Consider the following 57,671-nt stretch of genomic DNA (forward strand, 5'->3'; position numbering starts at 1 on the left):
TCGTTCCTTTCCAATGAAGCCGACATTATCGCGGCATTGTCGGCATTGAAAAAAGGGAGCACGCAGCTGCTGAAACTGGTTGAAAACCATGGACTCGAAACGGTGCAAAAATACATGGGCATGCTTAAACAAACCGCCGTTTCGCAACTTCGGAAGGCATTGGAGCCATTGCAGGGGCAGCTTTTTGAAGCTTCCGAGCTCTTGGATGACAATCATCGGATATCCATCAAAATCAACCTATCCGATAATAAGCAAATATTCGATTTCAGCGGCACATCGGGCGTTCATCCGAACAATCTCAATGCCAATATCTCCATTTTGTACAGTGCCATTTTGTACGTTCTGAGACTTTTAGTTGATCAGGAAATTCCTTTGAATGATGGCTTGATGCAGAATGTGGAGATCAAACTACCCGAAAACAGCTTCCTGCATCCTCATTTTTCCGACGATCCGCTGCATTGTCCGGCAGTTGTCGGCGGAAATACCGAGGTAAGCCAGCGACTCGTGGACACCTTATTAAAGGCATTCGGCATGGCGGCTTGCAGCCAGGGAACGATGAATAACTTCCTCTTCGGCAACGAGCAGTTCGGCTATTACGAGACGATCGGCGGCGGCGTTGGCGCGGGAAATGGATTCAACGGACGCTCAGCAGTGCATCAGCATATGACCAACACCCGCATCACCGATCCGGAACAGCTAGAAAGGAAATATCCGGTGCGTTTGCTGGAATTCGGCATTCGCCGCAATTCTGGTGGCGCGGGGCGCTGGCGTGGTGGTGACGGTATCGTTCGAAAGCTGGAATTTCTGGCGCCATTGCAGGTTACATTGCTTGGTCAGCACCGGCGGTATGCGCCTTATGGAATGTCTGGTGGCGACGATGGGCTTTGCGGGCGTCATATACTTTTTTCAAATGGTTCAATGAATGAGTTGCCCGGGATTTGTAGTCTGAAAGTGAATGTGGGGGATGTTTTGACTATCGAGACTCCGGGAGGTGGAGCGTATGGTGTTTAAAATTTAACTATGTCAAAAAACAAAAACGTCCTCCTGGGCGCCGCATTCCTCATGGCTACGTCGGCGGTAGGCCCCGGCTTCCTGACGCAAACGACCGTCTTCACCGAAAAGCTGGCGACCAGTTTCGGATTTATCATTCTGATATCGGTACTGATCGACCTCGCCGTCCAGTTCAACATCTGGCAGATCATCACCGTATCCGGCAAACGTGCCCAGGACCTGGCCAACGACCTGCTTCCAGGTCTCGGCTATCTTCTCGCATTTCTCATCGTGGCTGGCGGGCTGGCCTTTAACATCGGAAATGTGGCCGGCGCAGGCCTAGGTATCCAAGCCATGACCGGCGTATCTGTTGAAACGGGCGCAATCCTAAGCGCTGCAATGGCCATCGCGATCTTCCTTTTCAAAGAAGCCGGCAAAGTCATGGACACTTTCGCAAAAATCCTCGGCTTCCTGATGATCGCCCTCATTCTCTACGTCGCATTCACCTCGCACCCGCCAATGGGCAGCGCGATCCAGCACACCTTTTTCCCCGAAAAATTCGATCCTATTGCAACGCTCACGCTCGTAGGCGGGACTGTGGGCGGTTACATCTCCTTCGCAGGCGCGCACCGCCTGCTCGACGCGGGCGTGCGGGGTGAGCGTGCATTGAAGGAAGTGAATCGCGGCGCGTCTACCGGTATTCTGATCACGGCATTGATCCGCTACCTGCTGTTTCTGGCCACGCTCGGAATTATTCTCACCGGTGTAGCCATTAATCCCGAAAACCCTGCCGCGTCGGTATTTGAAAATGCCGCGGGCACATTTGGCAAGCAGCTTTTCGGACTGATGATCTGGTCGGCTGCCATTACTTCGGTGGTGGGAGCAGCTTACACTTCCATTTCGTTTCTGAGGTCGTTTCATCCTTTTGTTGAAACAAATCAATCTTATATCACCATCGTTTTCATATTCATCTCCACCATCATTTTCCTGCTGGTTGGCCGTCCGGTGAAAGTGCTCGTTTTCGTAGGCACGTTGAATGGTTTCGTGTTGCCCATAGCCCTCGCCATCCTGCTGGTAGCAAGCCGGAAACAGCGGTTGATGGGCAGTTATAAACATTCGCCGTTGCTTCAAATCGCCGGCTGGGCGGTGGTACTGATCCTGCTCGCGATGGGTTTCAATGTATTTTAAATTAATAACCATGAAAAGATTCGTACTCACTACCCTTTCAATACTTATCGCCGTTGTTAGCCAAGCTCAGAAACCGAAAGAACTGGTTATTAAAATAGACGTCCAAAACAAAGCCCAAAAGATCGACAACTTCGGTGCCGCCGGAGCCTGGTTTACGGAAGGTATTGCCCAAAACTGGCCTGCCCAAAACCGCGAGCAAATGGCCGAATGGCTTTTCAGTAAAGAACTCCACGCCAGCGGCAATCCAAAGGGTATCGGCCTTTCCGCCTGGCGTTTCAACATCGGCGGCGGCACAGCCGAGCAGGGCGACAGCAGCGGCATTACCGACTTCCGCAAACGCGTCGAATGCTTCCTCCGCCCTGATGGTACCTACGACTGGTCGAAGCAAGCCGGATACGTATGGTTTACCAAAAAAGCAAAAGAATACGGAGTCGAAAACCTGATCGCTTTCTCCAATACGCCGCCGGTTCAGTTTACAAGGAATGGTTTGGGCTATAAAACAACGAAAGATTATATCTCAAACCTCAAACCAGAACATTATGGCCACTATGCGGGCTTCCTTGCGACGGTTTTGAAGCATTTCGACGACGAAGGCCTGCACTTCAAATACATCAGTCCCGTGAACGAACCGCAATGGGACTGGTCGCACGCTCCCGGCCAGGGCGCCAAGCAGGAAGGCAGCCCATGGCGCAACGACGAAATCGCCCGCGTAACCCGCACCCTCGACAGCGCATTGACCGCCACCGGCTCGGCCTCCAAAATCCTCCTTACGGAAGCCGCCCAACTCGATTACCTTTATGCGAAGGGCGGTAACGCTGCACAACAAACGCAGGCGTTCTTCAATCCTGGCAGCAAGCTCGCCTTCAAAAACCTGAAACACCTTCCATCTCTCATCGGTGGGCACAGCTACTTCACCGACAAAGGCGACAGCTCCCGCATCGCCATCCGCCGCCACGTGGCCGACACTACCGCCAAATATGGTGTCACGTTCTGGCAAACCGAGTACTCTATGCTCGCCGACGGCTACCGCGAAGGCAAAACCGGCCGCATCCCCGCCATCGACTGCGCCCTGTTCCTTTCCAAAGTGATCCACGACGACCTGGTATACGGAAATGCCGCCGCCTGGCAGCTCTGGAACAGCTGGGAGCCCGGCAGCCCCGATTTCGATACCCGGTATTACCTTATTGCTTTGAAACCTGCAAATAAGGAGTACACAGACGGCACCATTACCGCCACTAAAAATCTGTGGGCAATGGGTCATTACAGCCGTTTTATCCGTCCTGGGATGCACCGGCTGCATATCAAGCGCCAGGACGAGCTGAGCAATGAGCAAATTGCCCAGGATTTGATGGTTTCGGCTTATGCCAACGAGAAGCAGATGGTGCTGGTCGCTATTAATTACGGGAATGAGGAGCGGGTTTTACAGCCGGAAATTAATGGGTTTCGAGTGAAAGGCGGAGCGGATGTTTACTTGACTAGTGGTGAGGAGGGGGTTGATATGAAGCCATCGAAGGATGAGAGCTTGAATGATGGGGTGAAGATTCCGGGGCGGGCGATTGTTACCGTGGTGGTAAATAAATAGTTTAAATTTCTAAAAAAAGACATTACTTCCTGTTTTCTATAAACAGGAAGCCGCTCTGTGGCATTGGCCAAAATACTTGAACATCTACTGACCCATACCCACAGAGTGTTTACCTGTTTGTAGCCGAAAAGCCAAACAAAAAGAGAGGAACAGCGTATGCGCGCCATTCCCCTCTTAAAAAAAAACATCAATCTACTTGCTCAAAGCCGCATTTACATCCAACCGGCCACCAGTAACCGTCTTACCAGCCAATGAAGGCGTCGGTACGGCGCTGGACAGAATGGCGTTGCGGATCTGCGCGACGGACGCGCCCGGATGTGTGGATGCATACAAGGCCACGGCGCCCGAAACGTGCGGAGTGGCCATAGAGGTGCCGTTGTAAGACGAATAAGAGTTGTAAGCCGTTGTCGAGTTGATCGCCACGCCCGGCGCGCCGATGTCTACGGTAGTCGCACCATACTGCGAGAAGCTTGCCAGGGCACCATTCTTATCTATCGCCGCAACCGAAATCACATTGGGAAGATTGTAATTGGCGGGATAGCTCGCGGTAACGTCGTTGTTGGTCCCGGCGTTGCCGGCAGCGGCAATAAACATGATTCCTGCATTGTTGGCGCGGGCGATGGCATCGTAAAGTGCTTGCGAATATCCTCCGCCGCCCCAGGAGTTGTTACTGGCCACGATATTGATCCCGCGGTTTTTCAGGGTAGTGAGATAGTCGACAGCCTTTACTGCATTCGCCGTTGTTCCACCGCGACGGCCGAGAAACTTCGCGGAAATGAGCCGGATGCTCCAGTTTACACCAACAACCCCTTGCCCATTCGCTTTTCCGCCAATGGTGCCCGACACGTGGGTCCCGTGGTCGTCGAGCGAGCCTTTGGTCCCGCCGTCGTAGATGGATGCATCGTTATTGGCAAAATCCCATCCATTGGTATCATCTGTAAGGCCATTCCCATCGTTATCGACACCGTCTGTGGGATCGGCAGGATTAACCCAAACCTGACCTGCGAGATCGGGGTGCGTGAGCTGAATGCCCTCGTCGATCACACCGACGCAAACCGAAGCGAGGCCGGTTTTACCGGCCGCCCAGGCCGCCGCCGCATTACTCCCGTAAGTGCTCGCCGGGCTCGTTGCAGGGCCGTACATTCCCCAGAGTGACCCGTTTGTGAAATAGGTGTCCGTCGAAATGGCGGTATGATAATACACATAATTGGGCTCCGCAAATTCGACGCCCTCAGCTCCTTTGAGCTCCGCGATGGCCTCCAACACATTTTTATTAACCTTCAAAAGCGCCAACCCCTCTTTCTTACCCGCTCGCTCCATCGCTTTTGTCAGGATTTTCTCTACGGGTTGCCCCTTCACTTTGTCGAAAGCCTTTTGCTTTGCAGCAGCCGACACGCCTTCTTTAAACTGGATCAGCAATTCTCCATCCACAAATTCACTTTCACCACTTGTCCGCAACGAGCTACCGGAAGGCTCCGAAGTTGCTGTTGACTGGTTTTCGACGGAATTTTCCTGACATCCTGCGATTGTAAAAGAGATGATCACAGCAGCAATCATCGTCTTAGATGTCAAGAAGTTGTACATACTTTTCATAGATCAGATTTTTAAGGTGCGATTATGATCTAATGTGCAGAAAAATTACTTTACGGTAAAGAGTTCTGTGCAAACGGGTCAAAATAAATTATAAAAAATTTGCGCAACCCAAAAGTTGCATTTATATTTGCAACCATCAAGTTGCATATTTCGATCGTGTATGAAAGGAGATATTTTTCAAGCTATTGCGGATCCGACGAGGAGGGCCATTCTCGTTCTGATCGCGACGCAATCTATGACGCCCAACGCTCTGGCAGAACATTTTGATACTTCCAGGCAGGCGGTTTCGAAGCACATCAAGGTACTCGCCGATTGCGAGCTGCTCACGCAGAATAAGGTCGGGAGGGAGATCCATTATTATTTCAATCCAGCTAAAATGAAAGAGTTCGACCACTGGTTGACACAGTTCAAAAAACACTGGGAAGACCGTTTTAATCAATTAGATCAACTTTTAATCAACCTAAATTCCGATTCAGATGAAAACTAGCTTGGTAATGAATTTTTCGGTAGACAAGGAAAACAATCGTATCAATGTAGAACGCGAATTTGCCGCTCCGGTTGCAAAAGTATGGGCAGCCTGGACACAAAGCGAGTTGCTCGACCAATGGTGGGCGCCGCGTCCATGGAAGGCCCGGACCAAATCAATGGATTTCCGCGAGGGCGGCAGCTGGCTTTACGCAATGGTAGGTCCCGAGGGCGAAGAACATTGGGCGAAACTCGATTACAAGACGATCAATCCGCAGAAAAGCTTTTCGGGTATCGATGCGTTCTGCGACGAGAACGGAAAACTTAACGAGGAGTTCGCCCGGTCTACCTGGACGAATACTTTCACCGAAACCGATGGTAGCACCACCGTTTCCGTGGTGATTCAATACGATAAATATGAAGACATCGAGCAAATCATGCAGATGGGCTTCAAAGAAGGCTTCACGATGGCGCTGGGTAATCTGGACGAGCTATTGGAAAAGTAGTCAGTTCACTTCATCAACAAACAAATGTGCCCTAAACGGCTATCCGCTTAGGGCACTATCTATTCTATGTGGTCTTTATTCAGCGGCCGCAACGTCCTTCCGTGCCACCATGTAATAAACCGGTATCCCCAGCAGTACAATGATTAGCCCCGGCCAGGTATATTCTGGTTTGTAAATAATGAGCAGCACGCAGAATGCGATACCCATGATAATGTAAATGATAGGCAAAAACGGATAGCCGAATGCCTTGTACGGCCTTGGCGCGTCGGGACGCTTTTTACGGAGAATGAATATCCCGATAATCGTGAGCATATAGAACACCACTACTACGAAGGAGATCATATCCAGCAAATTACCATACTTACCGCTCAACGCCCACAATGAGGCGATCACGCATTGCAGCCAAAGGCCGATTTCCGGCACGGCATTCTTGTTCAATTGCCCTACTTTTTTGAAAAACAGGCCGTCCTTGGCCATCGAATAATATACCCGTGCGCCAGACATGATCAGTCCGTTGTCGCAACCGAACGTGGAAATCATGATCATCACAGCGATAACGATCGTGCCGGCATTGCCGAAGATAACGTGCGAAGCGGCTACGGCTACGCGGTCTTTGTCGGCTGCCGCGATTTCCTGCAAGGAGAGCACGCCCGTGTACATCACATTCGTGAGCACGTAAATGACTGTTACGATAATGGTCCCTAACGCGAGGCTGAGCCCAATGTTACGCTGCGGGTTCTTGATTTCCCCCGCAATGAATGTCACATTATTCCAGGAATCGCTGCTGAAAATGGAACCTACCATCGAGGCAGCAATGGCCCCGAATGCAGCGATAGTGGTGTAAGACTCTATGCTGCCATCCGGACTTAGCTTGTGCAGATCCCACATCCCCTCGCCCCAGTTGGCGGCCCATATTTCGGGTTTCATGAAAATCAATCCGAAAACGATGAGGCCTAGAAGGCTTAGAAGCTTGGTTAATGTGAATGTGGTTTGAATTATTTTGCCGCTGTTCACACCACGTGTATTCGTAAACGTCAGCACAACGATGACGACGATGGCCAGTAGCTGAGCGGGACTTATTTTAAGAAAACCAAGGTCCAATGCGACGAGGTCTTCACTGAATTGCGGGATCAGATAGGCCGTAAACTTGGCAAATGCCACCGCTACTGCAGCGATAGTGGCGGTTTGGATGACCGTAAAAAAGCTCCAACCGTACAGGAAACCGATCAGGGGATTATATGCTTCTTTGAGATAGATATACTGACCACCAGCCTTGGGAAACATGGCGCTGAGCTCGCCGTAGCTTAATGCGGCCGTGAGCGTCATGAAACCGGTGATGAGCCACACGAACATCAGCCAGCCCACACTTCCGGTATTGCGCATGATGTCGGCGCTGACAATAAAAATGCCCGATCCGATCATACTGCCGGCTACGAGCATGGTGGCGTCAACAAGACCTAGTGAGGGCTTGAAAGAGGTGTTTTCTTGTGGCATAAAGGGTAATAGGTTATTAGGTCAGGTTTTAAACTGTGTAAACTACGAAGTATTTGGACTACTCACAATATCCCCGCCCCGCCACTCGCTAAAATGGCCCTTTTAACTGCCGCTTCGCCGCCGCTTAGGCAGCCCCACTTAGGCAGCCCCACTTAGGCAGCCCCACTTAGGCAGCCCCACTTAGGCAGCCCCGCCCGGACCGCACCTATTGATACCGCTCGGGATCGTAAAGCGCCACATCCACGGAAGGTTTCACACGCTCCGCCAGTTCGGCCACGATTTTACCGGTGCCGGGACCAAGACTGATACCCATCATGCCATGCCCTCCGGCCACAATCAGGTTGCTCAGCTTTTTGGAATAACCCAAATAGGGCAAGCCATCGGGCGAGCAAGGCCGGAAACCGTGCCAAATGCGATCCTTTTGCGGAACGGCAACATTCAGTTCAGGGTAATATTGCGGGATGGAATTGACGATGCCCTCCACCCTGTTCATATTGATTTGGTTGTTCAGCGGCGCGAGTTCCATTGTGCCGCCGAAGCGGACCTGCCCGTTCATTGGCGTCACGGCCACGCGGGCTTCGAGGAGCAATGCGGGATGGACAATCGGATGCTCAGCGTTTGGCTCCATGAATGAGTAACCTTTGCCGGGCATCACCGGGATGGACAATCCGGCCTGTTTCGCAAGCTGCGGGAGCCACGACCCGCCGGTCATCACGACCAGATCGCCTTCGTAGGTTTTTGCAGCTGTTTTTACTCTTTTGATCTCTCCGTTTTGAACGTCAAAACCTGTTACTTCTGCTTTTTTGACTATTTCAGCGCCGAGCGCAGTAATGCTTTTGATCAAACCATTGACCAATGCAGTCGGGTACAAATGGGCGTCACAGCGGTAATGCACCGCTCCCGCAACGTCGAGTTTAATACCCGGTTCCAATGCCTGCACTTGCTCGCGGTCGAGCATTTCGATATCGAGACCTAATTGCTGCCCTTGTTTGCCGACATGGATTTCCTCTTCACCGGTTTTGTCGGATTTATAGAGCATTAATATCCCCTTTTCTTCCAGTCCAAAATCCAGTTTTTCGTCGCGAACGAGGTCTTCGTAAAGCTTTTTACTCAACAAATGATAATCCCTCAAATGCGGTGCCGCCCGTTCGACGTTGGCTTCGGTCGCCGCTTTCATGAATTTGAGCCCCCATGAAATAAGGGAAAAATCAAGGGATGGTTTTACATAAAAGGGGCTGCGGCTGTTGAACATCCATTTGATACCCTTCGAAATCATCCCCGGAGCAGCGAGCGGGATAAAATGGCTCGGTACGATCATGCCCGCATTGCCGATCGAGCAGTTATCGAACAGGTCTCCCTTATCGAGCAGGGTCACGCTCCATCCGCTTTTAAGCAAATAATAGGCCGAAGCCAAACCCGAAATTCCGCCACCGATGATGACGGCGCTGCCTCTTTTTGTAGTCATTTGAATTGAAATCTTTAAAAACCCTATATCACCTGGAAACCAAATGCATAAGGGTCTTCTTCGTCGTCGATGAAGATGGTATTGTGGCCGGTGATGACAGCCCAGCCTTCGATGCCGGGGATCATAGCGGGCTTATCCCCTATTGTTGTCTCTTCTTCCACCGTCCCGATGAATTTGGAACCGATAATGCTTTCGTGTACGAAGCGATCGCCTTTTTTAAGCTTTCCCTTCGCATGCCACTGCGCCATACGCGCAGACGTGCCCGTACCGCAGGGCGAACGGTCGATGGCCTTGTCGCCGTAGAACACCGCATTGCGCGCTGTGGAGGTTGGGTCTAATGGCTCGCCGGTCCAGAGGAAATGGCTCAGGCCATTGATATGCTCGTTTTCGGGGTGAACGAATTTATACTGCTCATTCATCCGCTTCCGGCACACGCGGCTCCAACTGATCAGCTGGTCGGCGGTGTAGTTTTCAATGCCTTTGAAATTCTCCTGCGGATCGACGATCGCGTAGAAGTTGCCTCCATAGGCAACATCCACGGTTAATGTGCCCAGGTCGGGGCATTCAACCGTCAGCTTTTCAGCCGCCAGGAATGATTTTATGTTGATGAGCTTAACAGACTTCACCTTCCGGCCTTCCTGTATATATTCCACCAACACCAATCCGGCGGGCGTTTCGAGGCGCAGTTTGCCCGGAACTTTCGGCGTTACCAACCCTTCTTCAATGGCAATGGTAACCGTACCAATCGTCCCATGGCCGCACATGGGCAGGCAGCCGCTGGTTTCTATATATAATACCCCAATATCATTCGCAGGGTCGATGGGCGGATAGAGAATGCTGCCACTCATCATGTCATGCCCGCGGGGTTCGAACATCAAGCCCTTACGGATCCAGTCGAATTCCCTCAAAAAATGGAGCCTGCGCTCCATCATGCTGTTGCCCTCGAGGAGCGGCCCGCCACCTGCGACTACGCGTACGGGATTCCCGCAGGTGTGGGCGTCGATACAGAAAAAAGTTTTACGCATAAAGGCTCCCGGGCTGTTCTTACAGCGCCGATTTGGTTATTTCATTATCCACCGTCCGCCAGATTCCCAGCGGGTTGGCATTTTTTAATTCGTCCGGTAAAAATTCGTCGGGCCAGTTCTGGAAGCTTAATGGGCGGGTAAACCGCTTGATCGCATCCGGACCTACGGAGGTAAACTGGCTGTTGCTCGACGACGGGAATGGCCCGCCGTGGTGCATGGATTTGCACACCTCAACGCCCGTAGGGAAGTTGTTGAAGATAATACGCCCGCATTTATTCTGAATAGAAGCTACCAGCTCGCGATGCGAGGCAAGGTCTTCACTGGTTGCCAGCAATGTAGCAGTCAGCTGACCGTGCAGTTTTTCCGTTACCGCCAACACTTCCTCTGCATTGCGACATTTCACGATCAGTGCGAATGGCCCGAAAACTTCGGTTTGCAACTCGTCGTTGATCAGAAAATCAACGCCCGAAACGGTAGCTACCGTAGCTGCGCCATGACCGTCCGCGGCTTCGTTGGCAGCCACAGCCACCAACTCCACACCCGACTGGCCAATCATCTTCTCACGGTTACCGCGGTATGCGACCGCAATACCCGCATTCAGCATCGGCGCCGGAAGGATATTCACGATCTCCTGGTTCAATGCTTCGATGAAGCCATCCAATGCAGGGTTATCTTCCGTGATCAGTAAACCGGGGTTGGTACAGAACTGTCCTACACCCAATGTCAGCGACCCGGCATATTGTTTCGCCAACTCGCCACTGGCCGTGTTCAGCTTGCCTGGCAGCAGGAATACGGGATTAACGCTTCCCATTTCTGCAAATACCGGAATGGGTTCCTTGCGCTTGTTAGCGACGTCGACCAATGCCAGTCCGGCACGGTTAGAACCGGTAAAACCAACGGCCTTAATCACCGGATGGGCAACCAATGCCTGTGCTTCCTCGATGGTATCCGTGAAAATATGGGCAAATGTCCCTTCCGGAAAACCACTTTTGGCAACCCCGCGACTAATGGCATCCGCCATGATCTGCGAGGTTTTCGGATGACCGGGATGTGCTTTCACCACCACAGGACAGCCCGCTGCAATAGCGCTCGCTGTGTCTCCGCCCGCAGTAGAGAATGCAAACGGGAAGTTACTCGCACCAAAAACGGCCACCGGACCGAGTCCTACATTCGTTTTGCGGATATCAGGCTTGGGCACGGCGCGTTGCGGATTGGCGGTATCGATGCTCGCATCCAGCGAATAACCTTTTTCCACCGCTTCGGCATAGCTCCTCCATTGAAACACAGTCCGAGCTTTTTCGCCATTAAGGCGCGCCTCGGGCAGGTTGGATTCGGCCATGGCAGTTTGCACGAGCTCGGGACCAAGCGCTTCGATCTCGTCGGCGATGGTGTTCATCAATGCAACCCGGCGGCGTAAAGCGTAGGCGTTCATCGCTACGAATGCCTCCTGGGCTTTTTCAAGAATAAGGTCTAAATCGGACAATTTCATAATTTGATGTTTTGACAAAAGGGTAACAATCCTAGCCTCGAAATCTAACGATATCCAAAAGCTTTTTTGTCAATATTACAGTTATTGGCTGGGTTGAGACCATCCGTAGAACAGGAAACCCCTCCGGTTGCCCAATATTTGCATTACCGGATCTTGCGACAAACATCCCATTTCCACAAGTATTGCGGTGCGCTGCACCTCCTGAATATCACAAGGCGCAGCGCACCGCAATATTTATAGAAGGGTGGAATTACGCTACCGAAGTGTCAACCGTCAGATTCAGATAATCCGGCAATTCAGGTTGCGTGGCGATGGCCTGATCGATGATAGCGAGTACCCTCTCACGCTCCGCACCAGCAAGTGGCAGACGTGGCGCGCGTACGTATTCGGAGCCGATACCCATTTTAGCAGCTGCCAGTTTGATATTTTGTACCAGTTTAGGATGAATATCGAGTTCCAGCAATGGCAGGTACCAGCGGTAGATCGCCAACGCCTCCTTATATTGGCCCGCTTTCACCAGGTTGAAGATCGCAACGGTTTCTTTAGGGAATGCATCCACGAGGCCGCCGATCACGCCATCCGTGCCAAGCATTACTTCTTCCATAATCAATGTGTCCACGCCGCAGAACACACGGAAACGGTCGCCGAACTTGTTGAACAGGCGCGTTACGTTACTTACGTCGCGGGTAGATTCCTTAATGGCGTGGATATTCGGAACTTTGGCCAGTTCTTCGAACATATCCAGCGTTACCTCGATCTTGTAGTCGAAAGGATTATTATAGATCATGATCGAAAGCGATACACTTTCGGCGATCGTCTTAAACCAGGTCACTGTCTCGTCGTTGTCCGCTTTGTAACGCATCGGCGGAAGGATCATCAGACCATCAGCACCAACACTTTCGGCTTCTTTCGCAATGCTCACCGCCTCGGCAGTAGATTGCTCCGCAATACCGAGAACTACGGGCAGACCAGCAGGAAGGGCTTGTTTAGCATATTTCACCAGCTCCATTTTTTCGGCCCTGGTGAGTGTACTGGCCTCCCCGAGCGAACCGCCAACGATCACCCCGGTTATACCTGCTTCAACCTGCGCTTCGAGGTTCTTGCCGAACAGCTCAAAATCAACCGTATCATCTGATTTGAATGGCGTCACCAACGCGGGGAAAATGCCGTACCATGCTTCTTTGTTCATATCCTGCTTATGTTAAAAATTTTAGTTCAAAATTAATCCATGCTTCCATGCGGATATTCACATGTTTTAATCAATTCCTTACATATTTTAACATACTCCTGAAAATCCCCTCAAAGCTTGTTTTCGACGAACACTACCTGTGCCAATACTGTTTCTCATTTATATGGGGCAGGAAGCCCATAATGTGTCGCATCAAGATTGGTAAAGTTCCAATGAAAAACGGTTTGCACTGCACTTTTTACATTGTCAGGGCAATTTCCAGGCAGGTAAAGAAAATGTATCAACGAAACCGGATTTTCTTTCACTAGGGCCAAAACAGGACGAAAACGGATTTTAATGCCTAATTTTGATGCTCAAACATGGCTGCCCTGTTGCATGCCGCTTGTTCCTGCTAACCCATAATCTTAACATTTATCTTTAATCTATGTCATCTTTTGAAAACGAAAGCCCCATCCGCGTACTGGTAGTCGGTTGCGGGAATATGGGTGCTTCCCATGCCTTTGCTTACCAGCTTCTGGACGGTTTCGAGATCTGCGGGATCGTTTCGACAGGAAAAAGCAAAGAGGTACTCAATGAGAAACTCGGCGGCGGTTATGCCCTTTTCAATGACTACGAAACAGCATTGAATGAGACGAAGCCCGATGCGGTCTGCATTTCAACCTACCCGGATACCCACGAAGATTTCGCGGTGAAGGCACTGGAAGCCGGTGCGCACGTGTTTATCGAGAAACCGCTTGCCGACACCGTTGAAGGCGCGAAACGAGTAGTGGAAGCCGCCAAAAAGGCCAATAAGAAAGTTGTAGTAGGTTACATCCTGCGCGTACACCCGTCGTGGGAACGTTTCGTAACCGAAGCGCAAGGCCTGGGCAAACCGCTGGTTATGCGTATGAACCTCAACCAGCAAAGCCACGGCTACATGTGGGGCGTTCACCGGAACCTGATGAAGAGCCTCAGCCCGATCGTCGATTGCGGCGTGCATTATATTGATGTGATGTGCCAGATGACCCGCTCGAAACCGCTCCGCGTAAATGCGATCGGTGCGCGCCTTACCGAGGATATTCCGGCCGGAAATTACAACTATGGTCAACTTCAGATCTGGTTTGAAGACGGTTCGGTAGGCTGGTACGAAGCCGGCTGGGGCCCGATGATCAGCGAAACGGCGTTCTTTGTGAAAGACGTGATCGGGCCGAAGGGTTCAGCGTCGATTGTTGCCAAAGATGCGGGCGGCACCGGAAAATCATCGTCCGTAGAAGCACATACGAAGACCGAGTCAATACGTGTACACCACGCTGATCTGAACGGTTCGGACGAATTTGTGAAAGAAGACACCTGGATCAACCTGGAAGACGAGCCGGACCACCAGGAGCTATGTAACCGAGAGCAACGTTACTTCCTGCGGGCAGTCACCGAAGATCTCGACCTAACCGACCATTTGCAGGATGCCGTGATGAGCCTTCAGATCGCATTCGCCTGCGACGAGTCGGTGAAGACCGGCCGCACCGTGGACCTGGCCTGATCATATGCTGCTTTTTCAAAGCCCTGCTTTCAGATCTGAAAGCAGGGCTTTTTTTATAGAATTTTAGCTTGAAACCGGCCGTATTATACCCAATAATTATAGGATTTTTGCAAAATACCGTCGTTCAAATTAGACCTGTGAACAACGGTCATTCTGTCCTAAATTACCATATAACTGACTGATACATTGCAAATAGTGATAATTTTGTACAGTTCAAATGCAAACGTTTGCATAAATAATTCTGCATTTTTCCTTCCCCTTTATTCGAAATCTATTGTTAAATATTATAATATTGCAACGCGTTTTTCTTAAAGACTTTTATTAACGCCAACTGGCGACACCAATTATTTTTAACCATTTGCCTGGCAGATGATCGGCTGCAGCCCCGAAAGTCCGCCATTCATTCCAGCCTCCGTCGGAGAAAACGTGACGTTATCTTTTGCCTTATTGACATAGTGCAGTCAGGACTTGTGATCATGATTTGATTTCAAAAACCTTGGCAGGGATAGTCGCGGCATTCATGGAATGTGATTTATTGAATACCAACTATAATTATTTAACTACTCACCGAAACATTTTAACTGTAAACCGTAAACTATGACTAAACAAAAAACGCAAAAGCCTAACGAACAGACATCTATGACTAAAATTCGTGTTTTCCAAGACTGCATGAGAAACGTTTAACAAGCCTTACTACATGAAAAATACCGATACCCACCAGTGGTTGCTCCAAATGAGGAGCATCCGTAACTCTCTATTGCTCCTGCCCGCGCTCGCAAGCCCATTGCTGGTGAACGCAGCCCTCGCCAACTCCGGCATTACAACGACGATCCGTGCTGACAAAACGATCAAAGGAAAAATCACCGACAAGGAAACCAACGATGGTCTTCCAGGTGTGAACGTTGTTGTGAAAGGCACCAGCACTGGTACCACCACCGACGGAGACGGAAACTACACCCTTTCTGTACCTGATAATGCTACACTGGTTTTCAGCTTCGTAGGTTACCTCAGCCAGGAAGTGGTTGTCGGCAACCGCACTTCCCTCGACGTTTCATTAGCTACCGACTCTAAGGCACTTAGTGAAGTAGTCGTGATCGGGTACGGTACCGCGAAGAAATCCGACCTTACCGGTTCCGTAGGTTCCGTCAAAGAAGAACAGCTGAGAGAGCGTCCTGCTCCCTCATTGAACCAGGCATTGCAGGGTAAAATCTCGGGTGTGCAGGTGAACGTCAACTCGGGTCGTCCGGGTGGCCGTGCCAACGTACGTATCCGTGGTTTCAGCTCCATTAACTCGTCCAACAACCCGTTGTACGTAGTGGATGGTGTAATGCTCCCACAAGGTAACCAGAACCAGCAAAGCCAGGCAATCGACTTCATTAACCCCAACGACATTGTGTCTGTGGAGGTGTTGAAAGATGCTTCATCGACGGCGATCTATGGTGCGCGTGGTGCCAACGGGGTGATCATGATCACAACCAAAAGAGGTAAATCGGGCGAAAGCACCATAACCTACGGCCTCGACCTGAGCGTACCGACAGCCGGTCCGAAAAGAGCTAAAGTATTGAACGCCCAGCAATATATGGACGTGGAAGACCTCGCTTACAAGAACATGGAGAAGTTCGACAAGGCGGGCTGGGATGCTAAAAAATATGTTACGCACGATCCGCAGGTGCGTCGTGCCGCATTGGCAGCTGCTCACCCCGACGTTTTCACTAAACGTGCGGATGGTACGTTTGCGCCCAACTACGACACCGACTGGTTCGATGAATCGACTCAGCACCGTGTTTCTCAAAACCACCAGCTCGGCTTCAGCGGCGGTAACGAAAGAACAACCTACTCGTTGTCACTCAACTACCGCGACGACCAGGGTCTGATCAAGACGTCTTACCTAAAACGTTATTCAACCCGTTTCAGCATCGACGACCAGGTGAAGAAATGGTTACGTCTGGGTGGTACTTTGAGCTACAACAACCAGGCCGAAAACCTGGTCGACATCAACGACGCCGTGCCTCGCCAGATGGTGGAAGACTTCCCTTTCCTTCCAGTGAAATGGCCGGACGGAACGTATGCCAACAACCGCGACTATCCCGGTGCAGAAGGTTCTATGAGCTCGGTACACCGTCTGAACGGTCGCAAGTTCAACCTGAACACGCAAACAACCCTGGGTAGCCTCTACGGAAACGTTACACTTGCAAAAGGCCTTGAATTCCGTTCGGTACTGGGTATTAACGTGATCAACCAGGAAGTTAACCAGTCGCAAACGCGTACACTCACGCCGGGTGAACTGGGTACAGCGAGAAAAGAGAACAGAAAAGAGACGTTCTGGTCTTGGGAAAACTTGTTGACCTATAACAAAACATTCGGCATCCACTCGATCAATGCTCTTGCCGGTATCTCATGGCAGGAAACGAATGTGGCTACAACCGGTGTAGGTGCTCAGAACTTCTCGACCGACTACTACACTTTTGACAACCTCGGTGCGGGATCGGTAGCGCCTTCGTCCAACCCATATGTGTCAGGTGCGTCGCGTTTTGCATTTAACTCGTACTTCGGTCGTTTGAACTATACCTTGCTCGACAAATACCTGGTAACAGTGACAGGCCGTGCGGATGGTTCTTCGAAATTCGGTGATAACCATAAGTTTGCATTCTTCCCGTCGGCCGCCCTTGCCTGGAAAGTGTCTGATGAAGAGTTCCTGAAAGGCAACCCGATCATTTCAAGCTTGAAAGTTCGTACCAGCTACGGTCTGACGGGTAACTCGGAAATTCCTCCATACTCGTCGCTCGGCTTGTTGCGGTCTAACTACGCTACTATTTACGGCGACACGCGTTTCGGTGGAACAGGGATCAACAGGCTTGCCAACAACGATTTGCGCTGGGAAAAAACAGCACAAACCGACGGTGGTCTGGAAATCAGCTTCCTGAAAGGCAGAATCTCACTCGAAGCGGATTACTACTACCGCAAAACTACCGACATGCTCCTAGATGCGCCCGTACCACGTACAAGCGGCTACGCGACCATCCGTCGTAACATCGGCTCAATGGAGAACAAAGGTTTCGAATTTGGTTTGAACACGGTTAACATCGAGAAGCAAAACTTCTCATGGAACACCAGCTTCAATATCTCGTTCAACAGAAACAAAGTATTGTCGCTGGCAACCCCTGCGGACATCTTCGGAGTGGGCGGTCCTTCGATCACCAACCAAACCAGCGTTATCCGCATCGGCGAACCGGCAGGTGCATTCTGGGGACTTACCCGTCTGGGAACTTGGAGCGAAGCTGAGGCCGATCAGGCTGCCAAATTCACCAGCTACCGTGGTAACCTGAAAATGCTGCCAGGTGATATCAAATACAAAGACGTGAACGGCGACAATGCGATCACCGATGCCGACCGCGGCATTATCGGTAACGGTTCTCCGAAAGGATGGGGATCACTTTCCAACAGCATCCGTTTCCATGGCTTCGATTTGACCCTCGACCTGCAATTCTCGTATGGAAACGACCTGATGGACATGAACCTGCACGCCAGCGAAGACCGCCAGGCATTGGCTAACAGCTACGCGACCGTGCTGGATGCATGGACTCCTCAAAACCAGAACACGCCGATCGCTCAAATCCGCGATACCAAAGCTGGTTACGTAACCAACGTGGACACCCGCTGGATCTTCGACGGATCGTTCATCCGTGGCCGCAACCTGCTGCTGGGTTACAACATCCCATCGGAAATTGCCAGCAAGTTGAAAATGAGCAAACTGAGACTTTATGTTTCTGCTCAGAACTTCTTTATCATCAGTAAGTATCCGTTCGGCGACCCAGAGCAAACCCCTATCCGCGGTGGCGATGCCGACAACGTATTCTCACAAGGTATGATCTGGCACAGCTATCCTAAACCAACCACGTTCCTGGGAGGTATTCAGGTTGCATTCTAATCAACGGGACCGTTGTTCTATTCAAAATGACATTCAGCATGAAACTTAATAACAAAAAATTCTATCAACTTTTGCTCTGCGGAGCGATCCTGCTGGGACCGACAGCCTGCTCCGATTTCCTCGATGAGCAGGATCCGTCGAACCTTCAACCGGATACCTTCTACACCATCCCTGACCACGCGGAAGCGGCCATTGCAGCTACTTATGCGGATACGCGTTTCTTCGGCGATGGTGCGGGTATCTTCTCAGCCAACTGGCAAATGCTCGAAGCCCCTACCGGTACCGCTACCACCGAAACAGGCCAGAACTCCGACCTGAACAACTTGTACGCCCTCATTTACGACGGTAACACAGGGCACATCAGCAACTGGTGGAACGGCTTGTACCGTGTGATCGCGAATGCGAACCTGGCAATCGAAAAGATCCCGGGTATCCAGTTCCCGGCTGCCAACGAATCTCAGAAAGTGAGACTGCTCGGCGAAGCACGCTTCCTTCGTGCATGGGCTTACTTCTATGCGGTAAGGTTGTGGGGCGATGTGCCTTTGATCACCAAGCCACAGACGGCCGAGTCCGAGGACTTCTTCGCTGCAAGAACACCTCAGGAGGAAGTTTACAAATTGATCGTCGAAGACCTCCAAGCTGCCGAAGCTGCCGGTTTTGCTGATTTCAACACCAATGGACGTGTGTCAAAAATGGCGGTGAAGGCTTACCTGGCGAAAGTATACCTGACAATGGCAGGTTTTCCTTTGTCGAAGGGACAGTCGCATTACAAGCTGGCAGCGGACAAAGCGCTTGAAGTAATCAAATATGCGAAGGCTAACCCTTCTACCCTGGGCCTGTTCGCTACTTATAAGGAGTTGCACGATGAGAAACTGAAAAACCGCATGGAGCACCTGTTCCAGATTCAGTACAACACCGCGGTGGCAGGTTTCCCGCTGAACGATTTCTTCCCGAACTTCAAAGCGGTAACCTACTCGGGACCTTCCGGAACCGGCAGCACAGTGCCTACATTGTCGTTCTACAACTCATACGAGACAGGCGACCTTCGTACCAAAGATCAGGACGGCTGGTTCTACACCAGCTACTATACCAATGGTACCGGCGATAAATTTGAATTGGGCGCTCCTTACGTGTTCAAGTACTTCAACATCGCTGCGTTGGGCGGACCGGGCATTACGCCTACCCGTTTGAACAACCTGAACGTAAACCAGATGCGCTATGCCGACGTACTACTTATGTATGCAGAAGCACAGGCGGAATTGGGTACTGTTGATCAGGAAGCCTACGATGCATTCAAAGCCATCCGTGACCGTGCCAAGCTGAAAACTCCGGCAATCGGCACATTCACTCCTGCTTCTTTCAAAGAAGCGGTTTGGCGCGAGCGTTGGTATGAATTTGCTTACGAAGGCATTACCTGGTTCGACATGGTACGTTTGCGTAAGGTGTTCGTTGAGGCGAGCAAAACTTTCGACAACTTCGTGGGCCACAAAAACATGAACGTGAGCGGTGGTGCTGCATTGCAGGAAAAACACCTGTTGTTCCCGTTGGGTATCCAGGAAATGAGAAACAATCCGAACCTGAAACCTCAGAACCCGGGTTACCAGCAATAATTTCTTATCTGCTTTATAAAAGCCGGCGCTCATCTGAGGGCCGGCTTTTTTCGTTCTTACAACTGAGCCCCGCCCCGAAAGTCATTTTCTCTTATATTCACAGCCTAAGTTTACCAAAGCGATTTGTAAATGTCGGAAAGGAGTTGTGTTGCCACCCGGTGCCGTTTATGTTTCAGGATAGTCCTGCTATGCCTGATCACCGGCATTGTGCATGGGCAGCTGGTCGTTACCAACCCGGTATCAAACCAGGTAATGCAGCGCAATGCATCGGGCACGGCCTCCATTTCAGTAACTGCCTATGCGCATTACCCCTATACCCGGGTCAACGCCGCATTGATCCCCATCGAAGGCAATGAGAACGTCGTGCAGGAAAGACAGTTTGATTCAAATCAGTTGGCCCAGGGGTTTTTACATGCAACATTCATCGCCCGCACCGGCTGGTACCGCCTCGAACTAACCGGCACTACCGCCAACGGCATAACTGATTCAGCGGTGGTGGACCGAGTGGGCGTGGGTGAAGTGTTCCTCGTAACCGGCAATTCCAATGCAATGGGCCTGCGCGGCCTCGGTGCAAAAGACGCCTCTTCCAATATAGTATCCTTCAATGCGCTCAACAAAACCCTCAACAACGAAAACATTACCATAGCCCCCGACGGCCCTATGCCGGCTCCACGCTTCGAACCACTGAAAAGCGGCAGCAACGTTTTCCCGAATGGCGAAACTTCGTGGTATTGGGGTGAGCTGGGGGATTTGTTATTCCAAAGATGGAGAACACCGGTATTGTTTTTCAATGCCGCCTGGGCAGCCGCTAATGCGGAAAACTACCGAGATGCAGCTTCCGGAAAGGATGCTTATAATTTGTATGTAGGAAAATTCTGGCCCAACCGGCAGCCTTACAGCAATATCGTCAACACGATGCGCTACCTGACTTCACTCACCGGCGTAAGGGCGGTACTGTGGGCGCACGGTGAGAATGATGCGCAGTTGGGCTTCACCGAAGCACAATATTTCGATGGTATCCGGACGCTCATCCAGAATAGCCGCAGGGATTCGGGGTACAATATTGCCTGGTACATTGCACGCAACTCCGCCAGTAATCAGCAAAAGGATCCCTACTTGCCCATTCTGAATGCGCAAAACCGCTTGATAGCCCAGCGCGGTTTCAATGCGTTCCAGGGTCCCTACCTGGACACCATCCAGATACCACGCCCCACTTCCGCACATTTTGAAAATGTACCCGGCGGCGTTCAGGGACTTACGCTGGCGGCCACAGCCTGGAACAGGAGCCTGGCCGACACTGCCGTGGCGAAGACCATTCCTTTGCAGCCCTCATACGCATTACACGCAGGCGTGACGCCCGCACGCGTGTATCCGGGCGCGACGTTCAGCCTTCCCTTCATGATCACCGGCAATGCACCCGCTGCATTGCAAATCATAGCCGAGCTGCTGGATGCCCAAGGGCAGTTCGTTGCCAATGTGGGCACAGGCACCGGCAGTCCATTTAAAATACAAATGCCTTCGGACATCGGTGACGGGAAGTACTACATCCGGCTCGCAGGCCTCAATCCAATCCTGCCCGGCGGCGTCTCCCAGCCAATTTACGTGGAACGCTCGTCGAGGACGATTAAATACGTCAATACCATCGGCGTGCGAAATACGGGCAGCGCTATTCATGTATCCTGGGCCGTGGCACCGGCACCCGGCCTCACGTCCATGACCGTCCAGAAAACGACCGATGGTCTGCAATACACCAATGTTGAAAGCTTCCCTGCGCCAGCGCCCGACGCATCGGGAGTATTTGCCTTCACAGACAACAATCCAGGCAGCGGGACTATTTTTTACAGAATAAAAATGGTGTATGGTAATGGCACGATTGCCTATTCGACTATCGTAACACTATTTCGCGATGGTGCCCCCGCTCCGTGGACCGTTTTTCCTAACCCCGTTACGCAGCAGCAATTTTACATTGTTCCCACCGTCGACATGGGAGTTACCTGCCGCCTTTTTGACGCGGCCGGGCGTGAACATCCTATTCAAACATCGGCACGTGAAGCGGTAGGGCTGCTATCTGTTCGTCCGCGTTACGCATTACCCGCCGGAAAATATATCCTTCAAATGACATCCGCTGGCAAAACGAGTGCACAAAGCGTTGTTTTCTATTAATACAACATATATCTTACTAATAATCAACAGCTTCCAACTATTCCCGAACCCGGCGTGTCCATAAAAACGATTCCCCGTTCTTGAAACCGCAAATTTTGATGCTATGAAAAGATTATTACCCCTTTTTCTCTTCGCGCTCCTGATTAATGCCTGTAAAACCAGCGAGAGCCCCGTCCCGCTTCAAATTTCCGGCGCCAACCTGCAAGACTACCACATCATTTCCATCGCTTTCGACGCGAAGGGCACCGCGTGGCTCGGAACGCTTAGCCAGGGGCTCATCCGGCATAGCGGCACGAGCATCGCCGTTTTTGATTCTACCAACTCTATCTTGAACAAAGCAGCCATCTGGGACATTGAAGTTGATAAAAAGGGAAACGTCTGGCTCGGAACCGACGCGCTGATCAAATATGACGGCTCGAAATTTACGCGGTACGAGTCGGGGCTGTACAACCTGCCGCGCAATGCGGTGCGCTCGCTGGCTATCGACGGGGCCGATAATGTGTGGTTTTCGGCAGGTGCTTCCCGGCAGGGCGGTTTGGTCAAATATGATGGCAGCCGCTTTACCGCATTCACGCCGGAGAATTCCAAACTTCCGGGCAATCTGATAGCAGGCATTGCCATCGATCAGAAAAATACTGTTTGGGTTGCGCTCAACGATGGGGTTACCGCTACCTCGATTGTGCGTATCAGCGACGGTAAATGGGACATTTTCGGAGAAAAAGAACTCGGTTTTAATCCGTACTACTACGGCAACATCGTGATCGACAAAAACAATGACTTGCTGGCTTCTATCAATTACGGGCTATCCAGTACCATTGTGCCCGGTCGCCCGCAGATTTTCAGGTTCAACGGACAATCGACCCAGGTTATCAATCTCCCGGACGAGAATAAAAAGTCGTACATGACTCAACAGGTCTTCGCCGATCGCGATAACCGGATCTGGGCCGCGTTTTGGGACGATAAAGAATATGGCGTTTTCCGGAACGGGAAATGGGAGCTGAAAGATCTTGAGGAGAGCGGCGGCATATTTGCCATCAACCAGAGCCCGTCGGGCGAAATCTGGCTCGGGGCGGGCAAAGGTGTTTATATTTTGAAGTAAAAAAATGCCACGCTGAGCGAAGTGCGGTACAGTTCCGCGCTTCGCTCAGCGTGACATGAATATTTTAATCTTCGAACAGGCTTCCCAAGCCTCCGATTACCGAACCGCTTTCTTTCCTTGCATTTGGCCCTCCAACTGAAAGTCGCTGGATCAGTTTAGAAATCGGCATCGACTGCACCCAGCAACGGCCGGTACCGCGCAATGTGGCCAGGAACATCCCTTCCCCACCAAAGACCATCGATTTCAGACCGCCCGAACGTTGGATATCAAAGCTCAGCGATTGCTCAAACGCCACCACGCAGCCGGTATCGACGCGCAGCGTTTCATTATTCAGCTGTTTTTCCATCACCACGCCACCCGCATGTACGAATGCCATCCCATCGCCTTTCAGCTTTTGTAGTATAAAACCTTCCCCGCCAAACAATCCCGATCCGAAACGCTGGTTGAAATGGATTTTCATGCTGGTACCCATGGCTGCGCAAAGGAAACCGTCTTTCTGCACGATCAGCTCGTTGCCATAGATTTTGGACAAGTCGATCGGCATAACCGTTCCCGGATAAGGCGCCGAGAATGCCACTTTCTTTTTACCAACGCCCCGGTTGGTGAAATGCGTCATAAACAGCGATTCGCCGGTAATCAGGCGGGTTCCTGCCTGAAAAATCTTGCCCATAATGCTCTGGTTCGCTTCCGAGCCATCACCCATTTTGGTTTCGAACTGAATGCCGTCTTCCATAAAAAGCATAGCACCCGCTTCGGCGATCACGGTTTCGTTCGGATCTAATTCGATTTCAACGACCTGGATGTCGTCGCCGATGATTTTGTAATCGATTTCGTGTGAGATCATTTTTTCGTAAAAGGTTTTATAGGTTGGTCAAAACGATTGCAGCCTGCTATTCTTCCTCCTCCTCTTCTTCCTCGGAAGTCTTTTTCTTTGATTTCCGGGTTTTCCGACCAGGGATATCCTCGCGGTCACGGAGTTTTTTGTCATCCACATTTTTATTCAAAAATTCATTGATACGGTCCATATCAAAGCTCGTGGTGATCTCACCGAAAGAGTTGATCTGGATATCAAAACCTTCCAGGTCTTTGTGCACGCGTGGTTTTTCCGGTGCAGGCTTGGACGTTTCCGATTGTTTTTTCTTAGCCATGTGTTTGATGCCAATGGGCCGCAGCGCGGTCCGTTATTCACTTGTTACGAAAATATGCAATGATCCCCGCCGTGCCAATGTAATTTGATCCTGCGGTCTGTGCTGCCTTATGCCAGCCTTATTTGGGCTGACAAACGGCTGAGTGCTGTTTCGAGCCTTCTCACGACCTCGTCCTTTCCGAGTATTTCCATGATGATCATCAAATCCGGGCCAGCACCTGCACCGGTCACTGCAAGTCGCAATGCCTGCATGATCTTGCCCATTTTGATACCCAGCGATTCCATGGTCGCGGACAGCACTTCCTTAATATCGTGAGCTACGAAATTTCCTTCAAAACCAGCCAGCGCCTCTTTGAAACCTCCGATTGCGTTCACGGCCTCTTCGTTCCATTTCTTGATCACCACATCCTGGTCGAACTCCTCCGGCGCCGCAAACAAAAAGAGCGATTCCGACACGATCTCTTTAACGAAGTGTACGCGGTCTTTCAGCAAATGTACGATCTGCACGAGCTGATCGTCGTTTACATTAATGCCTTTTGCGCTATACAACGGTTTCAATTGCTCAATAATGGCGGCATCGTCCAGTTGTTTCAGATATTGTTGGTTGAACCAGTTTGCCTTCTGGATATCGAACCTCGCGCCCGCTTTATGCACGCGCTCGAAGCTGAATGAGGCAATGAGCTCATCCATGCTGAAAATCTCCTGCTCGGTACCTGCGTTCCAGCCGAGCAATGCCAGAAAGTTGGCAGTAGCGCCGGGTAGATAACCTTCTTCGCGGAAGCCACGGGCTTTATCGCCGGTATTTGGGTCGGTCCATTCCAATGGGAAGATCGGGAAGCCACCCAGGTCGGCGTCGCGTTTCGAGAGCTTTCCGTTACCATCCGGTTTGAGGAGCAGCGGCAAATGCGCGAACTGCGGCATGGTGCTTTCCCAGCCCAGGTAGCGGTATAGCAGTACGTGCAGCGGAGCCGACGGCAGCCATTCTTCGCCGCGGATCACGTGGGTAATGCCCATCAAATGGTCGTCCACGATGTTGGCCAAATGGTAAGTGGGCATTCCATCCGATTTCAAAAGCACTTTATCATCGATCTGGGACGAATGCACTACCACCCAGCCACGGATCAGGTCGTTGAAACGGATATCCTCCTTCGGGCTGATCTTCATCCGGATCACATAGGGATCGCCACTTTCGAGGCGTGCTTTGGTTTCCTCTGCCGAGAGCGTGAGCGAGTTGGTCATTTCGGTGCGTGTGATCGCATTGTATTGCACGGCAGCTACTTTGGCAGCCTCCAGGCGCTTACGCATATCGTCCAGCTGTTCGGGCGTATCGAAAGCATAATATGCTTTCCCTTCCTGAACGAGCCTTTCCGCATATTCGCGGTACATTTCTTTTCTTTCCGATTGCCGGTAAGGCGCGTGCGGTCCGCCTTGCTGCGGGCCTTCATCTATTTCAATACCCAGCCACTCCAGCGCTTCCAGAATGTATGCCTCGGCGCCCGGAACGTAGCGGTTCTGGTCGGTATCTTCGATGCGAAGCAGCATCTGGCCGCCTTGCTGGCGTGCAAACAGGTAGTTATACAGGGCCGTACGCACACCGCCCGCATGCAGCGGACCGGTAGGGCTAGGCGCAAAACGCACCCTGACAGGTTTGTTATTCATTTATTCAAAAAATTAAGTTCAATGGTATTTGTCAGGTGTTATTCACCCGCGTCACTCGACCGCAACAACCGATATTTCAACGTTAACGTCCTTCGGCAAGCGCGCTACCTGTACGGTCTCGCGGGCGGGAGGATCTTTCGTAAAAAAGCCGCCGTAGATTTCGTTTACAGCGGTGAAGTCGTTCATATCGCGGAGGAAAATACTGGCTTTCACCACATTATGAAACCCAAGACCTGCCGCTCCCAGGATATGCCCGATATTTTGCATGACCATCCCGGTTTCTGCCTTAATATCCCCGGACTTCGCCAGCTCGGCAGCGATTTGCCCTGAAACGTACACAGTACCATTTACTTTAACAGCCTGGCTGTAAGGACCAATGGGGGCCGGTGCTTTATCTGAAAATATGATTTGCTTGGGCATAGTTGACAAGAGTTAATGCCGCAAAATTACCAAATTATGCCGTGCCTACCGCCTTATTCCACCTTAAAAAGCGCTTTCAGTTCGGTGGCTTCGGCTGCATTCAGGCGTCCGGCCAGTACAAGGCGCAACTGGCGACGACGAAGGGCGCTGAGGTACAACTCATTTTCCTCGTCTGTCTCCGGTTCCAGCGGCGGCACTTCGATAGGCCGGCCATTTTGGTCCACCGCCACGAAAGTGTAGAATGCGCGGTTGGTACTCACCCGCTGACCTGCCGGAATATCCTCCGCCCACACTTCGAGGAAAACCTCCATCGAAGAGTTGAATGCACGGGTAACCTTGGCGTGCATCGTCACGATGTTACCCAGGCGGATTGGCTCCGTAAACGAGACATTATCCACCGAGGCCGTTACCACAATGCGGTTCGAATGCTTCTGCGCCGAAATAGCCGCGCAAATATCCATCCAGTGCAGCAGCCTCCCCCCCATCAGGTTATTGAGTGTATTGGTATCGTTGGGAAGCACCATTTCGGTCATGGTTACTTCGGATTGATGGGGCTTTTTCGGTTTCAGCATGTTGGTTTTGAAATGATTTAAAACTTGGGGCATCGGGTCTTTTTGCGCTCAATGGCCTGGGCGCGGTTGCCGATCAGGTACGTAGCGCGTACCTGGAAAAATAAATAGCTGTCTTTGCTTTTGGCACTACCGCGGTTCCATCCCGGCTGTCGCAATGGCTCGCCGATTTCAGAAGAACGATCGGAGAGCGCGCGCGCAATGTCGCTGGGCAGCTGGTCGGGGTTGGGATAAACGGTGCTCACGTCGTCGAGGTAATCGGATCTAACGAAGTTATTGCAGAGTTCAAGGCCGACGCTCAGCCTTTGGGTGGTCTTAACCGAAACCCCAATGCCGCCGGTGAACACCAGCGGCATTCGCTTGTATTTTACGCCCTCGGTCGTGAGCTCCGGCAGGCTGTACCAGGTGCCGCCGAGTTTCGCTTTCGGGCTCAGGTAGGTAACTCCCACGCCTCCAAAAAGGTATGGATTGATGGGCGCTTGCCGATTGTATGCAAACAGATCCGCCTGCAATCCCAGGTTAATGTCCGGATTGAATGTCTTGAATGAAAGGTTATTCTGGTAGTTTTTGGAATACTTCTGATCCCCGGAAACTTGATAAAAACGCAGCTCCCCGCGTGCGCTCACATGTTCGGTAAGCCGGTACAGCGCGCCGAGCGAGACAGAAGGGCCCAGCCCAAGGTGCTTTAAATTCACACCATCATTCAAATCACCCATATAATAAGCCACACCAACCCCGGCCGTGACGCTCAATACCCCGAACGGATCGGTATAGCGCCCCCCGAACTTGGAGCGTCCTTGTCCCGTCGCCAACTGATTAAACGTTGTCAGGAACAATGCAAGGGCTAGTAGAATTTTTCGGCTCATGTGTGATGTCAGTAATGCGTGTTGAGTGATGCAAGTTGTAAAAGAAACTGATTTATCCCAAATTGTTAAAGTTAATATCAGTTACTTACAACTTTCCTGAACTTTCGCTGTAAACAAGTCCTTAATCCCTACTATGCGTATTTTTATTCAAAGTGTTGCCTTCGTCAGTCTGTTTACACTTGCCGTTTCCTGTTCCAAAAAAGCTTCCGACACCGTAGCCCCTGACCAGTGCCTCTATTTGGGTAAAACTGTTACAGGTGAAAGGCCGTCCGTCAATGAGAAAACCAGTTATGGAAATGAGATAGGCTGGAACGACCAGAAACAAATGACGGCAGCGAGGAGGTTTGACAAATCCGAGGGACGAAGTAATATATCAGATGCCATTTTGTGGACCAATGACAATCAGATCAATTTTACATTCGCATATGATTCCGAAGGTTTCCTGACTCAAAAAGTGATGAAAATCATCAATATCCACTGGGGGGAGGGCGTACGGGCCACTACCTATGAAGGGAGGAAATTTGAAAATTTCGCGGATGAAACGAGTGAGACATCCGAATATAAATATGAATCGGGCCGGGTTAAACTGGTGAATATACTGGTCGCCAAACGTCTACGGGGGAACGGTGAAATCCTCCTCGACCAGACTTTTAATTACACTAAAACCTATACCTACGACAGTCAGGGCAATCCCGTTTCCGCGATAGAAACCAATCCTTTGGGAAAAACCGTCTCAACTTATAAAAATGGAATACTCGCCTCAGCCGTGACTACAAACACCGCCGATCAGCTACAATTTACAGAAGAATATGATGACAAGGGTAACCGAACCGCCCAGATTGGCCGTAACTACCGTTTCAATTATACCTACGACGCCAAAGGCAACCTGACCCGCATTGAATACACCGTAAATAACAAACCGGTTTACACCCAGGATTACACCTTCGACGACCGCCTAAATCCCGAAAGTACCATTCCCACTAAATTCAAAGGCATACCTGAGCTCCTGCGGACTTTACCAATATCGACTAGCGTCAACAATATTACAGGAAAGAAATACAACGGCATTCAGATCACCAGCAACTACGAAACCAAATCCAGTTATGTCTACAATGTCGAGGGTCTGCCCGAATCGTCTGCCAGCACGTGGACGGGAGAAGAAATAGGACAGACAGAGTCCACGACATTCCGTTACAAATGCCCATGAACTACAAAAAAGGCCCGCAATCGCGGACCTTTTTTGTAGTTCATGGTGAATATTAAATGGTTGTCTTACTCTCTTTTGACGGAGCTTGCGCCGGATGTACTGGAATGGATATCCTTCGCGCCGCCCGAGTAACGAATGCTGCTGGCTCCGCTCGCTTCGGCATTCACGGTATTGCTTGCAACTACGGCGGCGCTGCTGGCGCCCGAGGCATCTATATTGACGGTTTTGGCCGAGAAATCGCGGCCTTTGAATGATGACGCTCCCGAAACGTCGCCGGTAAGCACATCGCCTTCGCCAGTGAGCGTGAGCGACGAGGCACCCGAAAGATCAACGGCTACTTTCGGGGAAGCAAGGCTCATGGTGACCTGCGATGCGCCGGAAACTTCGATCTCCATGTTTTTCACACCGCTGAAACGGGCCACATTGGCTTTGGAAGCACCCGAAAAGTCAACGCCTTCGAGAGCCGGCATGGTAATGCTGATATCGACGGTCTTGCGGTTCTTGTTCCAGCCATTGTTTTTATAACCCAAATGCAGGGTACTGCCTTTCACAGCCGACTCCATATCGTCCAGATCCTCGGAACGGCCGGTTGCCGTTACACTGAAACTGCTTCCCTGCTTTACATCTATTTTGAATGCGCTGCCCATAGCAAGTCGGGTAAAGCCCGACACGGAGAACTTACGAGTTCCCTGCGCGGATACCTGGCACGACAATGCGGTGATTAGAAGGGCAGCAATAAGGAATAGTTGCGTTCTTTTCATGGTTTAACAAGTTAGATTTTCCGAAAAGATGAAAAGAATGCCGGCGACGTTGCACCGGCATTCAAAATTTTACTGGACGTTGATTTTGCTGGCCCCGCTTGCGTGTTTATTCAGGTTAGGCACATGGCTCAGCTCCACTTTCGAGGCGCCCGACGCATTCACATCCGCGTTCTGGATATTCATTTCGGTGGCTGTAACCCGGCAGGCGCCATGTGCGTCGAGCTTGGCCGACTTCGCCGAACCTCTCAGCGTGGCTTTCGAAGCCCCCGAGACATTAACAGACAATTGATCTGCGAACACATTCAGCTCGGTTTTGGAAGCACCCGAAATATCTACGTTCAGCTTGGGCAAATCTTTGAACTCGGTTACCAATGTTTTATTGGCTCCGGAAAGCGACAGGTTCTCAATCGTCGGCATGGTAATCACGATGCCTACGCGTTCCCATTTTTCATGGTCGAAGAGGTTAAACTCGCGGGTACGTTTCACGCGCAGCACACCGTCTTCTACCACTACTTTGATATCATCGATATTCTCCTGGTTGTCCGAATCGGCCGTTACACCGTATTCACTGCCCTGGCGGATGATGATCGAATAGGCCCCGCCGATATCCACTTTTTTGAAATCCGAAACCGGGAATTGCTTACTGTAATTGCCGCGCTCGCCCAGTTCCAGGTCGCTGTTGTCGTTGTATTCAAAAGAATAGCCGCCCTGATCGCCTTCGTTGTTTTCACTACGGATGTATTTCAAAGGGATATTGGTGCAAACAAGTCCCGAATCGCGGCGCATAACCCACACGAGCTTGTTCCAGGTGATATCGTCGGCATCGTGCAGGTCATATTTTTTGATGTTCTGCTGGCTGCTCTCCCAGTCGTTCAGCTGGTGATAAAAATCCCTTTTCATAGCAAAAGGCTTGTTATAAGGCACACTCACCGTCAGGTCTATCTCCTGATCGCGGAACCGTGAGCGGCTGGAAAGCACAGGGCCTTCTGTAAGTACGAACACCGAGTCGCGGAACTGCGGGCTGTACTGGATTTCCTTCGCATTCTTCTCCGCATCTGCTTTCGAGCGGCCTCTTGCACGTAGTGTCTTTTCAAGTTTAATACTGTCACCGCCATTGAAGCCGGCCAATCGTACATCTACATCAATATTCTCCTCATCGTATAAATAGTTGTAATCCAAAGTCAATGTACCCCGTGGAACGGCATAATATGCCATTTCAGTCACTTCACTTCTTTTGGCAAAGTTCCGCTGGTAATTGACCCCACCGACAGTGGCTCCGATCACGCCGACGATCCAGAGGCCCAGCAATGTCAGCCACACGCTTCCGCCGACGATCTTTTTGTTGGAAATCAATGTAAGGCCCAGCAGAAGGAACGTTACCAAAGGAATAGCCGCCACCAGGATACCTGAGAGGATTAATATTTCGGGTAATTCCTGGTAAATCAGCATCGGGATCGGCAAGTCATCGAATGCTCCGACGCTGGTAAGGCCCAGCGCTACACCCGCCGCAATCACGATCCCTAATAACCCAAGTGCCGACATCCCGATCAGAAATGCCCCGATCAGCACCCTTAAAATCGGCCCGAGACCCCTGAGGAGCCTCCCCAGCGCCGCCACAACCAGCCCGATGGCCCGGAAAGGCAACAACAATATCTTGGTAACTACATGCTCTTCTCCCCCTCTTTCTTCCAAATTGAGGCTCTGCTTGATGTTCGACTCAATATTGGAGAGGGTAATAGGCTCCCCCTGCATTTCCATTTTTTCGGTAAGCGTATTAGCATTAGGAGCAATCACCCACAATACGATGTAGATCAGGAAACCGGTTCCGAACAGCAGGATCGACAATACCCACAGAAAACGCACCACGCCCAGGTCCACCCCGAAATAGGAAGCCACACCGGCCGCCACACCGCCTACGACCTTGCGGTCCGGATCGCGGTAGAATTTCTTGATATGCGCATCCTCTTCCAAAGTAGTGGAACCAGGAAATGCGACCCACATGGCAATGTACACCAGCACCATAAAGCCCGAAATCGGCCCGAAGATTTCCTCCGCATTCATGTCGAGCATGCCCGATCCTGCCGGCAAGCCGATCACCGCGAACAGAAATGCAAGCCTAACCCAGATGGCATCCACCGTAAAGTAATGCGCCAGACCGGCTGCTACCCCGCCCAGGAGCTTCCTGCGCAGGTCTCTGTAAAGTTTCCGGGGTGCGCCAGGCTTTGCAGGTTCTGTTTTAGGTGCATTAGCCGCCGAAGTATATGCTTCTTGTCTTGGTGCGGAAGCTTGCGCCGAAGCCGTTTCCAGCGGGTCGGCCAGGATATCCTCGGCTTGCTCGATTGCCTCGAAATCGGCCACGGTACCCATTGCGGCGATCAGCTCGTCGACGTCCGACAACGAGATCACCTGCTTGTTCTCCGCTTTTTGTTTGTTCAGAAACCGCTCTGCAATCCTGCCCTCAATGTCCGAAAGGATCTCCTTGCTATCCGCAAACGAAGAAAAATACTTCTGGATAGAGGCGAGATATCCTTTCAGTTTCTCGTAGCCATCCTCCTCGATGTGGAAGATAATGCCGCCTATATTTATGCTGATTGTCTTTTTCATGATTGAAATAATCGAATGTCTCTTAGTGATCAGTTAGGGTCAGGAAGATTGCTTGAAGCCGTTTTGCTCAATTCCTCTGTGCGTTTAATCACGGTTTGCACCGAGTCGGCGAGCTCAAACCAAGTAGCCTGCATCGCGTCCAGGAAGACCTTCCCCTCATCCGTCAAAACATAGTATTTCCTTGGAGGGCCCGAAGACGACTCCACCCATTTATAATCCAGCCAGCCCGAGTTCTTTAATCTGGTAAGAAGAGGGTATAATGTCCCTTCCACCACCATGATGTGGGCGGAAGTTAGTTCATCCAACATATCCGAAGCATATACTTCGCCCCGGGATATGATGTGCAGGATGCAGAATTCCAAAATTCCCTTCCGCATCTGCACTTGGGCATTTTCAATATTCATGTGGTTTCATGAGTTAATTTTAAATGAATATGTTCATGGCTAACAGATAGAATTTAAACTTCTAACAATACAAAGGTATACACAGGTACTTTGCGATGCAAGGTACCATGTTAAAAAAATATTCTTGTTAGGATGAATGGTTATTTTAATAGGTCGATCGGTTAAAAATCTATTTGCTACTAAAAGCCGTAACCGAATTAATACTCTTCGCTATACTCCGTCGGTTAAAACCGACGGTAATAGATTATCTTTTGCCGTCGGTTTTAACCGACGGAGATAGAAAGAGAAAGAGAAAAAAAATGATCATTAATATGAAAATGCAACTATATATCATCGCCGCGATGAGCGAAAACCATGTCATCGGGCTGAACAACAGCCTGCCTTGGCACCTGCCTGATGAATGGACGCATTTCCGAAAAGTGACTGCCGGTAAAGCATTCATGATGGGCAGAAAGAGTTTCGAAGCGCCCGACGCGCTGCATTCCGAATACCGGAATGTGATCATTACCGCTCACCCGCCTGCGCAGGCCGAGCCCCATGTGGAATACGCCAAAGATATTTCCGAAGCGATCGCGTTACTTTCCGATGAAACCGACGTATTCATTTTAGGCGGTGCGAGTATCTTTCAACAAATGCTCCCATTGGCCCAGAGAATGTATCTGACCATTATACACGCACAAGTCGAAGGCGATGCGTATTTCCCGGCATTTGACCCGAACGACTGGCACTTAGCGAGTTCAGAGTTTCATGACACCGATGACGCTCATGCGTATTCGTTTTCTATGAACCTCTACGTCCGAAAGCAGCCGGAATAAACCCGCCCGTCCTTGTGCATCAAAACTTAACAGGATGACAAGGATTTTTACACACACCTTACCACTCTTCTGCTGCATTTGTTGGCATATCAGATGCCATGCGCAGGATCACTACGGCAACGAGTGGATCGATTACAAGCAGATGTACCTGCGCATTCCGGTAGCGGAGACCGGCATTTACAAAATCACCGCGGCCGAACTCGCGCGGCAGGGCATTCTGACCGATTCGATACTGATTTCCGGCATTCAACTCTTCGCACACGGCGGAGAAGTGCCGATCGAGGTTGCGGGCGAACCATCGGGCAAGCTGGGCCGCGATGGGTACATTCTGTTTTCCGGTAAAAAGAATGATGGCTACTCCGATACCGCACTATACACCAATCCGGAGGCGATGCCGCATCATTACTATAACCTTTACTCCGACACCACAGCCTATTTCCTCACCTGGCAAAACGGCAAAAGCGGGTTAAGAACCAGCTTTCCTGCTCCCGGCACTGTTACCGACAGCGCTGCCTTTCATTGGGAAGAGGCGTTGCAACTTTTTACCTCCCACTACTTGCCCGGAAGATTCTTTCCACCCGAAAGCAATTACGAAACCGGCTCGTTACGCACCGCTTACGACGAAGGTGAAGGGTGGACCGGGCCGGAAATCGCCGAGCGTACACCATTGGAAATTGTATTTAAAACCAATGAACTCTATAAAGACAAGCAATCGGACATTGCCTGCGAAATACTTCTCGCAGGCTGGTCGCCGGGCGTGCATTCATTTGTATTATGGGTTGGTAATGGTAAAAATTTAAGAAGAAGGTTGGCCGATTTAAATGTAATTGACCGTGAAACCAAGCTTGTTCAGTTTAAAATATCCATTGAAGATTTCGATCAAACTGGTCGGTTGATATTCACACTCCTACCCGTGGGCACAGGCGGCCACGTCTCACTCTCGTATGCACGTATGCGCTACCCGCAGGCAGGAATTCGCATCGCATCCGAGCCGATGCGAATCCTCCCGCTAAGGCCCGTCCGATTCACACAGATCGACCCGGAAACAGATTACCTGATTATCACGCATCCGCTCATGCGGGCGCCTGCCGGCGGTCTGGACCCAGTTGCCGAATATACAAGTTACCGTGCCTCCAAAAGTGGTGGCGGGTTCAAGACCGCCGCCGTTTACAGCCATGAGGTCTTTGATCAGTTTAATGCAGGACAACCCGGTCCGCAAGGCATCCGCAATGCAATCCGCTGGCTGCACGATAAGGGAAATTTGAAATTCGCATTGCTGGCTGGACGGTCTGTCGACCCGCAAAAAGCAAGAAAAGTAAAGGATTCGTGGCAAATCGATATGGTACCAAATGCTGGTTGGCCCGGTTCCGATGTGGCGCTGGCTATGGGAGGTGGCTTTGTTCCCCTTGTCCCGATCGGCCGCATTAATGCATTAAATTCCCAACAACTGCTCGATTACCTGCATAAAGTGCAGGCCATGGAGGCCGAACCTTCTTCGGCAGCCTGGCGGAGTCGGGTGTTACACCTCAGTGGAGGTCGGTCGCGTGATGAGTTGAATGCGTTCAGATCTTACGTCCAATCCTTTGAAAAGCAACTTGAAAACACAACGCCGACCCGGAAAGTAGCGACGATTTCGAAGCTCACAGACAGTGCAGTTGAAGCTGCACACATTGATAAACAGGTGAATGAAGGCGTAGCGCTCATTACCGCATTCGGCCACTCGTCGATTGATGTTACAGATATAGACATCGGGCGTGCAAGCGATCCGGGGAAGAATTACCGGAACCATCCGCGCTATCCGGCCGTGATCGTCAACGGTTGTGCGGCAGGCAGCATTTTTTACTCAACCCAGACATTGAGCAGCGACTGGATATTTGCGCCCGAAAGCGGAGCAGTACTCTTTTTGGCACATACTTTCAATGGGCCTTCGACTGCATTAAGGCGCTACACCGGAATATTCTATGAAGTCCTGGCCGATTCCGCATTCACCAACGAACCATTTGGCCGGATCCAGCGGGAAGCGATCAGGCGGAACCTGTCGTGCAACCCTGGCATTCAGGATAGCATCAACGTCCAGCAAATGACGTTGCACGGCGACCCGGCGATCCGCATTTTCCCTGCCTCTCCCACCGGTTACGACAGCGAAGGCGAAGCGACAAATATCCCGCCGCTGATGCAGGTTTCGATCGACAGGAAACAGCTTATTAACGGAGAGGTTGTTTCCGGGAAGCCTGTTATCGGTATCCGAATTTTCGACGACACGCTCCCGGACGCCGACAACGACACAACCATGGTGGCCATCTGGCTGAAAAAGCAATGTGACGGATGTACGGATGCCCGGGTTCCACTCCGAAATGCTATTGGAAAGAATGGAGACGGGAAATTTTACGAAATCATCATTGAACCTGCATTAGTCCCGGGCAAATACCTGCTCACCATTCAATGTCGGGATAAAACAGGGCTTTCGGCGTCCCCGTACCAGATCCATTTCGAAGTACCCGACCATAGCGGACTGATAGAAGTGGTGGTCGCCTCCAATCCATCCGGGCAATGGTTCAGGTTCACAATTCAAAATCGGGGGGTTGGTGTTACCGATCTCGAAATCACGATCCGAAATCCGCTGGGAACGAAGGTATTCCGAAAACTGTTGCATTGTTACACCGGGCGAAACGAATACTTTTGGACTCCGGCAGTCTTCTGCGCCGGGCTTCCGGCAGGAGTTTACCATTACACGATCAATCCCGCAGAAGCCGGTCGCCCGCCGGCGTTTCCCTTCGAAGGTGTGCGGGGACATTTGCTTTACACTCCCTGAGCCGGCGCCGCAGAATGCCTGTTTTACCGCTACACCTCATTTTGTTTCCAAAAACTTATTATTTTTGTCCATTATAAAAAAGATATCCCATTGAAAGAATACGGTAGTAACGTACAAAAATTGGCCGACCACATCGTCACGATCGAGGACAAGGCTAAGCGCACACTTTATGCGCATATCCTGGTCGAGCTTATGCGTCAGATACATCCCAACATGCGGGATAACCAGGACTACACCAACAAGTTGTGGGACGACCTGTACATTATTTCCGGTTTCGAGTTGGATGTCGACAGTCCTTTCCCGCCTCCATCCAAGGAAGCACTGGGCAAAAAGCCGCTGCGCGTCGAGTATAACCAGCAAAACCTGACGTTCCGCCACTACGGTCGCAATATCGATTTGCTTCTGGAAAAAGCCTCACAGACCGAAAATCCGGAAGATCGCCTGGCATTCGTTTCCTACATTTTCCGTCTGATGCGCTCGTTCTTCAACGCATGGAATAAGGATAACCCGGAAGACAACGTGCTGCTCGGGCAGCTGGAACAACTCAGCAAAGGTCGTTTGCAGGAGGAAATCGACTATATCCGCAAGTCGGGGCCCATCGACGCCGCACCGAAAGACCGCAACAACAACCAGGAACGGAACCGTGTGAACCAGTCGGGCGGAAATAACTTCAAAGCGCAATCCAGCCACAATTCCGACAGGCAGGGCGGCAACAGCCAAGGCAACCAAAACCGCAATCGGAACAACAAATTCTCCAACCGGAACGGAAGCAACAACAATAACAACAACCGGAATAACAACCGCAAAAAACCTGGAATGTAACATCCAGGTTTCATTTTATACCGTCTCAATTGCCCAAAATCTTCTATGGCATCATTCAAAATTACCGGGGATCGACGTCTCAAGGGTGAAATCGTGCCGCAAGGCGCCAAAAACGAAGCATTGCAGATTATCTGCGCCGTACTCCTCACCAAAGAGCCGGTTACTATCCACAACATCCCCAACATCCGCGACGTAAACCAGTTGATCAACCTGCTGGGCGATCTGGGCGTACGCCGCACCCGTCTGAGCGATTCCTCCATCCGTTTCGAAGCCGACGATATTAACCTCGATTACCTCGAATCGGATTCATTCCGGCAGAAAGCCGCTGCATTGCGTGGCTCGGTGATGTTGCTCGGGCCTATGCTGGCCCGTTTCCGTAAAGGACGCATTCCACGTCCTGGTGGCGACAAAATCGGCCGGAGAAGACTGGACACGCACTTCCTGGGTTTTGAAAAACTGGGGGCGGAGTTTAGTTATGACGAAGAAGATGGCGGGTTCTATCGCGTCGATGCAGCCAATCTGAAAGGCACTTACATGCTTTTGGACGAGGCTTCGGTAACCGGTACTGCCAACGTGTTGATGGCGGCGGTGATGGCCGAAGGCACTACAACCATTTACAATGCGGCCTGCGAGCCCTATTTGCAGCAGCTTTGTAAAATGCTGAACCGCATGGGTGCCAAAATCTCCGGTATCGCCTCCAACATGCTCATCGTCGAAGGCGTTAGCGAGCTGAAAGGCACCGAGCACACGATGCTCCCGGATATGATCGAGATCGGTAGCTTCATCGGCCTTGCGGCTATGACGCAGTCGGAGATCACGATCAAAAATTGCCAAATTCCTGAACTGGGCATTATTCCTGACGTATTCAAAAGATTGGGCATTCAAATGGAGTTCCGTGGCGACGATATCTTCATCCCGGCCCAGGAACGCTACCGCATCGAAAACTACCTCGACGGCTCTACGCTTTCTGTTGCCGATGCGCCATGGCCCGGCTTTACGCCCGACTTGCTTAGTATCGTGCTCGTTACGGCCACCCAGGCTCAGGGAACGGTTCTCATTCACCAGAAGATGTTCGAAAGCCGCCTGTTCTTTGTGGATAAACTGATCGAAATGGGCGCGCAGATCATTCTTTGCGATCCGCACCGCGCGACGGTGATCGGGCACAACCGCGAGACGCAGCTTCGCGGTATTCGGATGACTTCCCCTGATATCCGCGCCGGGGTTGCATTGCTCATCGCCGCAATGTCCGCCAAAGGCGTAAGTATTATCGATAATATCGAGCAAATCGACCGCGGTTATCAGAACATCGATACCCGCCTGAACGCGATCGGTGCTGAGATTGTGCGGTTGTAACCCAAATGTCACACTGAGCAAAGTCGAAGTGCTTGCAGAACGTTTTACCGTACTGACTGTCTTCGACTTCGCTCAGACCGACAATCTGCCAATTACTTCTTCTTGCCGTAAGTACACTTGCTGTTATCCGCCTTCACATAATACGACTTGTAGTTCGTCGCTTTCGGATCCATACAGCCTTTCAAATCCAAAATCTCCACTTTCCTGAACTCAACCGGATGGCTTTCGCTTTGCAGTGAGATCGAACCGTGATCAAGCAGCTTTCCGGCGATCATGAGTGAAGGATCGTGGCCACTTACGTTTCCGCCGCCCAACTGGGGTTTGTTGTATTCCAAAACCATTTCCTCATTGGCAAAATGCTGAATCAGCGAGTCGCCCAGCACAAGTACTTCCGCCCGCACCCATTGATCGCCATTGTAGGTTTTAGATTTGGAATTAATGCAATGCTGCGTAACCAGCTTGCCATCGATCACCACATTTGTGCCAGGCGTACAAAGGTTACAAGTTGTGCGGGTCTTGTCGTTTCCGCCCAATAGCTGCACCTCTATCGACGCGGGGAAATCCTGGTTTTTACCCATCGTAGCAGCCGGCTGCCCGTGTACCATGATACCGCTGTTGCGCCATGCCCAGCCCTCGCCTTTGGGCGCCTGCTCGCCCACGAATCGGTATTCTACGGCAACGCGATAATAGGAAAAATCACCTTTGTAGAAGATATGGCCGTATTTTTGGGCAAAATCATCGTACTTGTCGTAACGGACCACCATTTTACCGTCTTCTACGCGAAAAGTATTGTTGTAGTTGTCGTTCAGATCGTAGCCTCGGATCTTGATATCCCAGCCATCCAGGTTTTTTCCGTTGAAAAGCTGTTTCCATTCCTGTTTGCCGGCATCATTCTTTTGGCCGAAAACCATAAGGCACACAAGGCTGAATAGGATCGTGAGTTGTAATTTCATGAATACGGGTTAAGTTAAGATTGATCACGCTTTCGACGTATGTTTGCAGCGCCGGGCGTCGGGCGCCGGGCGTCGGGCGCTCCGGCAGTAAATATACGATTTGAAAAACCATACTCGTACGCAGGCACCGCATTAAAAACCCTGGCATGCCGCGGGTTCCCTGATCCAAGAACCGCCTTACTTCGTAGTTGAGTTGTACTAATAATCCTTCATTCTGATCACAAAAGTTGTATGAGCCTGAAAACGAAAGACAAAATCGTGCTATTCTGGTTTCGCCGCGATCTTCGGCTGCAAGACAATGCCGGGCTCTATTATGCATTGCTTTCCGGTTACCCGGTCGTTCCGCTCTTCATTTTCGACCGGAATATTCTGGACGACATCGAAGAAAAGAAGGACCCGCGCCTGACGTTTATATATGATGCCATTTTAAAAATCCGGGAAGAGTTGCAGCAGAAAGGGGCTGATATCCTCGTTGAATACGGGTTCCCGGTAGAAATCTGGGAAAGGCTTGCTGATGAATATGACATCGCCGAAGTTTACACCAACACCGATTACGAGCCCTATGCCACCGACCGCGACAAGGAAGTTTACCGGATTTTGAAGAAAAAGGATATTGTTTTCAAAACCTGCAAAGACCAGGTCATTTTTGAAAAACAGGAAATATTAAGCGGCCAGGGTATGCCATACACCGTTTTTACGCCATACAGCCGTGCATGGAAAGAGAAGCTCAACGATTTTTACCTTAAATCTTATCCTACCAGGAAGTATTTCCGGCATTTCTACAAATGGCATGGCGCAGCATTGCCTGCATTAAAGGATATGGGATTTGAAAAGGCAGACTATGAATTTCCCTCCGGTCACATTGATAATGCTTTGCTTGAAGACTACGCAAAAGAGCGCGATTTCCCAGCCAAGGAGGCTACCAGCCGCATAGGCATTCACTTGCGTTTTGGCACTGTAAGCATACGAAAGCTTGCACGCCAGGCACGCACGCACAGCGACACGTTTCTGAACGAACTAATCTGGCGGGACTTTTACCAGCAAATCCTTTCTAATTTCCCGCATGTAGGCAAGGGCGAAGCTTTCCGGAAGGCTTATGATTTTATCAAATGGCGCTACGACAAGCGTGATTTCCAGAAATGGTGTGAGGGTAGAACGGGTTATCCACTGGTAGACGCGGGCATGCGCCAGCTCAATGCGATCGGGTTCATGCACAACCGTGTGCGGATGGTCACCGCCAGCTTCCTGTCCAAACATTTGCTGATCGACTGGCGCTGGGGCGAGGCCTATTTTGCCGAAAAGCTGCTGGATTACGATCTCGCGGCCAACAATGGCGGATGGCAATGGGCGGCGGGATCAGGAACGGATGCCGCCCCGTATTTCCGGATATTCAACCCGGCATCGCAGGCGGAGAAGTTCGACCCGAAAATGGAGTACATCAAAAAATGGGTCCCGGAATTTGGTACCGCCGATTACCCCGAACCGATGGTCGATCACAAAATGGCCCGCGAGCGCTGCCTGAAATCTTACAAGGATGCGTTAGACAAAGCCAACCAGTAGCTATTTGCCCCCTGCAACCACCGTCACCATATCTTTTGTGTTCAGGTAGCGGTTGGCCATTTCCATCACGTCCGCAGCCGTGGTGGCGTGAACACGGTCGATGTACTGGTTGAAAAAATCGGCGGGCAGGCTGTCCAGCAACAATATCTTACGCCGGTCGGCCACTTCGAATGCGGTATTCAATGAGCCTGCAAACTCGCCGGCCATAAAGCTCTTGACGGTCTGCAATTCTTCATCTCCCACCAGTTCGGTCTGCAAGCGGGATATTTCTTTTTTGATCTCGTCGATGGTCTGTTGGGTAAATTCTTTCTTCACATCTGTACCGATCATCAGGTAACCCTCATTACGCAACGTCACGAGATGCGAGGAGATGCCGTAGGTAAGGCCTTTTTCTTCGCGGATATTTTTCATCAGCCGCGACCCGAAATAGCCGCCCAGGATCTCGTTTGTTACCAGCATTTTGAAATAGTCGGGATGATGGCGGTTAAACAGCACCCGGCCCATCCTGATCGAGGACTGAACACTTTCAGGCCGGTCCACGATGGTCTCGTCGCCTTGGTAGGGTTCGGATGCATCGAAGTAAAATGGACCCGTCTCGACATCGAAGGAATTTTGCCCTAATGTCGCATTTACATGCTGCACATCAGCCTCGGTAACCTGACCCGCGAGCACCACCGTAAATTTGCCGTCGCGTATAAACCGTTCGTAATGCATCTGTACCGCCCCCATTCCCAGTGCTTCGATCTCCTCCGCGTTCTGGCTTTGTCCGTAAGGATGTGCCGCACCGAACAACCGTGCCCTGAACTCGGTAGTGGCGAGATACGCGGTTTTCTCCCTGTTTACTTTCAAATTCTGGACAGTGATATTTTTCAGTTCCTGAAACTCCTTCTCAGGGAATGTGGCACTGCGGATCAGCTTCTGCACCAGCGGAAGTACCTCGGGTAGGAAGCGCGACAGGCAATACACCACAATACCGACGCGATCGGAGGTGTGGGTCAGCTCTGTGAACGCACCAAGCTGGTCGAATGCTTCGCTGATTTCCTGTGACGTCATCCCCTCAACGCCTTCCGTCAGCATTTTGACGGCAAAATACGATGCCGCCGCCTCGCTTTCATACCAGTTACCTGCTTCGAAAATACACTCCAGACGTACCACCGGCTGCTCCCCGATATTGATCACATGCAATGCGATCCCGTTATCGAGCGTGTAGGTTTGAGGGCCAGGCAAGTTTACGGTTTGAACAACTTTGAAATCAGGAGCAATGGTACGATCCAGTGACATGGGCGGCGATGAGTATAAAAAAACGAATGACGTTGCAATAACGCCATTCGTTCCGAATAATTAATTTTCTCTTAAGGCTTAGTTTTCGTTGTCGCTTACGTCCAGCTTCTCGGCTTTGTTCAATCCGAGCGATACTGTGATGCGCAATGTCTGTGCAAGCGGACTTCCTTGTGTTGTGGGGAACATATAAGCGAAGTCGGCACCCCATTTGTCTGCGAAGCGAAGACCTGCTCCCGCTGTAAAGAAACGGCGGTCGCCTTTGTTTTTGCTCTCTCCGAAATATCCCGCTCTCAAAGCGAAGATATTGTTGTACCAGTATTCCAAACCAGTCGCGATGGCTACTTCCTGGATTTCCTCTTTAAATCCATCCGGAGCGTCCGAGAATGAGCCGAACACGCCGTTCAACAAAGGTTTGGTATTGACATTCGTCTTTCCGTCCGGAGTGGGCACCATCAGTTTACTGAAATCGATGATGAAATTAAAACGGTTTCTTCCGTCCCCGGTATACGACAGTCCGGTACCCACTTTCAGGGTTGTAGGAATAAAGTTTTCTGTTTCGGTGCTGGAACCGTAATTGATTTTACCGCCCAGGTTTGAAAGCACGGCACCCAATGACCACACGAGTTCGCTGCCGGTATCTTCGTTCTTGAATTGCTTTTTATAGTAAGCGCTGATATCACCCGCGGCTACACGTGCCGGGCTGAGCGAGACGTTGTTGATTACTGCATTTCCTGCAAGGTTCGAGGAGATGTATTTCAATGTCAGACCCATCGAGAAGTTTCGGCTCAGCTGACGTGAATAGGTTCCGTTGAAAGCCACTTCGCGCGAGTTAAAATAGCCGATATTGTTACCTACCGCATCCCGCAGGTCCAGTTCTCCGTTGTTGAAATAATTGACAGAAAACGCTACCGCCTGGCGGTCTCCCAATTTCTTGTAGACCGATAGATAACCGAGCCACATATCGTCAACCAGGTAACGCAACCATGGAGTGTAGGAAATCGAAACGCCAAAATCCTTGGTATTGTAGGGAAGTTTTGCCGCGTTCCAATAAGCTGAATTCGCATCCGGGCTGAGTGCTACACCGGCTTCTCCCATTGCTGCACTTCTAGCATCAGGGGCAAATGTCAAAAAGGAGAGTGGTGATGCCGGTATTCTTCTTGTAGAATCCTGCTGAGCGAAAAGCGTACCTGATGTTAAAAAGAATAGTGAGGATAATGTAACAAAAAAAAGTCTCATAGAAATTGGATTTGCGATAGGAAGTGCCTGTATCAGCTTCTTTAAAGGGTCAAAAATACAAGAAAGATAGTTATTACTAAAAATTTGATAAGTTTTATTATCTTAAGGAGATCGGATCAATTTCCCCGCTTTCTGATCCGCGGAATTGTCTTTTAACGATCTGATGAGTAATTGGTAAACCAGCGATTGGCCAACCGGCGCCGTCCTCAGCCATTGCGTCACCTCCAACCGTTCCCTGATAATTGGCTCGCTGTTATAATACACCTTTTTATAAGTACCCAAACGCTGCCCATTAACCAGCAATATATTAAAAATTAATTCTACGTCATCATTTACCCGGCTGTGCCCAAGCTCGAATGCAATGTCTTTCTGAAATGGGTTAGGATAAATATTAAAGGTGTTGAGTTCAATTCCCTTGGCAGCGCCTACTAGAAACCCGAACGCTATTTCAGAAAAGTTAGTATACGTATCCCACACTTTTACACGGACAATATATTTTCCGGCAGGCAGATTATCGAGCGGATAATTGATGGTCCCCGATTGATAATTATTCAGATCCGCCACGTAATAGTCATTCAAAACGACGGTAAGCGTATCATTCAAAATCATTGTGATATCGTGCCCGATACCCGCACGCGAAATGCTGATCCCGCTCTCGTCGCTCATCCGCAACACCAGCACCGACGACGGCTCTACCGTGTCGCCATCCCGGAATGCGGGGGTATTCAGGTAGCCGGCCACCTTGGGGGAAATGGTGTCCTTTTGCTGTACGGCGCTTCCGCCAACAACCAGTGATAGCTGAGCCGAGGCATCTTCCGTGCTATCGGCAACCACCGCATACAAGCTTGCACGTCCGAAACCAATGCGATAATCGATGTCTTTCGGCATTTGCCAACTGCATTGCAAGCGGCCGCTCTTCACCGACACATTCCCATCGAACAGCTTGCTTCGAAACTCGGAATAAGCCTCCGGATTACCCTCATTTCCTAACGTACGGAACTCGATCGGCTTGTCATAAATCACCAGTCTGGCGGTACCGTTGAAATCCGCATCGACCTTACCGGTTTCCTGATCAAAAACTTCCGCATGAAGCGTCACTTTCTGCAAGGCACGCAAGGTGTCGGGTGGCGACGTCCACCGGATTCCTTTTTTTCCGGGCGCCAGCACCATCGACGGATCGGCCAGCAGTGTAAAATTCCGGTTCAGGCTACCGGCCAGCGCATTGTTTTTGGTGTATTTAAAAAAATCTCCCAGCCGCTCACCTGGCTTTGCATTGGATAACGCTTCGTAAAATGCTTTGTTCAATGCAAAGTTGGTACTGGAATAAACCGGGCGGGTAGTGCTGATCGCCCCGACGGCCGCTCCTTTCGGGCTTAAAACCATCAGTTCAGCACCAGAAACAACACCGGGGTCGTCGTAGCGGCCAAAATCGCAGGTAGCCGTGATCAGCAAAGGCAAATTATTCATTCCACGGCTGGAAAGCATATCTGCTAACGTCAATACCTGCTCTTCGCCCCAGCCGCTCGTGCCTCCGTGCCCTGAATAATTCAGTATCAGCGTACCGTTGTCAATCGCATTTCGAATAGCCTTGTTAATGGCCGGCGCTTTCTGCCCGGCATCGGTCGTGGTTTGCGGCACCTCGTCAATGAAAGATCTTGTCGAAAACAACCGCCCCTGGATAAGATTGGCGAGCTGGTCGGCGTGGCGCTGGTGAATGTTCCCGTCACCGTCGTCGGCCACAAACCGTACCGAATTTTTCCATATCCCGATCGACGATTCATAATGTATGAGCTTGTCGACCACGATCCTTGCTTCTTCCAGCGACTTCACAGGCAACCTTCCGATACCAATATCAACCGTATGATCACCGGCAGTACTTTCGTTCCAGTCGCCCTCACCGGAATCCATAAAACCGAAATAATCGTCGGAAGAATAGGTATAAACCGGGTTGAGCGATTCACGGCTCTCATACACGGGCACCCACGCAGCGCGCTGCGCCTGCGATTGATTTTGGAGAAGGTTCCGGTAATCGTACGTTGCATCGCCAAACAATAAGAGGTATTTCAACTTGCCGGGCTCTTTCTGGTAAAGTTGTCGGGCAAAATCGCGGACCGCGGTAATGTCCGGTCGCCCGGAGGCATATTCATTATAAATCTGATCCGTTGTTACGACGAGCACATGCAGTCCGTCGCGGGTGTTTCTGTAAGCTGCGAGGCGGTTGGCCTCGGTAGCCCAGATGGCCGGCGTTACAATGAGCATATCCGGTGCTGTTGCGGCGGATATATTCTGGTTATCAACCCGTTGCCAGTTCACGGGCTGCATTGCGTCCGCCGTCTTGAAGCTGATATATTTTTGAAGAACTTTGCCACCCCTGGCAGTCCACCTGAAAGCGCCTGATGCATCTTTCTGAGCTATTGAAAGCGGTATAAGGGGATTTGTGATATTCCAGAGACTGAACTCTTCCGACGAACCCTGAAACTGATATGTAACGGTATCCGCCGGCTGCGGCAAGAAATGGTAAATCTGCTGGCCCTCATAGTTTCTCAGTTCCCGCTTTACCTGCAAACCGATATAGTCCAGGTAAGCTTCGGCCGAATTTTGTCCGTTTTTATTGTAGGCAACCCCAATATGGAAGGCTCCCGACGCCGGCGCATTCTTTAATGTATACGTACTCCCGGTCTGCAATGCCTTCACGTCGTAGGTACCGGGACTGACAGTGCCAATCGGCTCCTCGCCTACTGCATTGCCATTGACCTGCCATACAAAGCGCGTCGGTACTTGCGCGGCCCCGATCGTGGAAGTTCTCAATTTGAAATCCGAAGATGGTACTATTCCCGGCATATTTACATTAATACTGAAACCCGGACCCCCTAAATATTCCCCCCACCACTCTCGACCTGATTTAAGTGTATTGGACAATTCCGTTTCGTGATACCAATAGTCGTCAAACTGACTGACTGTTTTCGAGGAGGCAACCGAAGGCTCCACACCGGGTTTGACCCTCAGGCCGGAACTTTCTGTGAAAGTGATAAAATAGAAACTCGAATCGGAATAGTAATTGAGCTGATGCCAGAGCTGCGCCTTTGCCGCGTCATACCGGATAACATGAGGGCCTTCCGCAAAGAAGTAAACGGCGTCGCTTTTGTCAAACTTTCCATCCTCTTCCCCGCTGACCCAGATCGCATTCTCGGTTAACGCATTCACATACCCCGACTTGTTGGACTGCGGCAGCATAGCCCCTCCATTGCCATAGATTCTGATGCCCGAAGGCCGCACGGAAGCAATATCGATGCCCATTTTAGAAAGCAGATCGGCATCGACGCGGTGAATGCCGGTTTCCGTCACAGCCAGTTTGAACCACTGACCTTCGGACAAAACCGATTTTTGTGCATAAGAAAAAAAGGAAACCAGCAATGCCAGACAGCTTAAAACTGAACGACAAGCCATTTTCCGGACATCAGCACGCTTCAACCAATGCATGAGCGGGGATGGTGTAAAGACGTTGAGAGGCTTTGTCCGTGCAGAGTACCCGCGTGCGCCTGAGCGTTCCGCGTGTGAATGTCCTGTTTTGAAAGACGAAGTTTGTGCCTTCATCCAGCTGAAACAAACATACTTTACCGGTGTTCAATTCCTGCTCGTCGTACTTTCTGAGCACATTAAAAAGTTTCTGGTCACCGCCGGTTGAGGCGGCGGGGTTTTGAGCATAACGAAGCAAATGGACAAGAATATCTTCGGGAAAGATACTTTCACACATAACAGGCAGCAATAGCTCCCTGAACTCGTGCTTCCATTCGGCGCCGTGCGGCGCTACCCTTCTGCGGCCGCGGCCTTTGTATTTGTAATGGACAACACAATGAGCCACTTCGTGCAGGTATGTAATGAGGAAACTGTAAGGATTTAGATTGACATTGACCGTAATGCGGGGAACCATGCCGGGTTTTACGGTAAAATCGCCCAGGCGGGTACGACGCGGACGTGAGAGGAAGAAATCAAAGCAGTGGGTGCGATACAACTCCTGGCAATACTCAGCTGCCCCGTCCGGCACATACGAACCCAAAGACACATTTTTCATACCCGAATAAAAAAAGAAAAGCCCTATTTTCATAGGGCTTTTCAAGATTTTCGACTCGTACGTCTGATTACTTCTTAGTAGTATCAGCAGCAGCAGTGTCAACAGCAGCAGCAGTGTCAACAGCAGCTGTATCAACAGCAGGAGTTTCAACAGTTACAGCAGTAGTATCAGCTGATTCGTCAGCAGGTTTGCTAGTACAAGCAGCGAAAGCTACCATCCCGGCAACAAACGCAAATGCAAAGAATTTTTTCATTTCTTGGGTGTAATTAAGGTTCGATGCAAAGGTAATATGTTCGAATTGAATATTCCTAAATTTTGAGTTTGTATTTTTCCAAGAACTTAAAATTTCCTTAGAAAATTCTTAATTCACTTTAATTTGTCCTATTAATTCCCCCATTCCCCCTAAACACTCGCCAACTTTTGGTTATAAGCCTTCACACAGGCCGCAACTTCGGGCAACAACTCCTGGTTAGCTTCAATGCCGTTGCCTACCACGATCACATCTGCACCGGCACTCAGAGCGGCATCCGCTTTTTCGTAGGAATCAATCCCGCCACCGACGATAATCGGCGTGTCCACAGCCGCGCGTACCGCTGCGATGGTTTCGCCGGGAACCGGGAACAATGCGCCGCTACCGGCATCGAGGAAAATATTTTTTAGGCCCAGGTATTCGCCAGCGAGGGCCGTACAGGCTGCGATGCCCGGCTTGTCGCGGGGGAGCGGTGTAGTATTACTAATGTAGGATACGGTCGTGAGCTTGCCGCTTTCGATGAGCATATAACCAGTCGGAAGCACTTCGATACCGCTTCGTTTCAACAACGGGGCGGCGATGACATGCTGGCCTATGAGCAACTCGGGATTGCGCCCGGAGATCAGCGAAAGCAATAAAATCGCATCGGCCGAGGGCTCGATATGCAGGCTGCTGCCGGGGAAAAGTATCGCGGGAATATCGGTATGTTCATGAATGGCGGCAATCAGCTTGTCGATGGCGTAGTTGGTAATGAGGCTCCCGCCCACAAAAAAGAAGTCAACGCCATGCCCAGCCGCGTATTCTAGGAATTTCGGAAATGTGGTAAGGTTAATTTTATCCGGATCAAGGAGAACAGCAAACGATTTCCTTTTTTCTGCATTACGTTCGGAAAGGAGGTCTGCGATTTGATGTTTCGCTGCTTTCATTCGGTTTTACGTTCGTCATCAATTATATGTTTCAGCTTCTGGCGCGCCCACCCCACAGCCAATGTCCAGGCTAAACTTTGAACGGCTTGTCCGACAACAGACTGGGATTTGATTTTGGCAACTTTCTTTTCGACAGGTTCAACCGGCTCGACCAAAATTTCCTTTTTCTTTTTTCCTTTTGGCAAAAGCGCGTTCATGACGATAAAAGTCGTTGCAACGACTCCGCCGATCACCAGCGCCTGTTTACCATAACTGGTGGCTTCTTGTTTAAGCCCGCTCCATTGCGTTTCCAGCTTGTCGCGGTACAGATCGGCATCCTGCAACAAACCTTCTTTTTCCTTGTCCGTATCTGACGAAAACGGCTTCGTAATTTTTACCGAAGAATCTATTGAAGAACTCATTTCATATCTGTTTTAATAGTGCCTGAGAATTTTTCAAAAGGAATCCAAAAATAGCAATTCAGAGAAACTTATTGCCAAATAAAGCAGCCAAAAAGCATTATTCCTCCTTCACGCTTACAAAACGAACGATTATTTTCCGGATCAGTGTGATCCAGGTTTCTTTCCAGATGATGGTGACGGCTAGCTTGATAATGAAAACACCGAGCAATATCACAAAGCCCAGGTAGTCGCTGTGCAGCCATTTGTTCAGGAATGTTCCGAGCAATATGACCAGCAAAATCAGGATCGTAAGGCCAAGACAAAGCAAAATGGCTGCAAATATCCCTATCACAACGGCCCGCTCGATCTTGTCACGGGTCTCTATTTTAAACAGATCGATCCTTGTCTCGAAATATTTAAAAAGGGTGTCCTTGATTTCTTCCAGTTGACTCAGCATAGCGGTAAATTTCAAATCATGTGAGATGTATAAGGCCTGAACACAGACTTTTTTTCACATTAATCCAAAAACATACCAAGGATTGCAGAGACGACTGAAACGATCAACCCAAAGAATAATGCGGAAATGAAACCGTCGACCCGGAAGCCGTCTACAAGCGAGGCAGCGAGGTAAATAATAAACACGTTGACGACGAAATAGAATAGCCCCAGCGTCAGGATCGTAATGGGTAACGCGAGGATTTGGAGGATGGGCTTAAGGAATGTGTTGAGAATACCCAACACAATGGCTACGATAATGGCCGTACCCGTACTCGCAACCACAACACCGGGCACCAAATTAGAGGCGACGATAATCGCCAAAGTACTGATTACAAGACGCAGGAGCAACTTCATACGGTTCTGGTTTTTATTGGTGACGGTTACGAAGTACGTCAATTACCTCATCTAAGTCAATGTTTTTTTGTTCGAGCAAAACGAGCAGGTGGAACAGCAAATCCGACACTTCGTTCTTGAAAAGACCATCGTCGTTATCCTTCGATTCGATGACAACTTCGACAGCCTCCTCCCCCACTTTCTGCGCGATCTTATTGATTCCCCTCTTGAAAAGGCTGCTGGTATACGATTCGTCCGTCGGGTTCAGTTTACGCTCGCGGATCACATTTTTCTGAAGGTAATTCAGGAACGCCGCCTCGCCGGTACGTGTGTCAGCAATTTCCGGCTGGCTATTTTTTTCCCCAAAACAAGTATCCGCGCCGGTGTGACAAACTGGCCCTGCCGGAGTCGCTTTGATCAGCAATGTATCGCCGTCGCAGTCAGCGGCAATGTCATTTACAAACAAAAAATTGCCCGACGTTTCACCTTTTGTCCAAAGGCGCTGCTTGCTCCGGCTGAAAAACGTCACCGTTCCCTGCTGCCTGGTAACGTCCAGTGCTTCGGCGTTCATGTAGCCCAGCATTAGTACTTTACCGGTATTTACGTCCTGAATAACAGCCGGCACCAGGCCGTCGGCCGATTTATTGAAGTCTATGGTTGAAAACGTCTCGCTCATTTTTGATTGTTAATTAAAAAATCCCGCCTTGTCCGCAGCATCGGGGCCTGGTCAACCGGTTCAGTATATTTGTTAAAACTCCGCGCCATTACCGGGTCATCCGGATCGGCAGGTCTTTGTTTTTGAGATACTCTTTCAAATCCGGTATGTCTATTTCCCGGAAGTGGAAAATGCTGGCAGCTAATCCGGCATCGGCTTTCCCCGCCGTGAAAACATCATAAAAATGCGCCATATTGCCTGCACCGCCGGATGCGATCACCGGAATGTTCGCATTACCTGAGATGGTGGCCGTCAGTTCCAATGCAAAGCCGTTTTTCGTGCCATCCGTATCCATCGAGGTGAGCAGGATTTCCCCTGCGCCCCGCTCTTCGACTTCCTTCGCCCAGGGTATCGAGCGGATTTCCGTCGCCTTCCTTCCTCCGTGGGTATGCACAATATGTTCGAGACCGTTGTCCGTTTCGATATAACGCGTATCGATGGCCACTACAATGCATTGGCTGCCGAATTCGAGCGATAGTTCATTGATCAGGTCCGGGTTCCGTACCGCCGCCGAGTTGATCGACACCTTGTCCGCCCCCGCATGCAGGAGCGCCGACACATCCGCAATCGAGGAAATGCCCCCGCCGACTGTAAAAGGTATATTAATAGTCTGCGCTACTCTGCGAACGAGGTCGATAAATGTCGAGCGGCCGTCGACTGTGGCCGTAATATCAAGGTAAACCAACTCGTCGGCACCATGCGCGGCGTACATCGCACCCAGTTCCACCGCATCACCCGCGTCACGCAAATTCACAAAATTGACCCCTTTGACCGTCCGGCCATCTTTTACATCCAGACAGGGGATGATTCGTTTTGTAAGCATAGTTTTTAAACTGAAAAACGCTGTAAATCGGCGAGACTGATCCGATTTTCATAAATGGCTTTGCCAATGATCACGCCGTAGATATTCATTTCCGCCAGCTTCTCCACATCCTCGATTCCCGCTATTCCGCCGCTGGCGATGATATTCAGGTCGGGACATTTGTCTTGCAGGTTTTTATATAAATCAAAAGAAGGTCCTTGCAACAAACCGTCCTTGGCTACATCGGTGCTAATGGTATACTTGGCACCTTTCGCCACATATTCCTCTACAAAATCATACACCCAGATGGCCGTACCTTCTTCCCAGCCGCTCACTGCGATCTTCTCATTTTTGGCATCCGCGCCGAGAATGATCTTCTCGCCGCCATAAGTTTTTAGCCAATGCTCAAACAGGTCGGGTTGTTTCACGGCTATACTTCCGCCTGTAACCTGTTTCGCCCCGCTTTCGAATGCGATTTTCAGATCATCGTCCGATTGTACGCCGCCGCCGAAATCGACATGCAGCGAAGTTTGGGAAGCAATTTTTTCCAGTACTTTCCAGTTGACGACCTTTTTCGCCTTTGCACCGTCTAGGTCCACCAAATGCAGCCTTTTCAAGCCGGCGTCTTCGAATTGCAATGCAACTTCCAGGGGGTTTTCATTGTAAATCTTCTTCTGACCATAATCGCCCTGCGTGAGGCGAACGCATTTGCCTTCAATGAGGTCGATAGCGGGTATAATCTGGATCATGAGGTACGGGGCAGGCGGTTATCAGAGTTTGAGAAAATTTTCGAGGATTTGCTGGCCGGCATTCCCGCTGATCTCGCAGTGGAACTGGGCAGCGTAAAAATTGTCCTTATGCAGCATCGCGCTGAACGGCAATACGTAATCGCAGCTGGCGACGGTGTATTCGCAGACCGGTGCCGCATAGCTGTGTACGAAATATACGTACGCATTATCGGGCAGACCGGCAGTAAGCGGCGATTGGTAGCCGGAGATATTGTTCCAGCCCATGTGCGGCACTTTGAGGCCCGGAGATGCCGGGAAACGCTTCACATCCACATCGAAAATCCCCATGCATTCGGTATTGTTCTCTTCCGAAAAACGGCACATGAGCTGCATACCCACGCAGGTCCCGAAAACGGGCTGCTTCAATGAAGGAATCACCTTGTCGAGGCCCACATTGCGGAGGTAGCTCATCGTGGTACTGGCTTCGCCTACGCCGGGAAAAATCACCTTGTCGGCCGAACGGATCTCGGCTTCATCGTCGGTATAAAGGTAGCTTGCGCCTATGCGGTCGAGCGCGTACATGACCGACTGCACATTGCCTGCATTGTATTTGATAATGACGGTTTTCATACCATTCAGTGCTTGAAATCGACAACAAAAAAGCCCGATCTAAACAATCGGGCTTCTGGGATACTATGTATTCAACCTTATTACAACACTACTTGCAAAAACACATCACCCTAGACGTCCGAAAGCCAAAAGGCTATGATGCAAATGATATGTTTCAGCTCTTAACATGCCACAAATGTAAGCAAAAAATACAATAACCGGACAACAAAGCACGTAAATATTACATTAAAATTTGCTTAGAGAAACTTCGTACCTTGCAGTTAACAAATGGCCTTGAACCATGATAAAAGCAACTATCCTGCCACTATTTTCCCTATTCATTACCTTGATTACCATTGATTCACAGGCACAAACCAAAGACCTTGCCGACCGTCTTTTCAAAATCCACGAAACTTATCGCGAGCAAGCCCTTACCCAGCGGCGTTTCAAGCAGAAAGACATTCTTCCGCTGATTTCCAGGCGGCAGGACAACGCGATGTACCAGATAGAAGCAGTGGGAAATTCGTTTGAGGGAAGGACTATTCAAATGATCAAAATTGGGAATGGCAAGAAGAAGGTGCTGCTTTGGACGCAAATGCATGGCGACGAGCCCACAGCAACCATGGCGAGCTTCGATATCTTTAATTTCCTCGAAGGCAAGAATGACGGTTTCGACGAACTCCGCAAGAAACTGCTTGACAATACGACCCTATATTTTGTGCCCATGCTCAACCCCGACGGGGCAGAACGCTACCAGCGCCGTACCGCTCAGGGTATCGACATGAACCGCGACGCAGCAGCACGCCAGACGCCCGAGGCGCAAATCCTGAAAGGTCTTGTGGACCGCCTGAAACCCGATTACGGCTTCAACCTCCACGATCAGAGCCCGCGCTATTCGGCAGGCCGTAGCCCGAAAGTGGCGACGATTTCCTTCCTGGCGACTTCCTATGATTACGAACTATCGATCAACGACGTGCGCGAGCGCTCGATGCAGCTGATCGTGGGCATGAATAAGATACTTCAAAAGTACATTCCGGGCCAGGTAGCCCGCTACGCTGACGACCACGAGCCGCGGGGATTCGGGGATAATGTGCAAAAATGGGGTACGACATTGGTATTGATCGAATCGGGCGGTTATGTGGGCGATCCTGAGAAACAATACATCCGACAGCTCAATTTCATGGCCATTTTGTCGGCGCTCGATAAGGTTTCGGACAATTCGCTCACCAAAGAGAACCGCGAGGAATATTACAACATCCCCGAAAACGGCCGCTGGGTGTACGACCTCGTTGTGCGCAATGCGACCGTGCGGCAATCGGGCAAGTCGTTCACCGCTGATCTGGGCATTAACCGCACGGAAGTCAACTATGCCAATGCGACCAAGTTCTTTTATTACAGTAAGATCGAAGACTTCGGCGATCTGCACCCGCAATATGGCAGCCAGGAAATCGACGCAACGGGGCTTACCATCGAAAAGGGGAAGATCTATCCTACCACATATAAGAATGTGAGCGAGATCAGCAAGCTGAATGCATTGAGCCTGCTCAAAGAAGGTTACACGTATGTGCGTCTCGCGCCCGACGCCAACACCCGGGCATTAGGCCTGTATTTCACCACCGCACCCCTGCATATCCTGCGAGCCGGGCAAGCGGCTCCCTCCGGCATACCGGGCCTGGGCTCCACCGCTACCTTCATTCTCAAAAAGGCCGGAAAAGTGAAATATGCCGTCATCAACGGTTTCGTGCATGATTTGGACGACTTCAATGCCGAAAAAGGACAAGGAATAGTCGAATAAGTAGCTGATTTTTAAGGAAAAGTGCAATTTTTAAATAATTGACGCGTAACATAGGGTTAACATTGAGGTAACATTGGCGATCTACTTTTGTGTCGAAAATTTGACACCTTAAGATGAAAACCAAACTTTTTACATTACTGTTTACCCTCGCTGCCGTCGTCACGGCATTTGCAGATCCGGGCTCGATACGTGGCTCGATCAAAGACGCGAAAACCAAGGAGGCGCTTATCGGAGCCTCCATTCTCATAGAAGGCACACAGATAGGTGCTGCCGCCGACGTCGACGGGAATTTTGTACTTTCCAATGTTCCTGTCGGCACCCACAAAATCATCATTTCCTTCGTTTCGTACCAAACCAAAGAAATTCCTAATGTCCGCGTAGAATCCGGAAACATTACGGTGATCGATACGGAACTGGACGAAGAGGGCAAAGCATTGCAGGAAGTTGTTGTCCGCGGAAGCCGTGCCACCAATACAGAAGTGGCGGTTATTAGCGAAATCAAACAGCTGAAACCGATCGCCGTCGGTATTTCCGCCGCACAAATCCAGAAATCGCAGGACCGCGACGCCGCTGCGGCCATCCGGCGGGTACCTGGTATCAGCATCGTCGACAACCGCTTCGTGATGATCCGCGGGCTCGGTTCACGTTACAATGCGGTACTGATCAACGACGTGATCACCCCTTCCAGCGAGGTTGACACCCGTGCGTTCTCGTTTGACCTTATCCCAAGCAATATCATCGACCGGATGATCGTCTACAAATCCGGTTCTGCCGAATCTCCGGGCGACTTTGCAGGTGGTGTGATCAAGATTTATACCAAACGCCGCCCCGACCAGAACTTCACCGACGGTGCCCTCACGGTAGGCTACCGTGCCAATACTACATTCCAGAGCGTTCAATCGCATTCACGCAGCGGGGCCAACTTTCTTGGCTTGTGGGGTGCCGATCAGACACTTTCCAGCGCATTCCCGAAACGTTCGGCCGATTTCAATACCCTCAGCGCTGTCGACAGGGCCGCTTACGGACGCATCCTGCCTAACAGCTGGGCTTTGAAAAACGTGAATGTATCGCCCGACCTGCGTCTCGCATTCAACCTGGGACGCCGTTTCGATATCGGCAACGTGGACGTAAGCAACATTACGAACATCAATTATTCGATGACCAACCAGGTTTCGAACATCGATTTGAAATTGTATCAGAACGGTCTGAATGCGAATGATGTTTTCGAGAAATACAAAGACTCCAACTACTCACGCCAGACACGTATCGGCGTGCTGCATAACTGGACGTTCCGCTTCTCCCCGATTTTCAACCTGGAATGGAAGACGTTGTTCAACCAGATGGGCAACACCGAAACCGTTGCCCGCGAAGGCCAGCGTGTTGTGGATGGATATGATATTAAGAACTACTCACAGCGTTTCGAAAACCGCAGCATTGTCACGACGCAGGTTTCGGGTGACCACAAAATCGGTGACCTTACGAAACTGAACTGGATCACCGGCTTTGGCTACACAGGCCGCTGGGAGCCCGACTGGAAAAGGATCCGTTTCCAACGCCCTACGCCTGAACAGGGCAGCGAGGCCATTCCTTACCAGGCTGTGGCACCAATCGACCCTAACCCTATCGATCTCGGCCGCTTCTATTCCAAACTCAATGAGCGCGTAGTGACTTTGGCTGTAAACGGCGAGCATACATTCGGCAACCCGGTTGACCGCGAACCCAACAAAATCCGCTTCGGGGTGTACGGTGAGCGCAAAGACCGCGATTACTCTGCTCGTTTTTATGGATATACCAATGTAGGAAATGCCTCCGAAATCCTCCGCGGCGACGTTAGTTCGATTTTCACTCCTCAGAATATTACCGGCCAGGATGGCGGGCTTACCATCAAGGACGGGACCAAGGACCTGGATTCTTACAATGGTATCAACAACTATTACGCGGCGTATCTGAGCGGCGATGTGAACTTTGGTTCGAAAGCCATTCTGACCCTCGGTTTTCGTGGCGAATACAACAACCAACAACTACATTCGACGATCGTGAACGAGCGGAAAGAGCTTGTGAACAACATCGTGTTCATCCCGCTTCCCTCCCTGAACTTCACTTATAAGCTGAGCGAAAAACAGAACCTACGTCTGGCTTACTCCTCAACCCTTAATCGCGCGGAATTCCGTGAAATGGCCCCATTTACCTACTTCGATTTCAACCTTCTGGCTGACATCCGGGGTAATACAGCGCTAAAAACAGCGAAAATCCAGAATATGGATGCAAAATGGGAGTTTTACCCGACTGCGAATGAACTGATTTCGGTAACCGGTTTCTACAAGCATTTCAAAAATCCCATCGAAACGTTTCTGATCCCGACGGGTAATGGGCTGGCTTACACCTTCATCAACGCCGGTTCCGCGCAGAGCTACGGGGTTGAAGCGGAGGTTCGCAAAGGCTTTGCGGAGTCGTCCAGCCGATTCTTCCAAAACCTGACATTGGTAGCCAATGCATCGCTGATCAAAAGCAAGGTTAATCTTGGACAAGAGGTGGAAGGGCCGGATTTGAGCGGCGCTATCCAGAAATATGACCTGACCGGCATCACCGACAGCAAACGTCCGATGGCCAACCAGTCGCCCTACCTCGTGAATGCGGGTGTTTACTACGCCGAACCAAACGGCTGGCAGTGGAACGTGCTTTACAATGTTTTCGGACAAAGAATCTTTGCAGTGGGTAATGTCGACAACCCGACGGTTTACGAAATGCCCCGCAATGTAATAGACCTGAACATCAGCAAGAAATTCAAAAAC

General features: G+C 50.6%; 47 protein-coding genes (2 of these 47 running past the window's edge). 18 read left to right on the top strand and 29 right to left on the bottom strand.

Annotated features, from left to right (window positions below; translation table 11 throughout):
• The 3 genes in view from IEY24_RS19325 to IEY24_RS19335 are tightly spaced (at most 10 nt apart) and all read left to right on the top strand, a layout consistent with a single transcriptional unit that may run on beyond the window.
• On the top strand, window positions 1-1,011 hold the end of the coding sequence (locus IEY24_RS19325; RefSeq protein ID WP_229222622.1) for a hydantoinase B/oxoprolinase family protein. It extends 2,745 nt beyond the left edge of the window; 1,011 of the gene's 3,756 nt are visible here — the last part of the coding sequence; its start codon lies beyond the left edge, outside the window; the stop codon is at window positions 1,009-1,011.
• A gap of 9 nt (window positions 1,012-1,020) precedes the next feature.
• Window positions 1,021-2,178: an NRAMP family divalent metal transporter gene (locus IEY24_RS19330; protein ID WP_188935011.1), complete on the top strand. Its 1,158-nt coding sequence runs from the start codon at window positions 1,021-1,023 to the stop codon at window positions 2,176-2,178.
• A 10-nt stretch (window positions 2,179-2,188) separates the two neighbouring features.
• Window positions 2,189-3,760, top strand: coding sequence for a glycoside hydrolase (locus IEY24_RS19335; RefSeq protein WP_188935013.1), 1,572 nt, complete (start codon window positions 2,189-2,191; stop codon window positions 3,758-3,760).
• 192 nt (window positions 3,761-3,952) lie between these two features.
• Here the strand turns inward: IEY24_RS19335 and IEY24_RS19340 are convergent, their stop codons facing one another.
• Window positions 3,953-5,344, bottom strand: a complete 1,392-nt coding sequence (locus tag IEY24_RS19340; RefSeq protein ID WP_498067799.1) for a S8 family peptidase — start codon at window positions 5,342-5,344, stop codon at window positions 3,953-3,955.
• Between the two features lie 169 nt (window positions 5,345-5,513).
• Here IEY24_RS19340 and IEY24_RS19345 point away from each other — a divergent pair, with 169 nt between their 5' ends.
• Both IEY24_RS19345 and IEY24_RS19350 read left to right on the top strand, forming a co-directional pair.
• A complete protein-coding gene (locus IEY24_RS19345; protein WP_188935017.1) occupies window positions 5,514-5,840 on the top strand; it encodes an ArsR/SmtB family transcription factor in 327 nt (108 codons plus the stop codon).
• Window positions 5,830-6,324, top strand: coding sequence for an SRPBCC family protein (locus tag IEY24_RS19350; RefSeq protein WP_188935019.1), 495 nt, complete (start codon window positions 5,830-5,832; stop codon window positions 6,322-6,324). Before IEY24_RS19345 ends, IEY24_RS19350 begins: the two co-directional genes overlap by 11 nt.
• A gap of 75 nt (window positions 6,325-6,399) precedes the next feature.
• Here IEY24_RS19350 and IEY24_RS19355 read toward each other — a convergent pair whose 3' ends face one another.
• The 5 genes from IEY24_RS19355 to IEY24_RS19375 all read right to left on the bottom strand — a co-directional run bounded on the left by IEY24_RS19355 (window position 6,400) and on the right by IEY24_RS19375 (window position 12,986).
• A complete protein-coding gene (locus IEY24_RS19355; RefSeq protein WP_188935021.1) occupies window positions 6,400-7,818 on the bottom strand; it encodes an APC family permease in 1,419 nt (472 codons plus the stop codon).
• Between the two features lie 205 nt (window positions 7,819-8,023).
• A complete protein-coding gene (locus IEY24_RS19360; protein ID WP_188935023.1) occupies window positions 8,024-9,283 on the bottom strand; it encodes an NAD(P)/FAD-dependent oxidoreductase in 1,260 nt (419 codons plus the stop codon).
• A gap of 23 nt (window positions 9,284-9,306) precedes the next feature.
• Window positions 9,307-10,308, bottom strand: a complete 1,002-nt coding sequence (locus tag IEY24_RS19365) for a 4-hydroxyproline epimerase (protein WP_188935025.1) — start codon at window positions 10,306-10,308, stop codon at window positions 9,307-9,309.
• Window positions 10,309-10,327: 19 nt separating this feature from the next.
• On the bottom strand, window positions 10,328-11,797 hold the full coding sequence (locus IEY24_RS19370) for an aldehyde dehydrogenase (NADP(+)) (protein WP_188935027.1): 1,470 nt from the start codon (window positions 11,795-11,797) through the stop codon (window positions 10,328-10,330).
• Window positions 11,798-12,047: 250 nt separating this feature from the next.
• Complete coding sequence (locus IEY24_RS19375; RefSeq protein WP_188935029.1) at window positions 12,048-12,986, bottom strand: dihydrodipicolinate synthase family protein; 939 nt, start codon at window positions 12,984-12,986, stop codon at window positions 12,048-12,050.
• Window positions 12,987-13,410: 424 nt separating this feature from the next.
• Between IEY24_RS19375 and IEY24_RS19380 the strand changes: the two genes are divergently transcribed.
• From IEY24_RS19380 to IEY24_RS19400, 5 genes are all read left to right on the top strand, one after another.
• Window positions 13,411-14,502, top strand: coding sequence for a Gfo/Idh/MocA family protein (locus IEY24_RS19380; protein WP_188935031.1), 1,092 nt, complete (start codon window positions 13,411-13,413; stop codon window positions 14,500-14,502).
• Window positions 14,503-15,199: 697 nt separating this feature from the next.
• Window positions 15,200-18,430, top strand: a complete 3,231-nt coding sequence (locus IEY24_RS19385) for a SusC/RagA family TonB-linked outer membrane protein (RefSeq protein WP_188935033.1) — start codon at window positions 15,200-15,202, stop codon at window positions 18,428-18,430.
• A gap of 26 nt (window positions 18,431-18,456) precedes the next feature.
• On the top strand, window positions 18,457-20,040 hold the full coding sequence (locus tag IEY24_RS19390) for a RagB/SusD family nutrient uptake outer membrane protein (RefSeq protein ID WP_188935035.1): 1,584 nt from the start codon (window positions 18,457-18,459) through the stop codon (window positions 20,038-20,040).
• 129 nt (window positions 20,041-20,169) lie between these two features.
• Window positions 20,170-22,203 carry a T9SS type A sorting domain-containing protein gene (locus IEY24_RS19395; protein WP_229222634.1) on the top strand — a complete coding sequence of 678 codons (2,034 nt, stop codon included), beginning with the start codon at window positions 20,170-20,172 and terminating at the stop codon, window positions 22,201-22,203.
• 103 nt (window positions 22,204-22,306) lie between these two features.
• The gene (locus IEY24_RS19400; protein ID WP_188935037.1) at window positions 22,307-23,302 is read left to right on the top strand and encodes a ligand-binding sensor domain-containing protein; all 996 of its coding nucleotides are present in this window, start codon (window positions 22,307-22,309) and stop codon (window positions 23,300-23,302) included.
• A gap of 64 nt (window positions 23,303-23,366) precedes the next feature.
• Here IEY24_RS19400 and IEY24_RS19405 read toward each other — a convergent pair whose 3' ends face one another.
• The 6 genes from IEY24_RS19405 to IEY24_RS19430 form a co-directional block, all read right to left on the bottom strand.
• Window positions 23,367-24,146 carry a TIGR00266 family protein gene (locus IEY24_RS19405; protein WP_188935039.1) on the bottom strand — a complete coding sequence of 260 codons (780 nt, stop codon included), beginning with the start codon at window positions 24,144-24,146 and terminating at the stop codon, window positions 23,367-23,369.
• 46 nt (window positions 24,147-24,192) lie between these two features.
• Window positions 24,193-24,450: a hypothetical protein gene (locus IEY24_RS19410; RefSeq protein ID WP_188935041.1), complete on the bottom strand. Its 258-nt coding sequence runs from the start codon at window positions 24,448-24,450 to the stop codon at window positions 24,193-24,195.
• Between the two features lie 107 nt (window positions 24,451-24,557).
• On the bottom strand, window positions 24,558-26,108 hold the full coding sequence (gene gltX / locus IEY24_RS19415) for a glutamate--tRNA ligase (RefSeq protein WP_188935043.1): 1,551 nt from the start codon (window positions 26,106-26,108) through the stop codon (window positions 24,558-24,560).
• A 51-nt stretch (window positions 26,109-26,159) separates the two neighbouring features.
• On the bottom strand, window positions 26,160-26,528 hold the full coding sequence (locus IEY24_RS19420) for a Rid family detoxifying hydrolase (RefSeq protein WP_188935045.1): 369 nt from the start codon (window positions 26,526-26,528) through the stop codon (window positions 26,160-26,162).
• A 53-nt stretch (window positions 26,529-26,581) separates the two neighbouring features.
• On the bottom strand, window positions 26,582-27,100 hold the full coding sequence (locus IEY24_RS19425; protein WP_090375162.1) for an acyl-CoA thioesterase: 519 nt from the start codon (window positions 27,098-27,100) through the stop codon (window positions 26,582-26,584).
• Window positions 27,101-27,117: 17 nt separating this feature from the next.
• Window positions 27,118-27,963: an outer membrane beta-barrel protein gene (locus tag IEY24_RS19430; RefSeq protein ID WP_188935047.1), complete on the bottom strand. Its 846-nt coding sequence runs from the start codon at window positions 27,961-27,963 to the stop codon at window positions 27,118-27,120.
• Window positions 27,964-28,096: 133 nt separating this feature from the next.
• On the opposite strand from IEY24_RS19430, the gene IEY24_RS19435 reads away from it, so the two are divergent.
• Window positions 28,097-29,170: a hypothetical protein gene (locus tag IEY24_RS19435; RefSeq protein ID WP_188935049.1), complete on the top strand. Its 1,074-nt coding sequence runs from the start codon at window positions 28,097-28,099 to the stop codon at window positions 29,168-29,170.
• Between the two features lie 65 nt (window positions 29,171-29,235).
• Here the strand turns inward: IEY24_RS19435 and IEY24_RS19440 are convergent, their stop codons facing one another.
• The 3 genes from IEY24_RS19440 to IEY24_RS19450 all read right to left on the bottom strand — a co-directional run bounded on the left by IEY24_RS19440 (window position 29,236) and on the right by IEY24_RS19450 (window position 32,939).
• Window positions 29,236-29,931, bottom strand: coding sequence for a head GIN domain-containing protein (locus IEY24_RS19440; RefSeq protein ID WP_188935051.1), 696 nt, complete (start codon window positions 29,929-29,931; stop codon window positions 29,236-29,238).
• A gap of 69 nt (window positions 29,932-30,000) precedes the next feature.
• Entirely contained in the window at window positions 30,001-32,535 is a 2,535-nt protein-coding gene (locus IEY24_RS19445; protein WP_188935054.1) for a PspC domain-containing protein, read from the bottom strand.
• Between the two features lie 29 nt (window positions 32,536-32,564).
• A complete protein-coding gene (locus IEY24_RS19450) occupies window positions 32,565-32,939 on the bottom strand; it encodes a PadR family transcriptional regulator (RefSeq protein ID WP_090151757.1) in 375 nt (124 codons plus the stop codon).
• A gap of 311 nt (window positions 32,940-33,250) precedes the next feature.
• Between IEY24_RS19450 and IEY24_RS19455 the strand changes: the two genes are divergently transcribed.
• From IEY24_RS19455 to murA, 4 genes are all read left to right on the top strand, one after another.
• Complete coding sequence (locus IEY24_RS19455; protein ID WP_229222641.1) at window positions 33,251-33,754, top strand: dihydrofolate reductase; 504 nt, start codon at window positions 33,251-33,253, stop codon at window positions 33,752-33,754.
• Window positions 33,755-33,788: 34 nt separating this feature from the next.
• Entirely contained in the window at window positions 33,789-36,566 is a 2,778-nt protein-coding gene (locus tag IEY24_RS19460) for a C25 family cysteine peptidase (RefSeq protein WP_188935058.1), read from the top strand.
• Window positions 36,567-36,656: 90 nt separating this feature from the next.
• The gene (locus IEY24_RS19465) at window positions 36,657-37,388 is read left to right on the top strand and encodes a DUF4290 domain-containing protein (protein ID WP_229222643.1); all 732 of its coding nucleotides are present in this window, start codon (window positions 36,657-36,659) and stop codon (window positions 37,386-37,388) included.
• Between the two features lie 45 nt (window positions 37,389-37,433).
• A complete protein-coding gene (murA, locus tag IEY24_RS19470; protein ID WP_188935060.1) occupies window positions 37,434-38,741 on the top strand; it encodes a UDP-N-acetylglucosamine 1-carboxyvinyltransferase in 1,308 nt (435 codons plus the stop codon).
• Between the two features lie 92 nt (window positions 38,742-38,833).
• Here the strand turns inward: murA and IEY24_RS19475 are convergent, their stop codons facing one another.
• Entirely contained in the window at window positions 38,834-39,694 is an 861-nt protein-coding gene (locus tag IEY24_RS19475; RefSeq protein WP_188935062.1) for a 3-keto-disaccharide hydrolase, read from the bottom strand.
• A 231-nt stretch (window positions 39,695-39,925) separates the two neighbouring features.
• Here IEY24_RS19475 and IEY24_RS19480 point away from each other — a divergent pair, with 231 nt between their 5' ends.
• Window positions 39,926-41,254 (top strand): cryptochrome/photolyase family protein, encoded by a 1,329-nt coding sequence (locus IEY24_RS19480; RefSeq protein ID WP_188935064.1) that lies wholly within the window; start codon window positions 39,926-39,928, stop codon window positions 41,252-41,254.
• Here the strand turns inward: IEY24_RS19480 and IEY24_RS19485 are convergent, their stop codons facing one another.
• From IEY24_RS19485 to hisH, 13 genes are all read right to left on the bottom strand, one after another.
• Window positions 41,255-42,535: a M16 family metallopeptidase gene (locus tag IEY24_RS19485; protein WP_188935067.1), complete on the bottom strand. Its 1,281-nt coding sequence runs from the start codon at window positions 42,533-42,535 to the stop codon at window positions 41,255-41,257. It abuts the gene before it with no gap.
• Window positions 42,536-42,613: 78 nt separating this feature from the next.
• The gene (gene porV / locus IEY24_RS19490; RefSeq protein WP_188935069.1) at window positions 42,614-43,771 is read right to left on the bottom strand and encodes a type IX secretion system outer membrane channel protein PorV; all 1,158 of its coding nucleotides are present in this window, start codon (window positions 43,769-43,771) and stop codon (window positions 42,614-42,616) included.
• Window positions 43,772-43,873: 102 nt separating this feature from the next.
• On the bottom strand, window positions 43,874-47,251 hold the full coding sequence (porU, locus tag IEY24_RS19495; RefSeq protein ID WP_229222652.1) for a type IX secretion system sortase PorU: 3,378 nt from the start codon (window positions 47,249-47,251) through the stop codon (window positions 43,874-43,876).
• Window positions 47,229-47,876: a SprT family zinc-dependent metalloprotease gene (locus tag IEY24_RS19500; protein WP_188935071.1), complete on the bottom strand. Its 648-nt coding sequence runs from the start codon at window positions 47,874-47,876 to the stop codon at window positions 47,229-47,231. Before IEY24_RS19500 ends, porU begins: the two co-directional genes overlap by 23 nt.
• 34 nt (window positions 47,877-47,910) lie before the next feature.
• A complete protein-coding gene (locus IEY24_RS19505; protein ID WP_188935074.1) occupies window positions 47,911-48,096 on the bottom strand; it encodes a PG1828 family lipoprotein in 186 nt (61 codons plus the stop codon).
• Window positions 48,097-48,245: 149 nt separating this feature from the next.
• Window positions 48,246-49,019 carry a phosphoglycerol geranylgeranyltransferase gene (locus IEY24_RS19510; RefSeq protein WP_188935076.1) on the bottom strand — a complete coding sequence of 258 codons (774 nt, stop codon included), beginning with the start codon at window positions 49,017-49,019 and terminating at the stop codon, window positions 48,246-48,248.
• The gene (locus tag IEY24_RS19515; protein WP_188935078.1) at window positions 49,016-49,420 is read right to left on the bottom strand and encodes a hypothetical protein; all 405 of its coding nucleotides are present in this window, start codon (window positions 49,418-49,420) and stop codon (window positions 49,016-49,018) included. Before IEY24_RS19515 ends, IEY24_RS19510 begins: the two co-directional genes overlap by 4 nt.
• 97 nt (window positions 49,421-49,517) lie before the next feature.
• Complete coding sequence (locus tag IEY24_RS19520) at window positions 49,518-49,856, bottom strand: phage holin family protein (protein ID WP_188935080.1); 339 nt, start codon at window positions 49,854-49,856, stop codon at window positions 49,518-49,520.
• Window positions 49,857-49,915: 59 nt separating this feature from the next.
• Window positions 49,916-50,251: a phage holin family protein gene (locus tag IEY24_RS19525; protein ID WP_188935082.1), complete on the bottom strand. Its 336-nt coding sequence runs from the start codon at window positions 50,249-50,251 to the stop codon at window positions 49,916-49,918.
• A gap of 13 nt (window positions 50,252-50,264) precedes the next feature.
• Window positions 50,265-50,906: a bifunctional phosphoribosyl-AMP cyclohydrolase/phosphoribosyl-ATP diphosphatase HisIE gene (gene hisIE, locus IEY24_RS19530; RefSeq protein WP_188935084.1), complete on the bottom strand. Its 642-nt coding sequence runs from the start codon at window positions 50,904-50,906 to the stop codon at window positions 50,265-50,267.
• Window positions 50,907-50,994: 88 nt separating this feature from the next.
• Window positions 50,995-51,768: an imidazole glycerol phosphate synthase subunit HisF gene (gene hisF, locus IEY24_RS19535; RefSeq protein ID WP_188935086.1), complete on the bottom strand. Its 774-nt coding sequence runs from the start codon at window positions 51,766-51,768 to the stop codon at window positions 50,995-50,997.
• A gap of 5 nt (window positions 51,769-51,773) precedes the next feature.
• Window positions 51,774-52,496: a 1-(5-phosphoribosyl)-5-[(5-phosphoribosylamino)methylideneamino]imidazole-4-carboxamide isomerase gene (gene hisA, locus IEY24_RS19540; RefSeq protein ID WP_188935088.1), complete on the bottom strand. Its 723-nt coding sequence runs from the start codon at window positions 52,494-52,496 to the stop codon at window positions 51,774-51,776.
• A gap of 21 nt (window positions 52,497-52,517) precedes the next feature.
• Complete coding sequence (hisH, locus tag IEY24_RS19545; RefSeq protein WP_188935090.1) at window positions 52,518-53,105, bottom strand: imidazole glycerol phosphate synthase subunit HisH; 588 nt, start codon at window positions 53,103-53,105, stop codon at window positions 52,518-52,520.
• Window positions 53,106-53,385: 280 nt separating this feature from the next.
• Here hisH and IEY24_RS19550 point away from each other — a divergent pair, with 280 nt between their 5' ends.
• Both IEY24_RS19550 and IEY24_RS19555 read left to right on the top strand, forming a co-directional pair.
• On the top strand, window positions 53,386-54,879 hold the full coding sequence (locus IEY24_RS19550) for a M14 family zinc carboxypeptidase (RefSeq protein ID WP_188935092.1): 1,494 nt from the start codon (window positions 53,386-53,388) through the stop codon (window positions 54,877-54,879).
• Between the two features lie 113 nt (window positions 54,880-54,992).
• Window positions 54,993-57,671: the 5' portion of a TonB-dependent receptor gene (locus IEY24_RS19555; protein ID WP_188935094.1), read on the top strand. The gene runs 204 nt beyond the window's last position; the window shows 2,679 of its 2,883 coding nt (coding positions 1-2,679); its start codon is at window positions 54,993-54,995; the stop codon falls past the right edge of the window.

Source organism: Dyadobacter endophyticus, from assembly GCF_014641595.1.
Classification (GTDB): Bacteria; Bacteroidota; Bacteroidia; order Cytophagales; family Spirosomataceae; genus Dyadobacter; species Dyadobacter endophyticus.

Coding starts and splice junctions, on each gene's coding strand:
- IEY24_RS19330 (WP_188935011.1), top strand. CDS start 1,021: ATGTCAAAAAACAAAAACGTCCTCCTGGGCGCCGCATTCCTCATGGCT.
- IEY24_RS19335 (WP_188935013.1), top strand. CDS start 2,189: ATGAAAAGATTCGTACTCACTACCCTTTCAATACTTATCGCCGTTGTT.
- IEY24_RS19340 (WP_498067799.1), bottom strand. CDS start 5,344: ATGTACAACTTCTTGACATCTAAGACGATGATTGCTGCTGTGATCATC.
- IEY24_RS19345 (WP_188935017.1), top strand. CDS start 5,514: ATGAAAGGAGATATTTTTCAAGCTATTGCGGATCCGACGAGGAGGGCC.
- IEY24_RS19350 (WP_188935019.1), top strand. CDS start 5,830: ATGAAAACTAGCTTGGTAATGAATTTTTCGGTAGACAAGGAAAACAAT.
- IEY24_RS19355 (WP_188935021.1), bottom strand. CDS start 7,818: ATGCCACAAGAAAACACCTCTTTCAAGCCCTCACTAGGTCTTGTTGAC.
- IEY24_RS19360 (WP_188935023.1), bottom strand. CDS start 9,283: ATGACTACAAAAAGAGGCAGCGCCGTCATCATCGGTGGCGGAATTTCG.
- IEY24_RS19365 (WP_188935025.1), bottom strand. CDS start 10,308: ATGCGTAAAACTTTTTTCTGTATCGACGCCCACACCTGCGGGAATCCC.
- IEY24_RS19370 (WP_188935027.1), bottom strand. CDS start 11,797: ATGAAATTGTCCGATTTAGACCTTATTCTTGAAAAAGCCCAGGAGGCA.
- IEY24_RS19375 (WP_188935029.1), bottom strand. CDS start 12,986: ATGAACAAAGAAGCATGGTACGGCATTTTCCCCGCGTTGGTGACGCCA.
- IEY24_RS19380 (WP_188935031.1), top strand. CDS start 13,411: ATGTCATCTTTTGAAAACGAAAGCCCCATCCGCGTACTGGTAGTCGGT.
- IEY24_RS19385 (WP_188935033.1), top strand. CDS start 15,200: ATGAAAAATACCGATACCCACCAGTGGTTGCTCCAAATGAGGAGCATC.
- IEY24_RS19390 (WP_188935035.1), top strand. CDS start 18,457: ATGACATTCAGCATGAAACTTAATAACAAAAAATTCTATCAACTTTTG.
- IEY24_RS19395 (WP_229222634.1), top strand. CDS start 20,170: ATGTCGGAAAGGAGTTGTGTTGCCACCCGGTGCCGTTTATGTTTCAGG.
- IEY24_RS19400 (WP_188935037.1), top strand. CDS start 22,307: ATGAAAAGATTATTACCCCTTTTTCTCTTCGCGCTCCTGATTAATGCC.
- IEY24_RS19405 (WP_188935039.1), bottom strand. CDS start 24,146: ATGATCTCACACGAAATCGATTACAAAATCATCGGCGACGACATCCAG.
- IEY24_RS19410 (WP_188935041.1), bottom strand. CDS start 24,450: ATGGCTAAGAAAAAACAATCGGAAACGTCCAAGCCTGCACCGGAAAAA.
- gltX (WP_188935043.1), bottom strand. CDS start 26,108: ATGAATAACAAACCTGTCAGGGTGCGTTTTGCGCCTAGCCCTACCGGT.
- IEY24_RS19420 (WP_188935045.1), bottom strand. CDS start 26,528: ATGCCCAAGCAAATCATATTTTCAGATAAAGCACCGGCCCCCATTGGT.
- IEY24_RS19425 (WP_090375162.1), bottom strand. CDS start 27,100: ATGCTGAAACCGAAAAAGCCCCATCAATCCGAAGTAACCATGACCGAA.
- IEY24_RS19430 (WP_188935047.1), bottom strand. CDS start 27,963: ATGAGCCGAAAAATTCTACTAGCCCTTGCATTGTTCCTGACAACGTTT.
- IEY24_RS19435 (WP_188935049.1), top strand. CDS start 28,097: ATGCGTATTTTTATTCAAAGTGTTGCCTTCGTCAGTCTGTTTACACTT.
- IEY24_RS19440 (WP_188935051.1), bottom strand. CDS start 29,931: ATGAAAAGAACGCAACTATTCCTTATTGCTGCCCTTCTAATCACCGCA.
- IEY24_RS19445 (WP_188935054.1), bottom strand. CDS start 32,535: ATGAAAAAGACAATCAGCATAAATATAGGCGGCATTATCTTCCACATC.
- IEY24_RS19450 (WP_090151757.1), bottom strand. CDS start 32,939: ATGAATATTGAAAATGCCCAAGTGCAGATGCGGAAGGGAATTTTGGAA.
- IEY24_RS19455 (WP_229222641.1), top strand. CDS start 33,251: ATGAAAATGCAACTATATATCATCGCCGCGATGAGCGAAAACCATGTC.
- IEY24_RS19460 (WP_188935058.1), top strand. CDS start 33,789: ATGACAAGGATTTTTACACACACCTTACCACTCTTCTGCTGCATTTGT.
- murA (WP_188935060.1), top strand. CDS start 37,434: ATGGCATCATTCAAAATTACCGGGGATCGACGTCTCAAGGGTGAAATC.
- IEY24_RS19475 (WP_188935062.1), bottom strand. CDS start 39,694: ATGAAATTACAACTCACGATCCTATTCAGCCTTGTGTGCCTTATGGTT.
- IEY24_RS19480 (WP_188935064.1), top strand. CDS start 39,926: ATGAGCCTGAAAACGAAAGACAAAATCGTGCTATTCTGGTTTCGCCGC.
- IEY24_RS19485 (WP_188935067.1), bottom strand. CDS start 42,535: ATGTCACTGGATCGTACCATTGCTCCTGATTTCAAAGTTGTTCAAACC.
- porV (WP_188935069.1), bottom strand. CDS start 43,771: ATGAGACTTTTTTTTGTTACATTATCCTCACTATTCTTTTTAACATCA.
- porU (WP_229222652.1), bottom strand. CDS start 47,251: ATGCATTGGTTGAAGCGTGCTGATGTCCGGAAAATGGCTTGTCGTTCA.
- IEY24_RS19500 (WP_188935071.1), bottom strand. CDS start 47,876: ATGAAAATAGGGCTTTTCTTTTTTTATTCGGGTATGAAAAATGTGTCT.
- IEY24_RS19505 (WP_188935074.1), bottom strand. CDS start 48,096: ATGAAAAAATTCTTTGCATTTGCGTTTGTTGCCGGGATGGTAGCTTTC.
- IEY24_RS19510 (WP_188935076.1), bottom strand. CDS start 49,019: ATGAAAGCAGCGAAACATCAAATCGCAGACCTCCTTTCCGAACGTAAT.
- IEY24_RS19515 (WP_188935078.1), bottom strand. CDS start 49,420: ATGAGTTCTTCAATAGATTCTTCGGTAAAAATTACGAAGCCGTTTTCG.
- IEY24_RS19520 (WP_188935080.1), bottom strand. CDS start 49,856: ATGCTGAGTCAACTGGAAGAAATCAAGGACACCCTTTTTAAATATTTC.
- IEY24_RS19525 (WP_188935082.1), bottom strand. CDS start 50,251: ATGAAGTTGCTCCTGCGTCTTGTAATCAGTACTTTGGCGATTATCGTC.
- hisIE (WP_188935084.1), bottom strand. CDS start 50,906: ATGAGCGAGACGTTTTCAACCATAGACTTCAATAAATCGGCCGACGGC.
- hisF (WP_188935086.1), bottom strand. CDS start 51,768: ATGCTTACAAAACGAATCATCCCCTGTCTGGATGTAAAAGATGGCCGG.
- hisA (WP_188935088.1), bottom strand. CDS start 52,496: ATGATCCAGATTATACCCGCTATCGACCTCATTGAAGGCAAATGCGTT.
- hisH (WP_188935090.1), bottom strand. CDS start 53,105: ATGAAAACCGTCATTATCAAATACAATGCAGGCAATGTGCAGTCGGTC.
- IEY24_RS19550 (WP_188935092.1), top strand. CDS start 53,386: ATGATAAAAGCAACTATCCTGCCACTATTTTCCCTATTCATTACCTTG.